This is a genomic window from Vescimonas sanitatis, assembly GCF_049060325.1.
GTDB classification, from domain to species: domain Bacteria; phylum Bacillota; class Clostridia; order Oscillospirales; family Oscillospiraceae; genus Vescimonas; species Vescimonas sanitatis.
Genome location: NZ_JBMGPW010000001.1, coordinates 336,882 through 391,494 on the forward strand (window position 1 = coordinate 336,882; position 54,613 = coordinate 391,494).

Genomic DNA, 54,613 nt, shown 5'->3' on the forward strand with positions numbered 1-54,613 from the left:
CCGTCAAAAGATGGTTTCCGGGGAAATGGGAGCCAAAAACGGAGGTAAAAGGAAATGTTTACATCTTTTAAAGAATTGGAAGCCTATGTACTGGGCTGCGGCATGAAGAAGCGCATCGCGCTGGCCAATGCCCACGATGAACCGGCGCTGAGCGCGGTGGTCAACGCCCGCCGCAAGGGCGTTGTCGAGGGTACGCTGGTAGGTAAAAAGAATGAGATCATCGCCATGCTGCATGAGATGGGCGAGAGCGAGAAGGACTATGAGATCGTGGATTTCGATGGCGAGGAGCTGGACGCCGCAAAGCTGACGGTGCAGCTGGTGCGCGAGGGCAAGGCGGATATCCCCATGAAGGGTATTCTCCAAACCTCCAACTTTGCCCGCGCCATTCTGAACAGAGAGACGGGACTGATCCCCGCCAGCGGCAAGCGCCTGGTGAGCCAGTGCGGCATCTTCGAGTACGAGGGCCGCTTCGTGATGATCACCGATGCCGCCATCAACATCGCCCCCGATGTGGATACCCAGATCGGCATTGTGGAGAACGCGCTGCCTGTGGCTAACGCGCTGGGGATCGAGTGCCCCAAGGTGGCGGTTCTGTCCGCCGTGGAGAACGTCACCGAGAAGATGCCCTCCACCGTTTCCGCTAAAGAGATCGCGGAGCGCGGTGTGCCCGGCTGCATCATTTCCGGCCCTCTGGCACTGGACGGTGCTATTTCCATGGAGTCCGTGAAGCACAAGGCCATCCATGATCCCGTGGCTGGCCAGGCGGACATCCTGCTGGTGCCCTATATCGAGATCGGCAACGTGCTGTATAAGGCCTGTACCTACATCGCCTGCAAGACCATGGCCAGCACCATCTGCGGCGCATCCTGCCCCGTGGTCATCACCAGCCGCGCCGACACCCCCGACAGCAAGTATTACTCCATTCTGATGGCCGTTCTGCGCTGCCTGAAGGCGTAATATGGCCACCTCACAGGACTACCTCGATTTCGTTCTGGAGCAGCTGCCGCCGCTGTGGTCGATCCGCAGCAGGAAGATGTTTGGGGAGTACATGGTCTATCTGAACGATAAACCGATACTAATGCTCTGCGATAACATGGTTTTCGTGAAAAAACTGCCTGTTTTGGACGAAATAATGGCAAACTCCCCCTGTGGCTGTCCCTACGAGGGTGCGAAAGAGAGCTACCTTCTGGACATTGAGGACCGTGACTTGACAGAGCGCGTCCTGAGATTGGCGGAAGCCGCCACCTCCGTCCCCAAGCCCCGCAAAAAGGGGAGAGGGGAGAAGTGAATACAGCAAGGGACGGCTTTTGCCGTCCCTTGCTGTGTAGCGGGCGATGGAAAGGAACTATTTATTGTTTCTCCGCTTCCATCTGACAAGGAGAATGAGCATGACGGTAAGGGCTATACATGTAACGCCATACATCGCAGCCATCATGTGGTAGCCCACGAAATCAAACCGCTCTGTCCCCGATAGCAGGTATGGCTGTTTACCGGCCTTATGCAGCGCAGCAACGCAGGAAGTCCCGTTATAAAGGCAAAGGGTACCCAACACCGCGTATATGAACCAGCGCACGATTCTGTTTTTTATGACGTTCACGAACATAGCTCCAACTCCGTTCTGACCCCATCGCGGTAGCAAAAGATGTGACCCGCCCGCGAAAAGTCTTTATCCGCCTCGACGCAATCGAATTCACAAAAGGATCTTTCCAATCTTTTCGGCGTATAAAAGAGAGTCTGCGTCTTTAGTCCAAACGCCTCATCCACCACTTCGTTCCACAGGCGAACGGACCAATAACTGCAATTCTTACCGAGACTCCATTTGTCTTTCTGGTCAATATACGCTTCGATTATCTTTAGCTGCGGTTCCCCAATATTTACACTTAATGACTTCCTGCCAACGTATCGGTCATACGTTGAGATATAGGCTTCTTCCAGATTGAAAAGCAGCCCCGGAAGATCGGAGACGGCCCAAACCGAGAAGGTTATCATCTCGTCATGTTTGATCTCGTGATTCTTTATATACACCGAATGCCCGGACTGATTATCAATGGAAAGCCAGGTATGTCCAAGGCATTTGAGAAACGGCGTGGTTTCACTGTCACCGTTGAATGTGGTGATAGAGAAAATAATGCCATCGTCCTCACAGGAGATCGTTTTGGATCGGCTTTCGTATACGTTGAAGTCAAACCAAAGGCAAAAAACCGCCGTAAGTGCGAAAGGGAGGATGATCCATACCATCGATTTCTTCCGTCGCCACATGCGATCACACTCCTTTGTTAAATCCTACATTTTCTAATACAGCAAGCGGTAATATGTCACTGAGCATACTGTAATTATAGAGGAAAATACCCTGTAGTACAAGGCTTTCCCATAATTGGTTTTGTTCAATCTTGACTTGCTTACGCCAGTCTGCTACCATGTTGCCACCGAGTTGCCACCGATACCCGCAGGAAGGAGGGGCTTTGAAAAGATAGATACGATTGAACAAAATAAAAATTTTGTTCAATTGAGTGGAGGGTAACCGCTCTTTTTCATATAGTAAGTCCGTTTTGGACTGATCTCGCCCTGAGTAAGCTATACAAGCCATTACCGGCGATCTGTAGTTGCCGCATGACAGTCTTGTACAGAATACTGACCCAAATACCCGCCACAGTTTTTTTCAAGGCATTGTACATATGGATTACCGTACCGATTCGCCCCAGCTGCTGCTGGATTTTCTCAGCTACCACGAAACCATCAAAGCGCATTCTCAGCGCACCGTGGATGAATACTATCTGGATATGCGAAATTTCTTTCGCTATCTGAAGCAGCAGCGTGACCCGGCGCTTGCCTGTAAAGCGTTGGACGAGATCGACATCCGTGACGTGGATATTGACTTCATTTCCCGCATCACATTGACGGACATTTACAGCTATCTGACCTATCTTAGCCGTGATCGTGTACAGCACCAAAATAGTGAAATTTCTAACAAAGGTCTGAACGCTGCTTCCCGCGCCCGAAAATTGGCTACAATTCGTTCGTTTTTTAACTACATTTGCAATAAACGGCATCTTTTGGAAGACAACCCCTGCAAGGACGTGGATACGCCCAAGCAGATGAAGTCCCTCCCCCGCTATCTGACGCTGCATGAGTCCCTTTCCCTGCTGGAGAGCGTAGATGGCGCCAACTGTGAGCGTGACTACTGCATTCTGACGCTGTTTTTGAACTGCGGACTGCGTATCTCGGAGCTGATCGGCCTGGATATCACGGATATTCATGACGATGCCCTGCGTGTGCTGGGCAAAGGCAATAAGGTCCGTGTGGTCTATCTCAATCAGGCCTGCAAGGATGCGCTTGCGCGGTATATGGCGGTACGCCGGCCCATTACCGGGCGGGATAAAAACGCACTGTTTCTCTCCGGGCAGAATAGGCGCATCAGTCGTTCTATGGTCCATGCGCTGGTGAAAAAACACCTGTCCGCCGCCGGGTTAGACAGTGAAAAGTATTCCAGCCACAAGCTGCGCCACACCGCTGCCACATTGATGCTGCAAAACGGCGTGGACGTGAAGGCGGTGCAGGAGGTCCTGGGGCACGAACACCTGAATACCACGGAGATCTACACGCATATTGACAACGAGGCGCTGCGTGTAGCTGCAAAGGCAAATCCCTTGTCACACGTGAAGATGAAAGGGAAAATTGAAGACAGTGACAGTAAAAAGGCGGAGGATTGACCTCCGCCTTTTTGTATTTTGCATATTGAAAACCACCCAATAGAGGTGTGGCCGGATCATATTCATATGCTTCTTGAGATCCCGCCCAAAATCACGGTTTCGAGCTTTGTGTGATATACACCCGGCTTCGCCGAGGGATATTTATTTGTTCATTTCCTTGGCCTTCCCCTGCTGCTTTTTCAGCCGTTCTCCCACCTTTTTCATCAGGCGCAGACACAGCGCCGAGCTGGCAGCCAACAGCACCGTTCCCGCCAAAAACTCTTTCTTTTTCATATACCGGCTCCTTTCTATGCCTACCGTTTTTTGCAATATAGCACATTACGATCCCGTTTGCAAATGTGTCGCAGGTCAATTTTGCCGAACGGTTCAATATATCACAGAGTTTGTCGAAAACTTCACATTTTCTGCCGATTTTTGTGACCACTTTTCGTTGTGGTTTTGACGGTACAGCGCCTTAAATTTTTGGCGGGTTCACCAAAAATCAACGCACTGACGATTTCTGCCCTTCCTCTTTATTTACTTTACCGGGGAAATGTGCTTTAATAAGGCTGTACGTTCAGGCGCATTTGCGCCTCAACAAAATTTGAGGAGGAAAAGTACATGGTACAGTTTGCAAGTAGAATGAACCTGCTGAAGGGCTCCGAGATCCGCGAGCTTCTGAAGCTGACGGCACAGCCCGACATACTCTCCTTTGCCGGCGGCATGCCCGCTCCCGAACTGTTTCCCGTGGAGCAGATGATGGAGGCCTCTATCGCCGTTCTAAAGGAGCATGGCCGCGAGGCTCTGCAGTATTCCACCACCGAGGGCTTCCCCCGCCTGCGCGAGCAGATCGCTGAGCGTATGCTGGCCAAGAACAATATCCACACCGACAAGGATCACATCCTCGTCACCTCCGGTTCTCAGCAGGGTCTGGACTTCTCTGCCCGCGTGTTCCTGAACCCCGGCGACGTGGTTCTGCTGGAGAGCCCCTCCTATCTGGGCGCCGTCAATGCGTTCAAGGCCTGTGAGCCCAAGTTCATCGAAGTTCCCACCGACGACGGCGGCATGATGATGGACGAGCTGGAGAAGATCCTGGCCACCACCGAGCGCGTGAAGATGATCTACGTCATTCCCGATTTCCAGAACCCCACCGGCCGCACCTGGGATCTGGATCGCCGTCATAAGTTCATGGAGATCATTAACCGCTATGAGATCCCCGTCATCGAGGATAACCCCTACGGCGAGCTGCGCTTCGAGGGTGAGTATATGCCCGCACTGAAGAGCCTGGACACCAAGGGTCTGGTGATCTATCTGGGCACCTTCTCCAAGATCCTGGCTCCCGGCTACCGTTTGGGCTGGGTCTGCGCCGAGGATGAGATCCTGGCTAAGTACAACTTCATGGAGCAGGCTGCCTCTCTGCAGGCATCTACCATCGGCCAGATGGAGACCTCCAAGTGGATCGATATGTTCGATCTGGACGCCCACGTCAACACCATCCGTGAGTGCTACCGCAAGCGCCGTGCCGTGATGCTGGAGACGCTGGCCAAGGAGCTGCCCGAGCCCTGCACCTTCACCCGTCCCGACGGCGGTCTGTTCGCATGGGTCGTTCTGCCCGAGTACATGGACGCCAAGGATCTGCAGATGAAGTGCCTTGCCAAGAAGGTGGCCTTCGTTCCCGGCGGCTCCTTCTTCCCCAACGGCGGCCACGACAACACCCTGCGTCTGAACTACAGCTGCATGCCCGAGGATAAGATCGTCAAGGGTATCACAGCGCTGTGCCAGACCATCCGCGAAAATCTTCGCTAACAGTCAAGATATAAGGAGACGACGCATCCCATGAAGCACGTAAAAGTCCTCATCGGCAACTATGGCAGCGGCAAGAGCGAATTGGCTCTGAATTTTGCTATGCAGGCGGCCGCCCGCGGCGACCGGACGGAACTGCTGGACCTGGATATGGTCAACACCTACTTCCGTCTGACAGAGCGCGGCAAGCTGGTGGAGCAGAAGGAGATCCGTTTGGTCTCCCCCAACTTTGCCTGCTCCGGTATCGAGACGCTCTCTCTCCCTGCCGAGGTGTCGTCCGCCTTTGTGCTGGATTGGGACACCGTCATATTCGATGTAGGCGGCGACGACGTGGGCGCCACAGCACTGGGCCGGTATCACCAGGACTTTGTGGACCTGGCGCCCGGTGCACTGGAGGTGCTGAACGTGGTGAATATTCGGCGGCCTTTGGCCGGCACGGTGGAGAAGCTTCTCCGTTTACAGGAGGGTATGCAGACCCACGCGCGGCTGCAGATCACCGGTATGATCAACAACACGAACCTCGCTACTGCCACCACCGAGCAAGACCTGTGGGATGGCTACCAGATGCTCCGTGAGGTCAGTGACCTCACGGGCATCCCGGTTTCCTACACCACCGGCAAAAAGGAGTTTCTGGACGCCTTTCTGGCCCGAAACCCCGATCCAAAATATGTGGGACAGCCCATTCCCATCGACGTGTATATGCACCGCGACTGGGACTCCTATATCGAGTACGGGCTGAACACCAAAAACCCTCACAAGGATATGTATTAAACCCGGTTACTTCCCTCTACGCGAAGGGATTGTAATAACACAGCAAACACAGCATCGGAAAAGGAATTAAGAAAAGAGGTGTAAAGAGAGTGGTAAGAGTTACCATCGACGAAAATCTTTGCAAGGGCTGCGGTCTGTGTGCAAGAGCTTGTCCCAAGCACATCATTGAGTTGTCCAAGACCCGCATCAATGCAAAGGGCTACCATCCGGCAGAAGTGACGAACATAGAGGCGTGCATCGGCTGCACGTCCTGCGCCCGCACCTGTCCTGATGTGGTGATCCGAATCGAAAAAGACTAAGGAGGCAGAAAGAATATGGCTTTGACTCTTATGAAGGGCAGCGAAGCGATTGCAGAAGCCGCTATTCGTGCCGGCGCTCGCTTTTTCTTCGGTTACCCCATCACTCCGCAAACGGAGATCCCCGAATATATGTCCGCCCGTATGCCCGAGATCGGCGGCTGCTTCCTGCAGGCCGAGAGCGAAGTGGCGGCTATCAACATGGTGTATGGCGCTGCCGGTACCGGCGCCCGCGTCATCACCTCCTCCTCCAGCCCCGGCGTGTCCCTGAAGCAGGAAGGCATCTCCTACTGCGCAGGCGCCATGGTTCCCGCTGTCATCATCAACGTGATGCGCGGCGGCCCCGGTCTGGGTAATATCCAGGCATCCCAGGGCGACTATTTCCAGGGTGTCAAGGGCGGCGGCAACGGCGACTATCATCTGCTGACCTTCGCCCCCGCTTCTGTGCAGGAGGCCATCGACCTGATGATGATCGCCTATGACAAGGCCGAAAAGTACCGTATCCCCGTGCTGTTCCTGGCGGACGGCATCATCGCCCAGATGATGGAGCCCGTGGAGCTGCCCGAGATGGTAGATTACAAGGTAGACCCGGAGAAGAAACCCTGGGCCTGCACCGGCTGGAAGCCCGGCGATGATCCCGCTAAGCGCGGCATTATCAATTCTATCTACATCGATACCGAGAGCCTAGCTGTCCACAATGACGAGCTGCAGGCCATGTACAAGGAAGTCGTTGCCAACGAGCAGATGTGGGAAAGCTACAACTGCGAAGGCGCTGAGTACATCATTACTGCCTTCGGCACCGTGGCGCGTATCGCCAAGAGCGCTATCGCCGAGCTGAAGGAAAAAGGCATTAACGTCGGCCTGGTCCGCCCCATCACTGTGTGGCCCTTCCCCTATGACGCTGTGCGTGAGGCCTGCTGCCAGCCCGGCGTGAAGGCCGTTCTGGACGTTGAACTGAACGAAGGCCAGATGCTGGAGGACGTAAAGCTGGCCATCAATGGCGCCAAGCACGTTGACTTCTTCGGTCATTGCGGCAGCCAGATGCCCTCTACCGACGAGATCGTCACCAAGATCCTGAGCATGAAGGAGGGTAAATAAGATGGCTGTACTGTTCGAAAAGACTAAGCTGCTGACTGACAAGCAGTTCCACTATTGCCCCGGCTGCAACCACGGCATCATCCACCGTCTGGTAGCCGAGGTCATCGACGAGATGAAATTAGACGGCAAGGTGATCGGTGTGGCCCCTGTCGGCTGCTCCGTGTTTGCCTACGACTATTTCAACTGCGATATGTACGAGGCTGCCCACGGCCGCGCACCCGCTGTTGCCACCGGTATCAAGCGCTCCGTCGGCAAGGACACTCTGGTATTCACCTATCAGGGCGACGGTGACCTGGCGTCTATCGGTACCGCGGAGATCGTTCACGCCGCCCACCGCGGCGAGAAGATCACCACCATCTTTGTCAACAACGCGATCTATGGCATGACCGGCGGTCAGATGGCCCCCACCACCCTGATCGGCCAAAAGGCAACTACCTGCCCTGCTGGCCGCAGCGAGGAGTGGAGTGGTCTGCCTATCAAGATGTGCGAGATGCTGGCCGCTGTTCCCAGTTCTTACTACATTGAGCGCGTGGCGGTCAACAATACCGCCAACATCGCCAAGGCCAAGAAGGCCATTGCCAAAGCCTTCCGTCTGCAGATGGAGGGTAAGGGCTTCACCATGATCGAAGTGCTGTCCACCTGCCCCACCAACTGGGGCCTGTCTCCGGTGGAAGCTATGGATTGGCTGGAGCAGAACATGATCCCCTACTATCCTCTGGGCGTTTACAAAGACAAGGAGGCGAAGTAACATGGAAAAAACCTTTATTTTCGCCGGTTTCGGCGGTCAGGGTATGCTCCTGATCGGTAAGTTCGTCGCTATGGCCTGTATGTTGGATGGCAAGCACGTCTCCTGGCTGCCCTCTTATGGCCCCGAGATGCGCGGCGGTACCGCCAACTGCTCCGTCATCGTCTCCGATGACCCCGTTGCCTCCCCTCTGGTGGAGAAGGCCGATGTGATCGTGGCGATGAACCGTCCTTCTCTGGACAAGTTTGAAGCACATGTGAAGCCCGGCGGCGTTCTGGTCATCAACAGCTCTATCATCGACCGCAAAGCGGTTCGCGATGATATCACCGTGGTGTACTGCGATGCCAACGGCATTGCCGAATCCATCGGCAACCCCAAGGGTGCCAACGTGGCCATCCTGGGCGCGACCCTGGCTAAGGCTCCCGTCACCTCTGTGGAAAGCATGATGGAAGCTATCCGCATCGAGCTGGGCGAGAAGAAGGCCCGCTTCCTGGAGGGCAACAAGAAGGCTCTGCTGGCCGGCATGGAAGCCGCTAAGTAAGTCGTTCATACATTCTTACATCATTTTGGCCCCCGGCATCCGTATGGTTGCCGGGGGCTTTCTTTTGTTTACTACTATTTTCACCGAATGGTTTATTAAAAAGAAAAGGCCAGTGAAAAAGGTTTCCTTCACAGAAAAAAACTATTGACTTCCTACCAAACGTTTGGTATCATTACTCCATTATAAGGAGGTGTCGCTTTTGAGCTCTTTTTCTTATTTTGTGGGACAACGCATCAAAAAATACCGCAAGAGCCGCGGCTATACCATCGAGCAATTCTCCGCCATGATCAATAAGAGCAAAGCGACGCTGTCCAAGTACGAAAACGGTGCCATTACCATCGACATCGAAACACTGTACGAGATTGCGCAGGCACTGGATATTGATCTAAAATGCTTCATCGATTATCAGCCTCCCATGTTCCATGCGGAGCCGGCGCTACCTAAGAATAGCTACTTCAATCAGACATTGGCCTATATGTACTACTATGATGGCCGTATTCGCCAGATGGTGCGCTCACTTCTGCGGTTTTCTCAGTCAGTGGACCACGAGAGTGTCGAGGTCACGTTGTATATGGGCGTGGCGTCCTTCTCCGATCCGGACCGTTGCCAGCATCTGTTCACCGGAGAGATGAAGGCTTACGACACCATCACCCACATGGTGTTGACCAATCAGATCAACGAGGCGGAAAAGATGTATATCTGTATGCTCAATCCCATGCAGAACCGTATGCCCGCCGTGGGACTGGTATCCGGTATCGGCTCCTCCCCGTTCTTTGCACCCATTGCATTGAAGGCGCTGATCTCTAAAGAGCCGCTGGAGGAAAACGACCGCCTGCTGGGCACCATCAAACTGGATAAGGATGATTATCATTTGCTGCGTTACTACAATATGATGGTGGTCAACCGTCCGGCCGCCCTATCCTTACAATAATATTTGACCGCGCAAAGGCTGTGAAGGTGTACTCCTTCACAGCCTTTAGTTCATTTTCTGCAATTCTCGCCGCAGTCGCAGGATGATACGCTTCTCCAGCCGTGATATGTAGCTCTGCGAAATCCCCAATCGATCCGCCACCTCCTTTTGGGTGAGCTCCTTGATACCGCCCAGGCCAAACCGCATGGTGATGATATCCCTCTCTCTCGGACTGAGGTGCGATACCGCCGTTTGCAGCAGCTGCCGGTCCACATCCGCTTCAATGGGCCGCATGACCACATCGCTGTCAGTCCCCAGTACGTCGCTGAGCAACAGTTCTTTTCCGTCCCAGTCGGTATTCAGCGGCTCATCGAAACTGACCTCTGTCCGTTGTGCGCCGTTCTTCCGCAAGTACATGAGAATTTCATTCTCAATACACCGCGAGGCGTAGGTAGCCAGCTTGATATTCTTATCTGTCCGGAACGTATTGACCGCCTTAATCAATCCGATAGTGCCAATGGAGATCAGGTCCTCTATATGGATACCGGTATTTTCAAAACGTCTGGCTATGTAAACCACCAACCGCAGGTTGTGTTCGATCAGCGTCTGCCGCACCTGAAAATCGCCGGTATTCAGCTTTTCCAGCAGAACAGACTCCTCATCTCTCGGTAAGGGTGGCGGCAGCGTATCGCTCCCGCCGATGTACATGACCTTATCCGGCCTGTATACGCTGTGCCACAGGCGTTTCAGCCAAATCAGAAGCTTTGCCATGCCCTATTCTCCCTTCCATTGCCCCCCACAGGGCGTGATACCCGCCGCCATCACTGACCGCTTGCTCCGACAGCGCGACGGGTGTCCGTGGATAGCGTTTGCCATTCACTTCTATGTAATCGCTACAGGCTGCCAACAGCAGGCCTGCAGCCGTCCCCACCGCGCGAAAAGGCAGCAGTGTAAACCGTACCGGACAACCTATTCGGTGTAGCTTTGCCATTTTCTCTTCCGGAGACAGCTGCTCTGCCAAAACATCGGCCACCGCCGGTGTCCATAATGCGTCTGCGGAACGGCGCTCCATTACCAGCGCCGGACACCCGGTGACCGGATCCCTCAGTGTATTACCCGTGTCGTGCAGGGCGGTAACGGTTTGTATCCTTCCGCCGACAGATACTTTGATCTGCAACAATTCTCCCCCTCCATGACGTGCTGCCTGACCGGCAAAAAGCCGGAGAAGCACGTAAAACAATATACTGACCAATATAAGCGCTTGCCAGCTAACATCGGCGTAATACAACCGCTGTGCCAGTCCCGCCACCGAGCCAAAGGCCAGGCCGAGGGCCAGCAGGGTGCCGGCGAGGGCGGCCGAAAGCAAAAAAAATGTGAGGACCGGGCGGAAACGGCGAAACGCGGCAAGCGCCAGCAAGCCTCCAAAGGCCAATCGGATCGCCGGGTGAGCCAAAAATGCAAGCTCGGAAATAAAGACCGCAGCCGCGTAAACGCCGCCCAGCACCGCGCAAAAAATCAGCCGCCTTCGACGCAGCGGAAAGCCGCAAAGCCTTGCGGCACATAGGAAAAGCAGATAGTCTACCACGCTGTTGAGCAGGAAAACGCGGTCCAGATACACCACAGTCATTGCCTCACCTCGCTGCCACTATTATAGAGCGGCGGGACGAAAAAAAACGTCGCAACCAGGCGGGCACCGCAGCATTTGTAACCGGTTCGTTACCGCTTTATAATCCATCCGTCACCGCTTTTCATTGACATTCCGCGTCATTTTGGTATACTTTTTGCTATAGCTTTTGTTGCTCTTTTATGGCTGTTGTTGACACCTTATTGGCACCTTTTCTATACCTCATGAGGATCAACCTCACGAGGGTGCGTTTTTTACGGGTCAAAAAATACCGTGATTGTATTTGATCTGCCCATATAGGATAAAGGCCAGGCCAATAGTTATCGCCGGAAAGATGATATAATCTATTGCCGCCTCATTCCAGAATGTGGCGAAATACGCCAAGATCAGGGACGCCCCCATAATGACCGTTCCCGTCCCCACCGCCTTACCGTATTTGGGGATGTCCTCTTCTTTCACTTTTCTGCGGTTATAGGAATGTATGGTGCTGATATTCCCTTTGATATTCAAGATGCCGAGCACCGACAAAAATATACCAAAAATCAAAAGCAATACATTATCCATAGCGGCCTCCCAAAAATAGAATAATTCTTTAAAGCTTTTGTCCAAAGCAATACAGAGGAAATAGATGACCCACGGGCTGTAAAGAATGGTATGGGCCAGCGCGGAGGACAGCACAGAAACCATGCAGCATACCAGCTGTCTGTATGGCGGCTCTCCCGCTAATAGAAAATCACAACCACCAGTAAACTGGTGGTTATGATTCATGATCAAAGATGGCCTTCTTCTCCAGCAGGGGCATAAACTCGTCCTTCCACCGGTGGTGCATAGCGGACACATCGTACAGGGAAAGGGCCTCGCGGTCCATATCCAGACGAATGAGCACGTCGTAACGGTTGTCCCGGTCCACACAGTTGGGGATGACCTCCGCGCCGTGAACGCCGGGAATATCCGCCGCGGCGGAGAATATCTCCCGGATACGCGGCAGCAGCGCGGCGCGCTGCGCCTTGGCCTCCGGAGTGAATTTTGCCAGAATACAGTGCTTCATGGCAGCCTCACAGTCCCAGGTACGGCAGGACCAGCGTTACGGCCATGACGATGGCCAGCAGCAGGGCGATGCCCATGGCGAAGTATCTTGTCCATTTCGGTCTCATTGCAATTCCTCCTTCGGCACGATGCGCCGTATCATTTTTTCGATCTTACGCCGGGGCTGCATGACCTCGTGGCCGCAGCCGAGGCACCGGAGCTTGATATCCATGCCCACACGGAGCACCTGCCAGCGTTTACTGCCGCAGGGGTGCTCCTTTTTCAGCTCTAAAACATCATGTAACCGCAGGTCCATTTCCGTTCTTCCCCTTAATGTCGTCCCAGTACCGCTTGGCGGCCTGCTCGGTCTTGTTTTCGCCGTACGCATAGTAATGCGTATCCCCCAAGGACTCCGGCAGATAGCGCTGCTGCACATAGTGGTCCGGGTAATTGTGGGGGTACTTATAGGCGGGGGCTTTGTCCGCGCCGGCACTGTCAGCGTGGACGTTTTTCAGGTGCCGGGGGATGTCACCCACCGCGCCGCGCTGAATATCCTCCATAGCGGCGATGATAGCGTTGTGGGCGCTGTTGGATTTGGGTGCGGTGGCCAGCAGCACCGCCGCCTCGGCCAGGGGCAGCCGCGCCTCCGGCAGGCCCAGCTGCAGTGCCGCGTCCACGCAGCTTTTTGTGACGGTGATGGCCTGCGGGTACGCAAGGCCGATATCCTCCGCCGCGATGCACAGCAGACGACGGCAGGGAGAGATCACGTCGCCCGCCACCAGCAGACGGCCCAGGTAGTACACCGCCGCGTCCGGGTCGGAGCCGCGGATGGATTTGTGCAGGGCGGAGAGCAGGTCATAGTGGTCATCCCCCTCCCTGTCATACCGCATGGCGCTGCACTGGCTTAGCTGTAAAGCATCATCCCTTGTCACATATAATCCGCCATCCTTCGGCTTGGCGGAACGGTACAGCAGCTCCACGGCGTTGATGGCCTTTCGGACATCGCCGCCGCAGCCGGCGGCCACTGTGCGGGGCACATCCTCTTCCCAGGTAAAGGGCAGCTGGCTCCTCTCCTGCTCGATACGCAGGCCCCGTTCCACGGCGGGGATGGTATCCTCCACCGACAGAGGCTTAAATTCAAAAACCGTGCTGCGGGACAGGAGTGCGTTGTAGATATAGAAATACGGGTTCTCTGTGGTAGAGGCGATCAGGGTGATCTTGCCGTTTTCCAGAAATTCCAGCAGGCTCTGCTGCTGCTTCTTGTTGAAATACTGTATCTCATCCAGGTACAGCAGGATACCGTTTGGCGCCATCATGGTGTCCACATCCGCCATGACATTCTTCACATCCTGGAGGGATGCGGTGGTGGCGTTTAGGGTGTACAGCGCCTTTTTCGCCTGCCTGGCGATAATGTTGGCCACGGTGGTCTTTCCGGTGCCGGAGGGACCGTAGAAAATGAGGTTGGCATCGGTGCCGTTCTCGATCAGGCGGCGCAGCAGCGCCCCCTCGCCCAGCAGGTGCTTCTGTCCGGCCACATCGTCAAGAGTCTGGGGCCGTATCTCGTCTGCCAGCGGACGCATAGCGGCACCGCCTCCCTTCTGTGGAAAATCTTATGAAACAGTATAGCACAGATTGCCTTTTTCTGCAACCTCTGTTACAATTGGGATGAGGTGATGTCGCATGAAGTCGAAGGAACAGGTCGGCGCCATTATCGCGGCGCTGAAGACGCTGTACCCGGACGCGCTGTGTTCGCTGGACTATGAGAAGGACTATGAGCTGCTGTTCTCCGTGCGTCTGGCAGCGCAGTGCACCGACGCGCGGGTCAATCTGGTGACGCCGGCACTGTTTGCCCGCTATCCCACGCTGGAGGCCATTGCCGCCGCCGATGTGGACGAGGTGGGTACATATATCCAGTCCTGCGGCTTCTGGCGGGCCAAGGCCCGGGACATCGTTGGCTCCGCGAAAATGCTGGTGGAGCGCTTCGGCGGAAAGGTCCCGGACAACATGGAGGACCTGCTCTCACTGCCCGGTGTGGGGCGCAAGACCGCCAATCTGATCCTGGGCGATATCTACGGAAAGGACGGCTATGTCTGCGACACCCACTGCATCCGCATCACCGGACGGCTGGGACTGACGGACGGCAGCAAGGACCCGCTGAAGGTGGAGCAGCAGCTGCGAAAGGTCATTCCCCCGGAGGAGGCCAACAACTTCTGCCACCGGATGGTGCTCCATGGCCGCGCGCTGTGTATGGCACGGAAGCCGGACTGTGAAAATTGCGCCCTGCGGGCGCTGTGTGACTATGGCAGCACCGCAGAACGATAGATGACAGAAGGCGCCCCGCGCCAAACGGCGCGGGGCATTTATCTGCATTAACTGTAAGGTGATATTACTTTACACGATTTACCATGTGGTCGGCAAGCTCCAGCAAAAACGAATTATCGGGCCAGGCGGCAATAGCGGCCTTGGCTCGCGCGGTGTATTGCTCCACGTCGCGCTGGCACTGCTCCAGGCCCTTCACATCCACCAGCGTGACCTTGCCCTCCGCCTTGTCAGAGCCGATGGGCTTACCGAACACCTCCTGTGCGCCTGTCACATCCAGGATATCGTCACGGAGCTGGAAGGCCAGGCCAAGGCCGTCGCCGAATTCACGGGCCTGACGGCGCTTGTCGGCGTTCATTCCGGCGGCCACACAGCCCAGCTCCGCCGCGGCGGAGATCATGGCGCAGGTCTTGAGACGGTCCAGCTGGGTCAGGCCGGCTTCCTCGCGGACGTCGCAGAGGGTGTCCAGCACCTGTCCGGCCACCATGCCGTCGGCACCGGCGGCCCGGGCCAGGACCTCGACCGCCGCGATACGGCTTTCGGCGGGCAGTCCCGTCGCCTGGGCAATGAGACGAAAGGCCTCGGGCTGGAGGGCATCGCCGGCCAGAATGGCCAGCGTCTCGCCGTAGACCTTGTGGTTGGTGGGCTTGCCACGGCGCAGATCGTCGTCGTCCATGCAGGGCAGGTCGTCGTGGATAAGGGAATAGTTGTGCACCAGCTCCAGCGCGCAGGCATAGGGCAGCGCCAGGCGCCAGTCGATACCGCCCAGACGGGCAAATTCCAGCGTCAGCACCGGGCGGATACGTTTGCCGCCGGAGAGCACGCTGTACCGCATGGCATCGTAGAGACGGTCATAGGGGGCGCTGCCGGCAAAGAGTGTGGAAAGGTAGTCCTCTACCGCCGCGCGGTACTGCTCATAGTGTCTTTCGTAGTCCATGGCTCAATCCTCCGCAGCAAAATCATGCTCCACCGGCGCGTCATCGGGGCCCTTGGACAGCTTGACCACCTTCTGCTCGGCGGTGTCCAGCTCCTTGCGGCAGGCGTTCACCAGCTTGGTGCCCTCCTCAAACAGCGCCATGCTGTCGCCCAGCGTGGCATCGCCCCTTTCCAGCAGGGAGACGATCTCCTCCAGCCGGGACATATTCTCCTCAAACGTCTTTTTTGCTGCCATGTTCGTTCTCCTTTTCCTTTACTTGGCACCGCAGGGTGCCGTCGGCCAGCCGCAGGCGCAGGGTCTCCCCTATCCGCGCCTGATCGGCGCTGCGGAGCACCGTGCCGTCCGGCCGCTGGGCCAGTGCGTAGCCGCGGCCCAGGACCTTCAATGGGCTGAGGGCATCCAGCGACGCGGCCAGCGCGCCGAAGCGGCGGTTTTGGACATCTGTCACCACACGCATGGCGGCACAGAGCCGGTGGGTCATATGGTCCACATCCTGGCGGCGGTCCGCCAGGTAAGCGGTCGGGTCCGTGAGGACGCGTTTTTTCGACAGGGACTCTAAACGGTGGGAATGGGCGGCGATATCGCGGCGTATCGACTGTGTCATGCGGGAATGGGCGGCATCCAGCGTCCGCAGCAGCTCGGCCATGTCCGGCACGGCGATCTCGGCAGCGTTGGAGGGCGTGGAGGCCCGCCGGTCCGCTACGAAGTCGCTGATGGCCACGTCCGGCTCGTGGCCCACCGCCGAGATGACGGGAATATCCGAGTCGTAGATGGCGCGGGCCACGCGCTCGTCGTTAAAGGCCCACAGGTCCTCCAGCGAACCGCCGCCGCGGCCGGTGATGAGCACATCGGCCAGGCTGCGGGCGTTGGCGTAACGGATGGCTCCGGCGATCTCCGCCGGGGCCTCAGTTCCCTGCACGCGAACGGGCAGCAGAAGGACCTTGGCGATGGGATAGCGGCGGCGGAGGATGCGGATCATGTCGTGGACCGCCGCGCCTGCCGGGGAGGTGACGATGGCGATGCGCCGGGGATATGGCGGCAGGGGCTTTTTATGGGTCTCGTCAAACAGGCCCTCCTTCCGCAGCTTTTCCTTCAGCTGCTCAAAGGCCACACTCAGGTCGCCGGCGCCCTCGGGCGTCAGGCCGGTGCAGTACAGCTGGTAGGCGCCGTCGCGGGGATAGACGCTGATACGGCCGGAGGCGATGACCTGCATACCGTTTTCCGGGCGGAAGCGCAGGCGCGCGGCGCTGCCCCTGAACATGACGCACTTCAGACTGCACTGGCTGTCCTTCAGCGTAAAGTAGTGATGGCCGGAGGGGTATACCTTATAGTTGGAGAGCTCGCCCCGCAGCAGGACCTCCTGCAATGGCGGCACGTTATCCAGCAGGTCCTTGATAAACTGGTTGACCTCGGACACCGTGAAAATATACTGGCCCGACGTGGCGATCACTCCTTTCTGTATGCGACCTGAAAAGGCAGAGCCCTCACGCTCTGCCTTTCGTATGCGGTTTTCAGTCCTTTTCCTTGACCTCGCCCCGGGCGAAGCTGCCCAGAATACCGTTGATGAATTTGGCAACCTCGGGCGTTTCGTACTTCTTGGCGATCGTCACCGCCTCGCTGATGGCGGCGCCCTGCGGAATGTCCGCCATGTAGAGTATCTCGTACATGGCCACACGCATGATGGCGGATGCTACCAGTGAAATGCGCTCAAATCGCCAGCCCCGGGCGTACTTTTCAATGTCGGCGTCCAGCTCAGCGGCGTGCTCCGCCACACCGGAGACCAGGCGGCGGATATACGCCTCCTGCTTGGTGTTGGGCCGGTCGGCGTAGAGGTCATCCTCTGCCGCCAGCTCGGCAAAGCGTTCATCGCTGAGCTGCTGGTCCAGAAACTCCTCCACCGGCAGTTCGGTGAAGCTCAGCTGGTACGCCAAGTGTATGGCGATCTCCCGTGCGGTGCTGCGTGTCATAAGCGTTCGTCCTTTTCTCTCTCGTCTGTTGTTCAGTTGAAGCTGATGCCGCCCACGTGGACGTTCACCGCCGCCACCTTGAAGCCGGTCATACCCTCCAGCGCGGTATGCACATTCTTCTGGACCTTTTTGGCCACATCGCTGATGGCGCAGCCGTAACGCACCGCAACAAAAATGCCCACAACGATCTGCTCGCCGTCCAGTTCAACACGGACGCCCTTGCAGGTCATTTTTTTACCGCCCATCAGGTCGGATACGTTGGCGCTCATCAGAGCGCTGACGCCGTCCACCTCCAAGGCTGTGGTACTGGCAATGGAGGCCAGCACATCCTCTGAGATCTGGATGCTACCGTCATCCTCCTGGTGGATCATATATTCCTTATTTTCAGCCATGGTCTGTTTGTCTCCTCACAGTTGTCATTGGTACTCAGCTAATTGCAGTATAGGATTATACCATTTTTTACGGGGAAATACAACACCTATTTTGCACCGGACGTTCCCGCTTCCATGATCTTGATCTGGCCGGGAGTGTAGGATGTCTCCGCGATGACGATATCCTTGATCTTCGCTACGTCCTCCGCCTCCAGACCGTCGGGCGCCGATACCACCACGCTGATGGAGTCCGCGCCCATAAAGGCCACGCAGTCGGCATAGCCTTTTGCCACCACCAGGTTCTCGATCTGTGTCTCCGCCACGGTGTAGCCCGCCAGCACCTGAAGCGTCTCGGATGCCTCGTTGGCTACCTCCTCTGAGGCGTTCTCCTCGCCCTTGGCCTCCTCCAGCATACTGATGGCGGTATCGCGGGCCTGCTTGCGGCTGAGCCGGGCAGTGGAGAAATAGTCGTCTCCAGCGGTATCCGCAGTATCCGCCTGTGCCTCCGCAGTCTCGCCATTGACCAGCGTGGACTGGCCAAGCACCTTGGAGGTATCCGCCACATCCCCGGCATAGCGCCAGTTCAAATACACCGATGTACCCACCAGCACCACCACGGCCGCCGCTACGGCGCGGCGCTTCCATACCTGCTTCATACTGTCGTTCCTCCCATTTATTGTTACTGTTTCCATTGGACTACCGATATCTTATCGCTGCTGAGTCCTGTCAGCACAGACACCGTCTCCAGCACCCGCAGGCGCACACGGCTGTCGCCTGCCCCCTGACAGACCACCACCGCCCCCTGATAGGTGGGGTACAGCCGCCGGGTGACCACGACCTCCTGCTTGCCGCTGCCGCGGTTCACCGTCAGGACCTGACTGTCCTGCCGCACATCGCCGCCGCTGCCCAGAGTGGCGCTGCTATCCTCCGCCAGCGACAACGTTTCACCGCTGTGCAGCGTCAGCATCACCTGCACCCGACCCACGCCGTCCATGGCGGACAGCACCTCCGCCATACGGCGCTCCGTCGCCTCCAAAGAGAAGGACATCTCCTCCCCTGCCGTGTCGGCGGCTTCGATCTCCTGCTTACCGGCGGGCAGCAGCATCAACACCACGCCGGCCAGAGCCACCAGCACCGCGAAGCGGTATTTATTCAGTATATCTTTCAGCTTTTCCATCATTCGTCTGCCTCACGCCAATACTGGTGCGCATCGTCAATGGCCAGTTCCGTGCTGAGCCACGCGGACAGCGCCTCGTCCTTGGGAATGTCCAGCGTCACGGCGCTGGGCCAGGGCACGCCATCGCGGTCCTCCATCTCTACCCGCGGGGTACATGTGATGCCCAGGTCATCTCCCTTGCTGGCAATATATGCGGCGGTCTTGTCCGCTATGAGCGCGGCGAATTCCGCGTCGCCGGATCGGCGATATTCCTCTGTCAACGCCTGGATCTGCTGCCGATAGTCCTCATAGCGGAGGGCCAGCTCGGTCAGGTCCAGGCCCAGCAGCGGCCGGACGATGACCAGCAGCAGTGCCATGCCGCCCACGGTGTGGGCCACCGCCTTCATACGCCCACGGGGCAGCAGGGCGTAGAGTATCCCAACGATCATGCCCGCCGCGATGACGCCGAGAAGCCAGGTACGCAGGGTTTCCGCGATCATGTACTCACCACCGATACAGAAGAGATTATGGAGATCAGCAGGGCCAGCGCACAGCTGCCGGTCATGCCCAGCATCAGGCCGAAGGCGGAGCCCAGCGCGTCGATCAGGTCCGCCAGGGGCTCCTGGGTCACGGTGCCCGCCAGAAACGCCGCCAGCTTATACAGCAGGTACTGCACGGCCATGGTGATAAAGGGCGTCAGGCAGATGGCCAGCACTGCCAGCAGGCCGAATACGCCGATGGCGCCCTTCAGCATCCCGGCACCGGCCAGCACCGTGCCGGCGGCATCGGAGATGATGGAGCCCACCACCGGCACCGCTGTGGCGATGGCGGTGCGCGTCAACTGGGTAGACAGGGCGTCCGCCGCGGAGGTGGTCGCACCGGTCACCGACAGGAAGCCGGTAAAGACCAGCATCAGGGCCGTCAGTGCCCAGGCGGCGCACTTGCGAAGGCCCTGACCGATCTTTTGCAGACTGTGGCCGGGAACCACGGCGTCCGCGGCGGCAGCAGCAATGCAGGCGTACAGCAGCGGCAGCAGTACCTGACGGATAAGGCTGATGAGCAGATCGGTGAAGAACACCGTGGCCACCTGCCTGGCACCGGCGGTGATATAGCCGCCGCCGGCGGCCACGGCGGCGGACAGGGTGGGCAGCAGTGCCTTGGAGAACACCTCCAGCTGGGACATAGTCTCCACACCCAGGCCCATCATCCGGCGGAAGTCGCCCGCCGCCACAAGGGTGATGGCCAGCGCTCCCGCCACGGAGACATAGCGGGGAACGCAGGGACTGTCTGCCGCCGCAAGGCAGCTCCCCGCCAGACTGCACAGCAGCACCACGCCCAGCAGCAGGGCCGCACCGGAGGCCTGGGTCTCCAGCGCTGTGCGGACATAGGCGCAGGCGCTGTGCCACAGATCGCCCAGACCCTGCCACAGTGTCTCGTGGGAGGCGGAGGCGTCCATTTCCGGCAGGATATCCGCCGCCTCCGGCGGGACGGCGTCCTTCACGGAGTCGGGCAGTTCGGCAGCCCAGGCACAGTCCAGACACAGAAGAAGCAGTGTCAGACAGAACAGGACTTTTTTCATAGCAGTGACTCCAACAGGTCCCAGACAGCGCGGAACAGCGGCAGGGACACCACGATGGCCGCCACGGCACCGGCAGTCTCCAGCACGGAAGCGAGGGCGCCCTCGCCGGCATCCCGGCACAGGTCGGAGCCTGTCCGGCAGATCAGGGCGATGCAGACCGTTTTCAGCAGCGGCTGAAACAGCTGCTCCGGCAGCTGACCCCAGGCCGAGGCCTCTTCCCAGAAATCCCGGAGCTGACCCAGCGGCTCCAGCAGCAGGGCGACCGCCACGCCGCAGACAGCCAGGACAAGCAGCAGCGCCAGCTCTCCCCCGCCGCGGCGCAGCAGCACCGCCAGCAGGGCCCCCAGCAGGCACAGCGCCGCCAATCGCAGTACCGTATCCATGCGTCACAGGGAGAACAGGGTCTTTACCAGGTCGAACAGGTCACTGATCTGCTGCACCAGCATCATCAGCACCACGACCAGGCCCGCCAGCGTGGTCATCATGGCCTGCTCCTCCCGGCCGCTTCGCACCAGCAGCAAATTCAGCACCGCCACCAGGATACCGATGGCCGCTATTTTGAAAATCAGGTCAACATCCATTGTCTGTCCCTCACAGAAGTAAAATGATCATCAGTCCTGCACCGCACAGCGTGGCCGTGGTGGTCACGCTACGGCTGTGCCGATCCGCCTCGCGGCGCTTTTCGTAGAGCTGCTCAGCCTCCGCCCGGGCGCGGGCGATGGTGCTCTCCAGGCGCTGGGCATCGCCACTCCAGGAAATGCGGCAAAGCAGGTCACGGAGTTCTGCGTCTGAAAGCTGGTGAAAGGTATTCTCCCAAGCAAGCTGTAAAGTCATATCGCTTTGAACTTTGTCCCGTATCTGACGGAACCAGACACCGCAGTGCTCCCGGGTCTGCAGTGCCTCCAACAGCGCCAGGACCGGCGTGCGCTGCCAGCGGATGGCACTCTCCATCTCCCCCAGGGCGGCGGCAAAAGACCACAGCAGGTCGCGGCACCGGCGCTGGCGTGCGTAATAGCGCCGCAGGGCCAGAATGGCGGCGCTCAGTACCAGTACCGCACCGGCCGCCGTGGTCACAGGGCCTCCGTGCGGTAGTGCCGCCGACCATTCGATGCGCTGATGGTGATGAGGTGGCGAAAGACACCGGCCTCCGCCAGCTGCCGGAACAGCGGCTTGCGGCGCAGCTCTTCCCCGTCCTCGGCGTGGATCGTGGCCAGCAGCTTAACGCCGCAGTTAGCCGCCGCTGTCATTGCCAGAATATCCGCCGCCTCAGTGATCTCGTCCACGGCGATGACCTGGGGATTGGCGCTCCGCAGCAGCATGGGGATGCCCAGTGCCTTGGGACAGCCGTCCAGCACGTCGGTATGACAGCCTACGTCCAACTGCGGTACACCGCGGTACATCCCGGCCAACTCACCGCGCTCGTCCACCACGCCTACCCGCAGAGGACAGCGATCCTCTGTGCCGTTGGACAGTGTGGCGATCATGTCGCGCAGGAGCGTGGTCTTGCCGCCACCGGGTGGTGCTGCGATCAGCGTACTGTCAAAGCCGCCTGCTGACCATCCCGGGACCTCCTGCCACAACCCACGGACCTGGCGGCTGATCCGTACCACGGCGGAGGAGATATCCCGCAGGGCTGTGCCGCCGTCCCCCCTGACCGCTACGGTGCCGCACAGGCCGATGCGGAAGCCGCCCCGGCCGATGAGATAGCCCTTGCCCATCGTCTCCGCCGCCGCGTAGCGGGAATAGCCCGTTACCGCGTCGCACAGCTGTTCCAAGTCCGCCTGAGTAACACTTTGGCGCGGCAGTTCATCGCTGACAAGTAGTTCCCCTTCACATGTTAGTAGTGTCATCGGTCGTCCTGCCCGCAGGCGGAACTCCTCCGCCTGGGCCTTGCGGTGCTCCGGCACACGCCGGGCAGCCTGCTGCCAGCGGCTGGGCAGCAATGCAGCCGCCTGCTCATAGCGTCCGACCGCCTCTCCGATCTCCATGATGACGCCCTCCTTTGTTGGTCTTGACCCCAACGTATGAAAGCTCGTCCCGGAATATGCACAAAAGCCCGCCGGGCAAGGCGGGCTTCTGCTGAAAAGCGCCCCCTGCCTGCGGCAGAGGGCGCTTGATAGACGCTTTTGTTATATCTTATGTTATGCCTGCTGCGGCTGCTCCGTCTTTTTGGCACGGAAGAAATGAATGACCAGAAATACCAGGAACGCAATACTGATATAGCCAAAGATGGGATAGACAGTGCCGATGATCTCGGCAAACCCCAGCAGGCTCGCCGCCCAGGCCAGCACGGAAACTGCCAGCAGCACCGGGTTTTTGTGGGTACGGACAAAGGCGGACTTCTGCTCCACATAGGCACTCATGCCCACCAGACTGGCCAGAGCGTTGCAGAACATGGCCACCAGCAGCATAATGCCGTAGATCGTACCCAGCGTACCGTTGAGCCGGGAGGCCAACGCCACCATGGGCAGCTCCGCCTGCACCGCCTCGGGATAGGTACCCAGACTGGTGAGGATACTGCCCGCCACCGCCAACAGCATAACGCCGGAGAGAGCAATACCCACATAGACGTGCTTTTTCTCCCGCACATACTGCCCCACCGGGGACATGATGCCGATACCGCCAAGAATGTTATAGGCCACGAAGGTCAGCGTGGCGATAAACCAGTTGGGCATCAGAGGATTGGTATTGGTATATTGCAGCTGCAAGATGCCCTCCGTGCCAAAGGTGCACCAGGCGCCCACGGCAAAACCAACCGTGGCCAGCACCAAAATGGGGATCATGGCAGAGAAGGCATTGACCATACCGCTGACGCCAAGAAGCGCCACCAGGAACACCGCCAGCATGAACACGGCGCTGCCCAGCCAGGTGGGCACACGAAACAGCTGGGTCAGCATGGCGCCCACACCGGCGGACATACTCACCACCACAAAGAAGAGGAACAGCGCCCCAATGACACCGGTGGCGGCACGGAGCCACTTAACGTCCCACGGTACCAGCAGCTTGTCCATTTCGGCGCATTTCGTCATCTGCGTCAGCCGGACGAACAGAATGCCGATGACCGTAAACAGCAGCGCCGCCAGGACAAAGCCCACATAGCCCCAGTTGCCGAAGGCGCCAAAGAACTGCCACAGCTCCTGGCCGGAAATAAACCCCGCGCCCAAAAAACAGCCGACGTAGGTAAACGCCAGCGAAAAGGTCTTGATCTGCTTCATACCACACCTCATGTCGAATTTGCTCTACCAATATAGCTTATTTCCCCCGCCGCGTCAACCCCCGCCGACCCTGCGGGAAAATTGGATAGGCTATAAAAATTTTTTTCACTGAATGCTTCGGTTTTTCGTTGACGATGGGCGCAATATGTTGTATACTATTACCGGAAATTGTGCCCGTTTTGGCAGAGATATTGCTTTAAACGGCAAAAGAAATCGTACAGGAGGAGCGTATATGATAAACACGATCGACGGCATCATCGCGGCGGCCAAAGGCGGAAAGACCGGTGTTATCGCCGTGGCGGCGGCCCACGACCAGCCTGTTATCGAGGCTGTGGTCGAGGCCCGCAGGGAGGGTATTGCCACGCCCATTCTTGTGGGACATGAGGAAGAGATCAAGGCGATGCTGACCGGCCTGGGTGAAGCCCCTGCCGACTACAAGATCATCGCCGGCGATACCGACCAGGACTGCGCGGCCAAGGCCGTGGCCCTGTGTGCCGAGGGAAAAGCCAACTTCCTGATGAAGGGCATCCTGGGCACTGCCGATCTGATGCGCGCGGTGTTTAACAAGGAGCACGGCCTGCGTACTGATCATCTTACCACCCACTGTATGCTGTATGAGATCCCCGCTCTGGGCCGTATGCTGGTGCTGACCGACGGCGGCGTCAACACCTTCCCCGATCTGGAGAAGAAGGCAGATATTCTGGAGAACGCAGCCATGGTCCTGCAGGCGCTGGGCTATGAGCACATCAACGCCTCCTGCGTGTGCGGCGCAGAGCAGGTAAATCCCAAGGTACAGTCCACCGTGGATGCCGACACGCTGGCCCACATGACTGACCGCTGGGCCAAGTACAATATGGACGTGTGCGGCCCCGTAGCGCTGGATCTGGCCGTCAGCGAAGAGGCATGCCATCACAAGCACTATATCGCCCCCGGTGCCGGCAAGGCGGATATCCTGCTGGTCCCCAACTATGAGGTAGGCAACGGCATCGGCAAAGCCGCCAATCTGTTCGGCAACGCCAAGAACGCCGGTATCATTCTGGGCGCCAAGGTGCCCATCGTGTTGGTCAGCCGCGCTGACAGCGCGTATTCTAAGCTTGCCTCCATCGCACTGGGCAGTGTGTTGTCCAGTCGGATGAAGCTTGCGTAAAGTCGTATTGCACAAGAATTTGTTTCGTCTGACTACATTTTTTACAAAATTATCTCGTCAGATTGACAATTGCTTGACAATTTGCACGGTGAAGCCTATCATGGAGATGGTTCATCTGCCGCGCCGCGGCATGGACATAGTACAATAACGTAAAAGAGGAGATTATGTTATGGTCAATCAGGAATACTACAATCTGGGTACGGCGCCCTCTGTGATCCGCCAGCTGTTCGCCTACGGTCTGGAGCAGGCCGCCAAGGTCGGCGCGGACAAGGTGTATGACTATTCTCTGGGCAATCCCAGCATTCCCGCCCCCAAGAAGGTCAACGAGTCCATCAAGAAGATCGTGGACGAGATGGATTCCATCAAGCTGCACGGCTATTCCATGGCTGCCGGCTTCGATACCGCCCGTGCCGCCGTGGCCAAGGATCTGGCCGAGCGCTTCGGCCTGGATGTGAAAGCCAGCGAGCTGTTCTTCACCTGCGGCGCTGCCCCCGCGCTGATCTCCATCATCAAGGCCCTGATCGTGGACGCCGACAGCGAGATCATGGCAGTGGCACCCTTCTTCCCCGAGTATCGCCCCTTCGTCAACGCCAACGGCGGCAAGCTGGTGGTGGTCCCCGCCGACACCAAGGCATTCCAGATCCATCTGGACGAGGTGGAAAAGCGCATCACGAAGAACACCCAGGGTATTATCATCAACTCCCCCAATAATCCCTCCGGCGTTGTGTATACCGAGGAGACCCTGAAGGGTCTGGCTGCCCTGCTGGAGCGCAAGAGCAAGGAATACGGCCATCCCATCTACATCATTGCCGATGAGCCCTACCGTGAGCTGGTCTACGGCGGCGTGAAGGTCCCCTTCATCCCCTGCCTGTACAAGAACACCATCGTATGCTACTCCTATTCCAAGTCCCTGTCTCTGCCCGGCGAGCGTATCGGCTATGTGTACGTCCCCGGCTTCGCCGAGGATGCCGACGCGGTGTACGCCGCTATCTCCGGTGCCGCCCGTATCATGGGCCACGTCTGCCCGCCCACGCTGATGCAGAAGGTCATCGAGTACTGCGCCGAGGAGCGCCCCGATCTGGTGGCTTACGACGAGAACCGCAACCTGCTGTACAGCAGCCTGCGTGAGATGGGCTATGAGTGCGCCAAGCCCGACGGCGCGTTCTACCTGTTCGTCAAGGCCCCCAACGGCGATGCCAACGCTTTCTCCGAGAAGGCCAAGCTGGAGCACAACCTGCTGGTAGTGCCCGCGGACGGTTTCGGCTGCCCCGGCTATTTCCGCCTGAGCTACTGCGTGGCCAATGACATGATCCAGCGCAGCCTGCCCGCCTTCAAGGCCATGATCGAAAGCTATAAATAAGCTGATTAATTCCTACCATGATCAGAAGCGTCCGCAGCATGAGCTGCGGACGCTTTTTGTAATATAGTTCACAAACATACGATGGATATCCTGTAAATTTTTGCGGTTATTCCTCTTGCATTTTGCGGAGGGTTCGCCTATAATGGCAACATATTTTTTATAAGAGAGGTGTTTCACGCATGAGCAAAGTGACGATCCCTGCTGGGTACAAGACGCCGCTGTCCACCTATGAGATGCAGCGCGCAATCGAGTTCATCAAGAGCAATTTCCAAGTGAATCTGGGGCAGGCGCTCAATCTGCGGCGCGTTTCGGCTCCCCTGTTCGTGGAGGAGAATTCGGGTCTGAACGATAACCTCAATGGCGTGGAGCGCCCTGTGTCCTTCGATATCCCTGATGTGGGCGCACAGGGCCAGGTGGTGCATTCCCTGGCCAAGTGGAAGCGTCTGGCGCTGAAGCGCTACGACTTCAAGCCCGGCAAGGGCCTGTTCACCGATATGAACGCTATCCGCCGCGATGAGGAAGTGGACAACCTCCACTCCGTGTATGTGGACCAGTGGGACTGGGAGAAGGTCATCGAGCGCCGCGACCGCAACGTGGCCTATCTGGAGCAGACCGTGCGCGCCATCGTGGGCGCTGTGGTAGAGACCAACGACGCCCTGCAGATCGCGTTCCCCAGCCTGCACACCAAGCTGGACCGCGAGGTGTTCTTTGTCACCACCCAGGAGTTGGAGGACCGCTGGCCCGACTATACGCCTAAGCAACGTGAGGATGCGATCTGTAAGGAGCACCACACCGTGTTTCTAATGCAGATCGGCGATGACCTGAAGCGCAGCGGCAAGCCTCACGACGGCCGCGCCCCTGACTACGACGACTGGTCCCTGAACGGCGATATCCTGATGTACAACCCCGTGCTGGACCGCGCCTTTGAGATCTCCTCCATGGGCATCCGTGTGGATGAGGCCGCTATGGACTACCAGCTGCACAAGCGCGGCTGCGACGACCGCCGCGAGCTGCCCTTCCACAAGATGCTGCTGGCGGGCCAGCTGCCCCTGACCATTGGCGGCGGCATCGGCCAGAGCCGTCTGTGTATGCTGATGATCGGCACCTGCCACATCGGCGAAGTGCAGGCCAGCCTGTGGGACAAGGAGACCGTGGAAGCCTGCGAAAAGGCCGGCGTCATGATCCTGTAAACCCGGAACGTAAATCACAGCAAAAAAGGACCGCCGCAAGGCGGTCCTTTTATCATAAAAGCGCCCCGCTTTGCGGGGCGCTTTTGCTCTCTTACAGCTGCGGGTCGGGCTTTTTCAGCTCATCCTCCAACCGCTGCAGCTCAGCGATCATATCATCAAAGGCGGCGAAGTCGGCGCTGTCCACCGCCTCCTGGGCAGCGCGCAATTGCTCGGCCAACGCGGTATTCATGTTCAGATAGGTGCTGCGGCGCTGGCTGCACCACAGGCGCTGCTGGGCAATACACTGTCCCAGACGCTCCATGGCACGGGCACGAAATTCCTCTGTACGGCGATGGGCGCTGATCTCGATGTCCGCCACGTGCTCCTTCAGAGACTGGTACTCCCCTGCCGGGCCGCGCAGCGCATCGTTTTCCGCCTGTACGGCGGCGAGCTGCTGCTGCAGGGCCTGTACCTGCTGCTCCAGATGGGTATTATCGTCCCGAAGTCGGGCATCCTCCTCCGCCAGGAGACGCAGTGTGTCGTTCTCGGCCACCGCATCGTCGCGCTCACGGCGCAGCGTATCATTTTCCGTCTGCAGCGTCTCCAGCGCCGTACGGTGCTCCTCGGCGGTTTTTTCGATAAACGTGACCACATCCTGACGGTCGAAGCCGCCGAACATGCACGTCTTGAAGCTGGCATCCATGGGCAAATACCTTCTCTCTCGATTTCTTGTCTTCAGCATACCACAAATTCCGCCCTCTGACAAGAGAATGCACGCAAAAATGCCGCCATATATCAAATTAAAGCAAAAAAGTCCAAAATCAAGATTTACAAACACCTCTCGGTGTTGTATACTATGATTTGGTGTATTTTTAAGAAAAGCAAGACAGAACTTAGCAAAAGGACGGAGAAACTATGAATTGGGAAATCATTACATTTTTGGGTTACTTTGTGATTCTGTTGGGCGTTGCGTTGATCTTCTATTTCAACGGCTCCAACAAAAACAGCGAGGACTTTTTCCTGGGCGGCCGGTCCATGGGTCCTTGGGTCACGGCCCTGTCCGCACAGGCCTCCGATATGTCTGCATGGCTGCTGATGGGTCTGCCCGGCTCTATCCTGGCTTTTGGCTTCGGACAGATGTGGATTGGCATCGGTTTGGCGCTAGGCACCGCCGCTAACTGGATCCTATGCGCCAAGCGCCTGCGTACCTTCTCCAAGGCCGCGGATGACGCCATCACCGTGCCGCAGTATCTGACCAACCGGTTCGGCGTGGACTCCCGCACGCTCCAGCTGGTGTGCGCGCTGATTTTCCTGTTTGCCTATACCATCTATGTGGCCTCTGCCCTGGTTGCCGGCACCTCCGTGTTCAATACGCTGTTTCCGGAGATCTCCCCCAAGGTCGCCATGCTGGTGTTCCTGCTGATCATCGTAGCCTATACCTTCTTCGGCGGCTTTACTGCTGTATGCTGGACGGACTTCTTCCAGGGTATGCTGATGATGTTAGCACTGATGCTGGTACCTATCGTAGTCTATTTTGGTCACCGCGAGCTGCTGGATCCCACGGCGTTGACTACGGTATACGAATATACCGACGCCGCCTCCGGTGCGGTCGTCTCCTGTGATTTCGGCGGCGGCATCTTCAGCGCCAGCTGGCAGGATATCGTCAGCGGCCTTGGCTGGGGTCTGGGCTACTTCGGTATGCCTCACATTCTGGTGCGCTTCATGTCCATTGAGAAGCCCTCTATGATCAAGAAGTCCTCCACCGTCGCCATCATTTGGGTCATCATTTCCCTGTTCTCCGCCGTGCTGATCGCCTATTTCGGCCGTATGATCATGGGCGCTGAGTTGTTGGCCGACGGCAGCCAGAAGTTGGTGTTCATCGCCATGTCCCGCAAGTTCTTCCCAGCCGCTATCTGTGGTCTGCTGCTGGCGGCCATCATCGCGGCCTCCATCTCTACCGCCGACTCCCAGCTGTTGGTAGCGTCCAGTTCCTTTACCGCTGACCTATACAAGCCCTTCTTCCGCAAGAATGCCACAGAAAAAGAAACGCTGATGGTGGGCCGCATTCTGGTGCTGGTACTGTCCGCTATCGCCTTCCTGATCGCCAACTCCAAGGGCAGCGGTGCACAGGCGATTATGGATATGGTGGAAAACGCATGGGGCGCATTCGGTGCCTCCTTTGGCCCCACCATCCTGCTGTCCCTGTTCTGGCGGCGCTTCAACTACAAGGGTGCTGTGGCCGGCGTTGTCTCCGGCTTTGTGGTAGACTTGGGCTGGCTGCTGACCGGCTTGACCGCCTCCACCGGCATTTTTGAGATCGTACCTGGCTTCATCACCAGCTTCATCATCGCAGTCATAGTCGCTAAGTGCACCGCCGCACCAAACGCAAAGGCTGTGGAGATCTTCGATAAGGGCACCAGCAAGGATGCCGACTGAGACCTATCCGTCTCCCCTATCGTGAGCAAAGCCGGGCTCTGCCTTTTGGCGGGGCCCGGCTTTATAAAAAGTCAAAGAAAAATGAAAAATCCTCTTGCATTTTGCGGTAGGATGTGCTAGTATAAGTAAGCTGTCTGAAAGACATGCGCCGTTAGCTCAGCTGGATAGAGCGTCTGGCTACGGACCAGAAGGCCGGGGGTTCGAATCCCTCACGGCGTACCAAAAGTCCTCGAAATCGTCTGATTTCGAGGACTTTTGTTTTTCATAAGTTCCGTATTTAGGGTGTTGCCTTTTCCTGACCCAAACGCTGACCCCAACGGGGGCGGGTAGCGGAAAGGTCTATACCGCACGGGAGAGGATGTTCCCCATGGTCTGGGCGGCTTTGAGTTGGGCGTCGGTGGTGACGTGGGCGTAGGTGTCCAGCGTGAAGCCCGCCGAGTAGTGACCCAGCATCGAGGACACCGTTTTCACGTCCACGCCGTTTTGCAGGGCCATCGTCGCGAAGGTGTGACGCAGGTCATGGAAGCGTATCCGTGGCAGTCCCGCCCGTTTCAGCACTCTTTGCAGCATATGCAGGACGCTGTCCGGTGACATGGGGCCTCCTGTTGGTGACGGGAACACCCATTCGCTGTTCCCAACTTTGCATTTCTGCATTTTCAGAACGCTTATCGCGTCTGCCGACAGTGGCAGTGTGCGGTAGGCGTTTTTCGTTTTCAGCGGGGCCTCGACCACTTTGCCGTTCTGCCGGGAAATGGCCCGTTGGATTTTCAGCACACCACGGTCGAGGTCAATGTCTGCCCATTTCAGTCCCAGCAGTTCGCCCCGCCGCAGTCCGGTGGCAAGGTCGAGGTAGTAGAGTTCGTACACGCCGCTGTCCCTGGCTTCTTGAAAGAAGGCGCTGAGTTGGTCGGCGGTCAGCGTTTTCATCTCCTTGTGTTCGACTTTCGGCAGGGCGCAGCCCTGCGTTGGATTCCTGCTCACCAGTTTCTGCTCGATGGCAAGGTTGTACGCTGAGCCGACCATCTGGTGGATATTGCGGACAGTCTTTGGGGCCAGACCTTTCGGCTTTTTCTTGGCCTCGACGCGGTCTACCCGCCCGCCGTCCAGCAGGTGCTTGTAGAACCGCTGTAAGTCCAGAGAAGTCAATTCTGCCAGTGGAACGCTGCCGATCTGCGGCTTGATGTGGTTTTTCAGAAAGCCTTGGCTGGTTTTGAAGGTCGATGGGCGCAGCTTGATTTTCGCATAGTTTTCCATCCAGACCTCCAGCCAACTCCCCACGGTGTAGGTCTTGGCCCGTCCGTAGTCGATACCGACGTTTTCCTCGATGGCTTTTTTCAGTTTTTCTTTTACTTCCGCTTGCGTCTTGCCGAGGACGTTTTTGATGATGGCCTTGCCAGTTTCCGGATCGTGACCAACAGTGTACCGCCCCTCCCAGCGTCCGTCCTTTCGTTTTCGGATATTGCCCTCGCCGTTCGCTCGTCTTTTCGGCATGGTATCAGCCCCTTTCGACAACGAACAATACCGTACTCAAGAGAGAAAAGCTACCGAAAAGCGGAACTGTTATCAGAAAGTTATCATTTGCCCCTCGGAGCCACGCCGCCTTATCTTTGACTATTGCGGCGCAATTTCTGCGCTGCCGGGGGCGTTCTCTTTAGTTACAGCGGTGCGATTTTCGAACGGTCAAGAATCCCTTTCCATTGACTACAGCGGCGTAAAATATGTACGATCTGCGCTGAAAAACGCTCTTACTTGGAAATCACTTTTTCGGGTAGTTGAAAACGGCAAATTTCTCAATCGACTGCTGAACGGCCACCTTGAAAAGTCCGCCGCCACGGGCCTTTTCTGTGCCTGACGTTCACCCAAGACTGCGAAAACGCCGCTCAAGGTGCACCTTAGACTGCGGTTTCAAAACCTCGGAAAGCCCCGCACTGCGGGGCTTTGTGGCTGAGAGGTGCCCAATTACGGGCACCTCTCTTTATCTTGTGCTAAAATCGAACGGCCCTCACCGCTCGAAAAACCCTCCTGTAAAGTTCGGCTTTTCGCCCAAAACCGTTCCCGCAAATATCGCCAAAAAGTTACCGTCACAACGCTGTTCCAAACCGCTTTTCATCGCATCTTTCAACTTCTCCCACAAACGCCCCACGCTTGCTTTCACAGGCAAAAGTGGGTACACACTCGGCCCTGCTCAAAGGATCGCACACAGCGGCTCACACGGCGAAACACGGGGCGTTTCGGATGGGGGCGCTATTACTACCCTCGGAGCGTTTTGCGCGGTTCGGAAACCCTGCGCGGCCGGGTATCAGAACGGCGCACTTTGCCGCTTTTGGGTCTTGGTCGGAGACGCACCTGAAGAACGCAGAAAGCCTTCGGAGCAGCGATGCGCTTATGCGCGTCGCTGTTCCGAAGGCGTCGCGGCCCCGCTGGGCTGCGCAGCCCTTACTGTGGAGTTCTTGGCTTTCCTGCTTTTGCTTAAAACCACTATTGCAAACAGCCTTACGCCATGGTACTATGGTGTCACCAAATCGGAAGCCATAGGATGAAAAAACAGAGTGAGGAGGATTCTCTTTATGTTTGCCTTTTTTCCTTTGGAAACGCTGGGAAAGCCCCTTGAAAAGCTCTTGCAATGGATGGATGACCATCGTCTCTTCCTCATTCTTCCAGCTTTCGGCATCCTGCTTTCCCTGGGCGTGTTTTGCTATGTGCATTTCCGGACACCACCCCAGCCAGAGCCCTTTACTTTGGAAGCAAAGCAGGGCGATTACTGCTATCTGGATGTTCAACACCTCTCCAACTGGCTCCTGAAAATTTCGGGTGGCGAGGAAAATAATTGTTTTTATCTGGCGGTTGGCACGGATGAGACCATGTGCATCGTCTCCATGAATGATGTGATCTTTGAAAACTTTGCGGACATTGTTGAATACAGCAACTCTGATTTTACAGTTCCAGGCACCATACCACAGTCATACCGCGCCGACGGTATCGTCAAGCAAATGACGTCTGAGAATCTGGATGCTCTCATGGACTTGCTGGGCACAACGGCTGAACAGTATACGGCCTTGTTAGGCAACAATTATCTGGATCTGCGGGAAGATCCAAACGGTAATCTTGTGGAACTGTTTGTTTATGTTCTTGGCGCATCGCTTATTATTCTGCTTCTCTATTGTGTGGCCCTCCTTGATGATCAGCACGAACGCCGCAAGCGGGGCAAAACCGCCGAAGCAGAGTTGTAATAGGAACAATCCGCCCCCGGTGCTTTTTTCAGGCTTTGGTACATACTACGATTCATACTCAGGTCCCCGCCCTGTCAGGAATTTAAAAGGCGTATTCAAAAACATCCCTGCTGATAAAACAACGAAACACAGAATTTATACAATTCCAGATACGCCTTTGACCCAGTTTTGACCCAGAATGGAATTGGAACGGGCAGGGCTGGACGGAAACAACGGAAAATCTGCCGAACGAACGGCGGCAAAAAGCACAAATCGGAGCCGAAACAGCTCCGATTTGTGCGTGAGACAACCTACGGACCAGAAGGCCGGGGGTTCGAATCCCTCACGGCGTGCCAAAAGTCCTCGAAATCGTCTGATTTCGAGGACTTTTGCTTTTTATAAGTTGTCATTTTTGGATGCTGCTTTTTTCTGACCCAAACGCTGACCCAAACGGGCGTTAAACTATACCCCATAAAGCGGACACAGGAATTTGACCCATGTCCCAATAGGATGGATACGCGCATGGCCCAAGGTGTCGAACGAACATGCCCTCTCGTTCCTGAAGGTTTTTGTCCGTTCGGCAAACAGCGTATCTAAATCTTTTTTATCGGATGCCGAATAACCGTTTTCCGTTTTTCTGGAGCGACCTTTCTCGCGTCGGACAGATAGATCTCATGATGTAGTCGTTCCTTATTCAAATCATTCGCATATCCATTCCGCTCCAAATACGCGTCCATAAGCGCGACGGTCGCAGGCTCATCATCAAACGCTCCCAAGTGCATGATTTGAACGCACAAACCTTCATCAATCGTCAAAAACTCCGCCGAGGAGTAATCCAGCTTTTTCTTTTTCGCCGCAGTATCGACCGCCCATTCAAAGTCCTCTTTCGTTATGAAATCAGGCAAGCGGATAACGGAGATCCAGTTGAACGCGGACTTATCGGTGTAATCCACGCCATCTATATGCTCCTGCCACCAGAAGCCTTCCAGCGGAGGAACCACATATTCAAAGAAACCAGCAATTTTATGATCCGTTTTATAGCTCATTTTTAAGGTGTATGCAACAGCATATAACACGCTGATCGCCTGCTGATATGCCCCATCTTCTTCGTTAGGATCCCCTTTTCCTCTGACCGCAATATAATTTGCTTTCGGAACAATTACGATCTCCGGCTTGTTCTTCGGCATATAGACCTCTTTGTATTCTTTCTTGAAATCAAAAGCCATAGCTGCCTCCTCAAGTGATGATCTGCCTCTCTCTTTTTACGTTCAAATGATACCACAAACCTGTAAACAATTCTACCGCAACTTTTGTGAGATATAAGAAAAGTCCGGACAGCTTTCTGCCCTGAGTTCCTCGCTTGATTATAAATCAATTCGCCCTTTACGCTGTCCCCGGTCTGCGTCTTGCCGAGAACGTTTTTGATGATGGCCTTGCCGGTTTCTGGATCTCGGCCAACCGTGTACCGGCCCTCCCATCGGCCGTCTTTCCTCTTGCGAATGTTCCCTTCCCCGTTCGCTCGTCGCTTTGGCATAAAATCGACCTCCTTTGTAACGGTACACAATACCGTAAAAGGCAGAGAAAAGCTATGGGGAAGCCACACTATTATCAGAAAGTTATCAATTCTCAACCGCCGCTTATCTTTGTTTCTGCCAGCGCAACTGAGCGCACCCGAGGTTTCTGTGGATTATTCCTCCTGCATATTGCCAAATATGCCGCAAACAGGTGTATTTACAGCACAAATCTAAGCATTCCGTTCTGCGCCGCACCCCTTTGACCACATATTTGCCCACAGACAGCGAAAAGCCGCCCCGCCAGGGATTTCCCTCAGGCGGGGTGGACTGCTTCCTGTTATGCCGTCCGTCTGCTCCATCGCTTTCTTGCCTGGAAGTCGGTCATCGTGCGCTCTTGTAGTGCGTTTTCTTCTGCCGGCAGCGGCTGCGCTTTGGCGATGCCCGCGTCGATCCTCGCCGCCGCCTGCCGCCGCATCTCCTCCGTGATGTGGGAGTAGGTGTTCAGCGTGGTAGCCGCGGAGACATGGCCCAGGATGGTGGACAGCGTCTTAATGTCCATTCCGTGGGCGAGGGCATTGGTGGCGAAGGTGTGCCCTTACGGTATAATTACGACAAACCGGAAAAGCCCCGTATATCAAGGGTTTTCGGTTATCTGGCAAGGTTTTTCATCCTTTTCCAAACCGAAAAATCGAGCCGCGAAGTAGTTATTTCGTAGGGGGTGTTATAGTAACGACAAAAATAAAATACCGTTTGGGCGGGCTGTCAGTCCGTCCAAGAAATCAGGACATTTCCTCTGAAAAGAAGAAATGTCCTTTTTTTGTACCCAAAATCAGATGCCAACAGGAGGAACACAATGCCTGAAAAAACAGCGCAAAAAGAACCGGGCAAAAAGCCCGCGCCATCCAAAAAGCCGAAACCACAGCAGGAAGTGGTCGTTCAGATTCCACTCTCCGAGCTGCATCCGTTCCCGGATCATCCCTTTCAGGTGCGGGAGGATGCGTCCATGCAGGAAACCGCCGAAAGCGTCAAGGAATACGGCGTCCTCGTCCCCGCGCTGGCGCGGCCACGGGAGGACGGCGGCTATGAGCTGATCGCAGGCCACCGACGCAAACACGCCTGCGAGCTGGCAGGACTGGCCACCATGCCGGTTATTGTCCGTGACATTGACCGGGACGCTGCCACCATCATCATGGTGGACAGCAACCTCCAGCGCGAGAATATTCTTCCATCCGAACGAGCCAAAGCCTACAAGATGAAGATGGAGGCCATCAAGCGGCAGGGCGCACGAACGGATCTGACTTCGCCGAAAATTTCGGCGAAGTTCCGCAGCGATGATGAAGTTGGTCAGGATGCCGGGGTGAGCGGAGATACCATCCGCAACTACATCGCCTTGACGCAGTTAGTCCCGGAGCTTCAGCAGATGGTGGACGAGAAGAAAATCGCCCTCAGTCCCGCCTACCAGATCGCGGCGCTGACGCCCAAGGAGCAGGGCTTGCTTCTGGAAACCATCGACAGCGAGCAGGCCACCCCCTCGCTCTCTCAGGCGCAACGGATGAAAAAGCTCAGTCAAAGCGGTGAGCTGAATGAGGACACCATGCTCTCCATTATGATGGAGCAGAAGAAACCGGAGAAGAACGACATCACCCTTTCCGGTGAAAAGCTCCGCAAATATTTCCCACGTTCCTATACCCCATTTCAGATCGAGAACACCATCTTCAAATTACTGGACGCATGGCAGAAAAAGCGCCAGCGCGATCAGAGCCGATGAGCGGACAAGCAGTTTGTTTGTCCGCTATTTTCATGCCAAAAGGAGGACGCCATGTATATCAACACATTCAAATATACCCCCAAGGATGTGAGCTGCCAGCTCTGTACCGAGTATGTGAAAAAGCTGGGCTGTACCGCCCTGCGCTGCCCGTGGCTGGCCGAGCGCATCGAGGCCGGTGTGGTCGGCTACCGCGAGGCAGTCTTAGAGACATTTCCCCATGAACGCCGCCTGTTCCAGCGCCTGAACCTGCTGATCAAGCACTATCCCGGAAGCCTTTGGAGCAACGAGCAGCATGAGCGCCGAATGCAGTATCAATGCGCCGTGCAGGGCTACCGCCGCCGCAGGGATACCAACGCCTATTATGCGGCCATGTACCTGCTGACCTCTAATGACGACATTTACCGCCGCACGGCAAATTGCTTCTGCAAGGCCGGGATTGAGTTCGGCTATGCGGTGCTGAAAAGCACTTCGCCGCACAACTACGCACTGTTCATGGCAGCGCGCGACCTCTGCGACAAGACGGAGGCCGTCACGATGGCGGACTTAGCGGAACCGGAGGTCATTGACCCGGAGGCGCTGCGCCTGATCGTCAACGCCACTTTGATCGCCCGCTATGGGCTTGCCGCCTTTCAGATCAGAGCGCGAGGTGCGGAATATGAACGCTGATGATTTTGTCGGCGGTCACAGCATCCTTGCGCTGGAGCGCTTTATGGACGAAACCCGCCACATGATTATTTTCGATGTCCTGTCGTGGAAATCCCCTGTGGGTGAAAAGGGCGAACGGCTGCGGCTGTTCCTCTCCGACGTGGGATATGCCAAGGCGCAGGCATCTGAGAGGCGCGGAGAAATCAAAATCCGCAAACACGCCGCCGTCATTGAGGGGCATATCCTCCCTGACCGGAAAAAGCGGCGTCACTAAAATGATTGGAGGAATTACCATGAGCAGAGTAACAGAGCTGGAAAATGCGCTGACCACGCTGTTCCGCAAGGGTACAGAGGTCGGCTACACGGAAACAGAGATCGACGAGTTTCTGGAAAACATCGACTATCACGCCCTGCTGCAAGCCGTTTGGAACAAGGCTGAAACGGTCTATGCCTATCGCGCAGACGGCAAAAATGCGCTGAGCTTGGACTATCGCAGCTCGGAGCTGTTCAAGCAGCGAGCGACGCTTCTCTATGAGGACGTGGGCGACAGCTATATCGGCGCGGTGTTTGCTGCCCGGTCGATGGAGCTGTGGCTGTTGGAGGATATGGGCTTTGCCGTCGTTGCCAAATTCAGCGTGAACGCCGGAGAAGGCGAATACGTCACCGAGTACCGCGTCTACAAGGGCAGCGACTGGGCGGACAGCGAGATTTCTCTGGATTTGGAGGACTTGGTGGCCGAACTTGCCGCCCTGTGTGATCCCTACTACGAACACGAGCAGCCCATCTATGAGCTGTGATGTGGGAAAGGAGTGAAAACGGAGCGGCTTCCCCATGCGGGAAACCATTCAGAATACAAACGGCAAGCAGTTTCACGCCGTCAGCCTGTCCGGTGGCAAGGACAGTACCGCCATGCTGCTTTTGATGATCGAACGAGGTATGCCCATCGACATGGTGCTGTCAGCGGACACCGGCATGGAGTTCCCGGAAATGTACGAACACCTTGCCAAACTGGACGAGCATCTTTTCCGGGAGCGCGGCATCCATATTACCACGCTGCGGCATCCCAAGGGCTTTGAATACCTGATGTTCGATGAACCCAAGCAGAAGCCCCGCAGTCTGGAAAACCGCGCAAGACTGGGCATCCCGCCCTACGGCAACGGCTGGCCGGGAATCCGCGTCCGCTGGTGTACCGGGCAGCTCAAAACGCACCTCATCACCAAGGATGTCAACCGGCTCAAAGGCGAGCTGGGCGCGATCCACTATGTCGGTATCGCCGCCGATGAAGCGTGGCGCTGCAAGGATGAGCGGTATCCCCTCGTGGAATGGGGCATCACGGAGGCGCAGGCGCTCCAAGCCTGTTACGACCGTGGCTTTGACTTCGGCGGGCTGTATGAGATTTACCACCGTGCGTCCTGCTGGTGCTGCCCGTTCCAGCGTATCGACGAGCTGCGGAAGCTGCGAAAGCATCACCCGGAGCTTTGGGAAAAGCTGCTGGAGCTGGATCGCCGTGCGCTGGCGCAGTTCGGCACCGGCCCGCTGGGGCAGTTCAAGCAGAACTGGAGCGTAAAGCGGCTGGATACGCGGTTTGCCGAGGAGGACGGCCAAACAGGTTGACTGCCCTGCGGAAAGGATTGAAGCAATATGGCTGTATTTCGCGTTGAACGGACGCAGGATTACACGGTGATGTGCAACCATCACCTGAAAGACAGCAATCTTTCCCTGAAAGCCAAGGGGCTGCTCTCCATGATGCTCTCCCTCCCCGACGAGTGGAACTACACCACGCGGGGGCTGGCTGCAATCTGCAAGGAGGGCGTGGACGCCATCGGGAAAACGCTCAAGGAGCTGGAACTGGCGGGCTACATCATCCGCCGTCAGCTTCGCGGCAAGGACGGGCGCATTTCCGACACGGAGTACACCATCTTCGAGAAGCCCCGAAAGACCTCTCCACCGGATACGACTTTACCAGATACGGAAAACCCGTATCTGGATAACCCGGATACGGAGGCACCAGATACGGATAATCCCGCGCAATTAAATACTAAGAAATCTAATACTCAAAAATCAAATACTGATCTATCAAGCACTCATTCATTCTTTCTGCCTGAGGCGGACGGAATGACGGACGGATTTGAGAAAAAAGCGGAGATCAGAGAGCAAATCGAATACGACATTCTCTGTCAGCAGTATGACCGGATGCGGCTTGATGAGCTGGTGGAGATTATGCTGGAGGTTGCTATGAACCGCAGCCCCACAGTCAAGATCGGGCGGGATGCGGAGTATCCCACCGGCTTCGTGCAACAGCGCCTTGAAAAGATCACCTCCATGCACATCGAAAAGGTCATGGACGGTATCCGCGAGAACACCACCCGCGTTTGGAATACGAAAGCCTATCTCATGGCGGCGCTGTTCAACTCTGTTTCCACCATCGACAACCACTACGCCATGCTGGTCAATCACGATTTTCACGGCGGCCCCTAAAGGCCGCTTTTTTTCATGCCCGATTCCGGGAGAAAGGATTTGATACCGATGAAACGCCCCCTTGCCTACATCACCGCTCCGTGGAGCGAGAATGAGTTTGAGAACACCGAAAATGCCGCCAAGTATTGCAGGGCGGTCTATGACGCGGGCTTTTCGCCCGTCTGCCCCACGCTGTTTCTGCCACTGTTCCTACGCGATGAGATTCCGCAGGAGCATAAGGACTGCATCGACATGGCACGGGAGTATCTGCGCCGCGCTCGTGTGCTGGTGGTTTGCGGCAGCACCGTGAATGAAAGCGTGAAAAACGACATCGCCGTGGCCGAGCGCCTGCGGATCACCGCCACCACGCTGGACGGCATCCTGACCGTCAAGGGACAGGGGCGCAGAAATGAATGAGCATCTTCTGCACCGGCTGGTGGTACCGCCTTAGTGTCCCGGCATTCTCCCTGCAAATCGGAGGAAAGGAGCGTGATAAGTCATGCAGGAAGAAGTTGAACAGAGAATCGTATCCCTGATGATCTCCTGCGGAAAGCTGGGTGAACAGGAATTTCGCAAGGCCGTTGCCAAGCTGCTGGAGCAGCTAAAAAACGATTATCAGAAATATCAGCACGGCAAGGCCAATCCCCACGGAAAAATGACCGTCAAGCAGCTTGCCGCCAAGGATAAGGGATTGCAGAGCATTGAAGTCACCGATCAGAATATCGGCTCATTCAATCGGATTGCCCGGAAGTATGGCATTGACTTTGCTCCATTCAAGGTCAAGGGCGAAAAGCGGTACATGGTGTTCTTCAAAGCGCCGGACGCCGACGCCATGACCGCCGCGTTCAAGGAATACACTGCCAAACAGGTCAGGAAGGCGGAACGCCCCTCGGTGCTGGAAAAGCTGCAACGCTTCAAGTTGCTCATTCAGGCGGCTGTGGTGGACAGGACAAAGCGGAAGGAGCTGGAACGATGAAGCAGCTCAACGTCAAAAAGCTCATTCTTCCCAATATTCCGTATGTGTTCATCGCGCTGCTGGCCACCAAGGTCAGCGAGGCGGTGCGGATGGCTCCCGGTTCGGACGCTTCCACGAAGCTGCTGAACATTATGACCGGTCTGAACACGGCGTTCCACTCCCTTGTCCCCAGCTTTCATCCCATTGACCTGTGCGTGGGCGTTGCCGCCGCCATCGCCATTCGGCTGGCGGTCTATATCAAGGGCAAAAACGCAAAGAAATTCCGCAAAAATCTGGAGTACGGCAGCGCCCGTTGGGGAACCGCCGAGGACATCAAGCCCTACGTCGATCCCGCATTTGAGAACAACATCATTCTCACGCAGACGGAGCGGCTAACGATGAATAGCCGCCCCAAAGACCCGAAAACGGCGCGGAACAAAAATGTCCTGATCGTCGGCGGCAGCGGTTCGGGCAAGACCCGCTTTTGGTTGAAGCCCAATCTGCTCCAATGCACATCAAAAACCTATCCCACCAGCTTCGTCGTCACCGATCCCAAAGGGGACATCGTGGTTTCCTGCGGCCATGCGCTGCAAAAGAACGGGTATCAGATCAAGATTCTCAATTCCCTGAACTTCAAGAAGTCCATGCACTATAATCCGTTCGCCTACATCCACTCGGAAAAGGACATTTTGAAGCTGGTCACGACGCTGATCGCCAACACCAAGGGCGAGGGTAAAGCCGGTGACGATTTCTGGGTGAAAGCGGAAACGCTGCTCTACACCGCCCTCATCGGGTACATCCACTATGAAGCGCCGGTGGAGGAACAGAACTTCTCCACGCTCATTGAATTTATCAATGCGATGGAGGTGCGTGAGGACGATGAGGACTTCAAAAATCCGGTGGATTTGATGTTCGAGGAGCTAAAAAAGCGCAAGCCGGATCACTTCGCCGTCCGCCAATATGCCAAATTCAAGCTAAGTGCCGGCAAGACCGCTAAAAGCATCTTGATTTCCTGCGGCGCACGGCTGGCTCCCTTTGACATTCAGGAGCTGCGGGAGCTGACGGCCTATGACGAGCTGCAACTTGACACGCTGGGCGACCGAAAAACCGCCCTGTTCATCATCATGTCCGATACGGATGATACCTTTAACTTTCTCATTTCCATGTGCTATACCCAGCTTTTCAACCTGTTGTGTGAAAAGGCCGACGATGTGTACGGCGGGCGCTTGCCGGTTCATGTCCGCTGCCTGATCGACGAGGCCGCGAATATCGGCCAGATACCGAGACTTGAAAAGCTGGTAGCGACGATCCGTTCCAGAGAAATCTCCTGCTGCCTTGTCTTACAGGCACAGAGCCAGCTCAAAGCCCTGTATAAAGACAGCGCGGATACAATTGTCGGCAACATGGACTGCTCCATCTTTTTGGGTGGAAAGGAACCCGGTACGCTGAAAGAGCTGGCGGCGGCGCTGGGCAAGGAAACCATCGACAGCTATAACACCGGTGAGAGCCGTGGCCGTGAGGTTTCCCATTCGCTGAACTATCAGAAATTGGGCAAGGAGCTGATGAGCGTGGATGAGCTTGCCGTGTTGGATGGCGGCAAGTGCATCTTGCAGCTTCGCGGCGTCCGCCCGTTTCTGTCCAACAAATATGATCTCACCAAGCATCCCCTCTACCGCTACACAGCGGATTATGACAGGAAATACGCCTTTGACATAGAGCGTTTTCTGTCCCATCGCCTCAAGCTCAAGCCGGATGATGCAGTTGAGGTGTATCAGGCAGACCTTTCCGGCGAACCTGTCGCCTGACGGCGGCAGCCTAATTTGACAACGGCTCGATGAAACTTCGTGGAAGAAATGTACCCTCCAAAATCTAAAACATATTTTTCGGAGGTACTATTTATGGCTTTCTTTAATTCTGCTGTTGGTGTTCTTCAGACCCTCGTTGTGGCGCTGGGCGCTGGCCTCGGCATTTGGGGCGCAATCAATCTGCTGGAGGGCTATGGCAACGACAACCCCGGTGCCAAGTCCCAGGGCATGAAGCAGCTCATGGCGGGCGGCGGCGTGGCGCTGATCGGCATTACCCTCGTGCCGCTGCTGTCCGGTCTGTTTGGCTAATCGACAATTCATTTGCTTCCCGTAAATCCACGGAGGGTGCCGCTTTCGGGCGGCATCCTCCCGAAAGGAGGGCAACCCTATGGATTTCTTATGGGATAAGATCACGGAATGGCTGAAAGAAATGCTCATCGGCGGTATCGTGAGCAATCTGTCCGGGATGTTCGATGCGACCAATCAAAAGGTTGCCGAGATCTCCGGTCAGGTGGGCTTATCGCCGCAGGCATGGAACGGCAGCATTTTCAGCATGATACAAAATCTGTCGGAAACCGTGATCGTCCCCATCGCAGGCGCAATTCTCGCCTTTGTGATGACGCTGGAGCTGATCCAGCTCATTACCGACAAAAATAACCTCAACGACATGGACACATGGATATTCTTCAAGTGGGCGTTCAAGTCCGCTGCCGCTGTCCTGATCGTAACAAACACATGGACGATTGTGATGGGCGTGTTTGATGCCGCCCAAAGCGTCGTTGCCAGCGCCTCCGGGCTGATTATCGGCGACACCAGCATCAACATTTCAAGCGTCATGGTGGGCATTGAGGATCGGCTGATGGAAATGGAGCTGGGGCCGCTGTTCGGTCTGTGGTTCCAGTCGCTGTTCGTTGGCATTACCATGTGGGCGCTGACCATCTGCATTTTCATTATCACATTTGGAAGAATGATTGAAATATATCTCGTCACCTCTGTTGCCCCCATTCCGATGGCGACCATGATGGGCAAGGAATGGGGCGGCATGGGACAGAACTACATCCGTTCCCTGCTGGCGCTGGGCTTCCAAGCATTTCTCATCATCGTCTGCGTTGCCATCTACGCCGTTCTGGTGCAGAACATCGCGCTTGTGGATGACATCATCTACGCCATCTGGACTTGCATGGGCTACACGGTGCTGCTGTGCTTCTGCCTGTTCAAAACGAGCAGCCTTGCCAAGTCCGTGTTCAATGCACATTAACGGGGGTGATACCATGCTGACACTCACGCCTGTTACCCTTGCAACAGCGAACGCATTTGTCAATGCGCATCACCGGCACCATAAGGCAACTGCTGGGCATAAGTTTTCCATCGGCTGTGCCAAGGATGGAGAGCTTGTCGGTGTTGCAATCGTAGGCCGTCCTGTGAGCCGGTATCTGGATGATGGCTGGACATTGGAGGTCAATCGCCTTTGCACCACCGGTGAGAAGAACGCTTGCAGCATCCTTTATGCCGCATCCGCGCGGGCGGCAAAGGCAATGGGATACCGCAAGATCATCACCTATACGCTGGATAGCGAGAGCGGCAGCAGTCTCCGCGCCGCTGGCTGGAGCTGCGCAGGTTTGGCAGGCGGCAAATGCTGGACAGGCAGCCGCAAGCCCACCTCTGCCTTGTACCCAGCGCAGATGAAACTTCGATATGAAAAGCTCTTGTAAAGGGGGGATTTCTATGGCCTATGTCAATGTCCCAAAGGACTTAACCAAAGTAAAAACCAAGGTGCTGTTCAACCTCACGAAACGGCAGCTCATTTGTTTCGGAAGCGGCGCACTCATCGGCGTGCCGCTTTTCTTCTTGCTCAAGGGCAGCATCGGCACCAGCCCCGCCGCAATGGTGATGATGGTGGTGATGATCCCGGCTATGCTGTTCGCCATGTATGAAAAGAACGGCCAGCCGCTGGAGGTCGTCATCCGCAACATCTACCGCGTGTGCTTCCAGAGGCCGAAGCAGCGTCCGTATAAGACCAACAATTTTTATGCCGTTCTGGAGCGGCAAAACCAGTTAGACCGGGAGGTGTATCAAATTGTCCGAAAAGAAAAAGCTGACCCGCGCCGAACGAAAACAGATCGAAGCCGCCATCGCAAGAGCGAACCGAACGGATAAGAAAGAAAAATCGGCGCAGGACAGCATCCCGTATCAGCGTATGTGGCCGGACGGCATCTGCCGTGTGACCGACACGCGCTACACCAAAACGATCCAGTATCAGGACATCAACTACCAGCTCTCGCAGAATGAGGACAAGACCGCCATCTTTGAGGCGTGGTGCGATTTCCTGAACTACTTTGACAGCTCCGTGCAATTCCAGCTTTCCTTTGTGAACCTCTCGGCTTCGCAGGAAACCTTTGCACGGAGCATTTCCATTCCGCCCTGCGGGGACGAGTTTGACGGCATCCGCGCCGAGTACGCCGGTATGCTGCAAAATCAGCTTGCCCGCGGCAACAACGGCCTCATTAAGACCAAGTATCTCACGTTCGGCGTTGAGGCCGACAACCTCCGCGCTGCCAAGCCCCGTTTGGAGCGCATCGAAACCGATCTTCTGAATAACTTCAAGCGGCTGGGCGTTGTGGCTGCGCCGCTGAACGGCTTTGAGCGCCTGCACGTCATGCACGACATTCTGCGGATGGACGAGCAGGAGCCGTTCCGCTTTTCGTGGGACTGGCTGGCTCCCTCCGGGCTGTCCACCAAGGACTTTATCGCGCCCAGCTCCTTTGAGTTCAAGACCGGCAGGATGTTCCGCATGGGCAAAAAGCTGGGTGCAATCAGCTTCGTGCAGATTCTGGCACCGGAGCTGAATGACCGGATGCTGGCGGATTTTCTGGATATGGAGAGCAGCGTCCTCGTCAATCTCCATGTGCAGTCTGTGGATCAGGTCAACGCCATCAAGACCGTCAAGCGCAAGATCACCGATCTCGACAAGTCCAAAATCGAGGAACAGAAGAAGGCCGTCCGCGCCGGGTACGACATGGACATTATCCCGTCCGACCTCGCTACCTACGGCGCAGAGGCCAAGAAGCTGTTGCAGGATTTGCAGTCCCGCAATGAGCGAATGTTCCTGCTGACCTTCCTCATTCTCAACACGGCGGACACACCCCGGCAGCTCGACAACAACATCTTCCAGACCTCCAGCATTGCGCAGAAGTATAACTGTGCGCTGACCCGGCTGGACTTTCAGCAGGAGGAAGGACTGATGAGCAGCCTCCCTCTGGGGCTGAATCAGATCGAGATTCAGCGGGGCTTAACCACCTCCAGCGTAGCGATCTTCGTTCCCTTCACCACGCAGGAGCTATTTCAGAACGGTTCGGAGGCGCTGTACTACGGCATCAACGCTCTTTCCAACAACCTCATCATGGTAGACCGGAAACTGCTGAAAAATCCCAACGGCCTGATTTTAGGCACTCCCGGCAGTGGTAAGTCGTTTTCGGCAAAACGTGAGATCACCAATGCGTTTCTCATCTGCCCCAAGGATGACATCATCATCTGTGACCCGGAGGGTGAATATACACCGCTGGTGGAGCGCCTGCACGGTCAGGTCATTAAGCTGTCGCCCACCGGCAAGGGCTACGACGGTTCGCCCTGCTACATCAATCCGATGGACTTGAATCTGGATTACAGCGACGATGATAACCCACTGAGCCTGAAATCCGACTTCATTTTGTCGCTGTGCGAGCTGATCGTGGGCGGCAAGGATGGGCTTGCCCCTGTGGAAAAGACCATCATCGACCGCTGTGTGCGCATCGTCTACCGGGATTACCTCAACGACCCGAAGCCGGAGAATATGCCGTTGCTGGAGGACTTGTATAACGCCCTCCGTGCGCAGGATGAAAAGGAAGCGCAGTACATTGCCACTGCTTTGGAAATCTACGTCACCGGCTCTCTGAATGTGTTCAACCATCACACGAACGTGGATGTGAATAGCCGCATCGTCTGCTACGACATCAAGGAGCTGGGCAAGCAGCTCAAAAAAATCGGGATGCTCGTTGTCCAAGACCAAGTGTGGAACCGCGTGACCATCAACCGCGCCGCCCATAAAACGACCCGCTACTATCTTGACGAGTTCCATCTTCTTTTGAAGGAGGAACAGACGGCTTCGTACAGTGTCGAAATCTGGAAACGCTATCGCAAATGGGGCGGCATCCCCACCGGGATCACGCAAAATGTCAAAGACCTGTTATCCAGCCGGGAGGTTGAGAACATTTTTGAGAACAGCGATTTCATCTATATGCTCAATCAGGCCGCTGGCGACCGGCAGATTCTTGCAAAGCAGCTCAACATTTCGCCGCATCAGCTCTCCTATGTGACCCACTCCGGCGAGGGCGAGGGGCTGCTGTTCTACGGCAACACGATCCTGCCCTTCATTGACCACTTCCCGAAGGACACCGAGCTGTACCGCGTTATGACCACCAAGCCGCAAGAGGTGGCGTCGGCATGAAAAGAGAACCGCGTTTGCAGTTTTCCGACGCCGATCTTGCCGAGCCGAAGCTGGAAAAGCCCATCAAGCGGGTGAAAAAAGCGGAGGCCAAGGCGGATAAGGCGCAGGCGAAAATCCCCAAGAAAACCGTGGTCAAAAAGGAACGCGGCTTTGATCCGGCCACCGGCAAGGTCAAAACGCAGCTCCGTTTTGAGGAAGTGGATAAGAAAAAGCCGCCCTCAAAGCTGACCCATGCCGTGCAGGATGCCCCCGCCAACCTCATTCTCTCTCAGGTTCATCGGGAGGTGCGGCAGAGCGAGGATGACAATGTAGGCGTAGAGGCCGCGCACAAGGTAGAGCAAGCCGTGGAGAGCGGCGGGCGGCTGGTGCAGTCTGCCCACCGCGCCCATCAGCTCAAGCCTTATCGTGCTGCCATCCGTGCAGAGAAAAAGCTGGAACGAGCCAATCTTGACGCGCTCCAGAAGAAAGCAGAGATCGACAGCCCCACCAGTAATCCCGTTTCCAAATGGCAGCAGAAGCAGGCAATTAAGAAGCAGTATGCCGCTGCCAAGCACAATCAGGCGGCGCAGACTACGGCAAAGGCGGCAGAGAATACCGCCAAGGCCGCGAAAAAAGCCGCTGAAAAGGCTGAGAAAGCGGGCAAATATGTGTGGGAACACCGGCGCGGCTTTGCCATTGCCGCCGCGATTCTGCTGATGCTGGCGTTTCTGCTCAACGGCCTGTCCTCCTGCTCGGTGATGATGGATGGCGTCGGCTCCGGGATCGCGGCCAGCACCTATCCATCGCAGGACGCCGATATGCTGGGTGCGGAGGCGCAGTATTGCGCGATGGAAGCAGAGCTTCAGCGCTACCTCGACACCTACGAAAGCACCCATGACTACGATGAGTACCACTTTGATCTGGACACCATCGAGCATGACCCCTATGTACTCATTTCCATGATTACGGCGCTGCATCAAGGGGAATGGACGCTGGATGAGGTGCAGGGTACGCTCCAGATGCTCTTTGACCGCCAGTACATCTTGACCGAGGATGTGGTGGTGGAAACCCGCTACCGCACGGAAACCGACACATGGACGGACGCGGACGGCAACACCCATACGGACACCTATCAGGTGCCGTATGACTACTACATCTGCACGGTCACGCTGGAAAACTTCAATCTCTCCCATGTTCCCGTTTACATTATGAGCGAAGAACAGCTCGGAATGTACGCCACCTATATGGCCACCCTCGGCAACCGTCCCGACCTGTTCCCCGGTTCAGGCTACATCGGCAAGTATGTGGAGGGCAGCTATACCGACTACGGCATTCCCCCGGAGGCGCTGGACGATGAGGTATTTGCCGCCATCATCAAAGAAGCGGAAAAGTATCTCGGCTACCCCTACGTTTGGGGCGGCAGCAGTCCCTCCACCTCGTTTGACTGTTCGGGCTTCGTCAGTTGGGTCATCAATCATTCCGGTTGGGATGTGGGCAGACTGGGCGCGCAGGGACTTTGCAATATCTGTACGCCTGTATCCTCTGCTAACGTCAAGCCGGGCGATCTGGTGTTTTTCACCGGAACGTATGATACCCCCGGTGTCAGCCATGTGGGTATCTATGTTGGCAACAATATGATGATCCACTGTGGCGACCCGATCTCTTATGCGAACTTAAATTCAAGCTATTGGCAGTCCCATTTCTACCGTTATGGGCGCTTGCCGTAAAGGAGAGTGAACGATATGAACCCGAAAATTATGAAGCTCCGTGGAGAGCTGGAGAAGAACAAAGGCAAAATCTCTGATCTGCAAGGCCGCAACCGCGAGCTGGAAAAGCAGATTCGTGAGCTGGAGGACACCGACATCATCGGCATGGTGCGTGAGAACGGCATGACGATGGAGCAGTTTGCCGAGCTGTTCCGCCGTATGCAGGCCGCGCCTGCACCGGCCACTTCGGAAAAGGAGGCGTTGAACCATGACTAAGAACACACCACGCATTTTTATCAGCCTGCTGCTGATGCTCCTGTGCATCGGGATTCTCCCCGTTTCCGCCTTTGCCAGCGACGGTGATTATCCTGATGATGCGCTGCCCACCGCCGAAAGCAGCGCCGCAGACGCACAGGAAACAAAACAGATCGGCACGGTCACGACCAACGGCGGCAACCTGAACGTCCGCACCGGCGCGGGACTGGACAACACCGCGTTTACGCAGCTCCCCAACGGCACGGTGGTCGATGTGATTGGCAGGGACGGCGATTGGGTAAAAATCCTGCTACCTGCCCGTGTGGGCTATGTGTACGGCAGCTATCTGACCGTCACCGACGCCGCCGACAGCACCGTGAGCATCGGCGGCATGACGGGCGGCAGCGATGCGCTGACACCGGACGGCAACCTGACGCTGATCGATGATATTGGCACCAGCACCAAGGCGGGAAAACAGTTCATTACGCTGGAAAGCAAAAACGGCAATACGTTTTACCTGATTATTGACCGTGACGATGAGGGCGAAGAAACCGTCCATTTCTTGAATCAGGTGGACGAGGCTGACCTGATGGCGCTGACCGGCGAGGAAGAAACGCCCGCCGTCTGCTCCTGCACAACCAAATGCGTGTCCGGTGCGGTCAATACATCCTGCCCCGTCTGCGCGGTCAACATGACCGAGTGCGTGGGCAAGGAGACAAAGCCCGAAGTCCCTACCGAGCCGACAGAACCCACCGCCGAGGAGCCGGAGAAAAAGAGTGGTGTGGGCGGCATCCTTGTCGTTCTGCTGATCGTCGCACTGGGCGGCGGAGCCGCGTTCTACATCTTCAAGCAGAAAAAGGCCAAGCCGCAGACCAAGGGTAGCGCCGATCTGGACGATTATGACTACGGCGAGGACGAATACGAGTTTGAGCCGTATGAGGACGAATCGGAACAGGATACTACGGAGGATACGAACGCATGAGATATTTCACCAATAATCCGCTGGAACGCCTGATGATGCAGAAACCGAAAGCAGCGCGGGAGGATAGCCCTCCCGCCGCTGCCAAGGAACACTTCTGCTATGGCTGTAAGCGCTTCGGGCAGAACTGCATCCGCCCCTGCTACCGTGACGTAAAGAGAATGGAGGCTGCACCATGCGTCTTGTGATTGCCGAAAAGCCCTCTGTGGCGCAGAGCATCGCCGCCGTGCTGGGTGCGAAGTCACGTCATGACGGGTATCTGGAAGGCGGTGGTTACATCGTGTCGTGGTGCTTCGGGCATCTGGCTGAGCTGGCCGACGCCGCCGTTTACAATGCCGATGATGCCAAATGGACGCTGGCGGCGCTGCCCATCATTCCTACCTCGTTCCGCTTCATCGTCCGTGCGGACAAGCAGAAGCAGTTTGACATTCTGCGGGAGCTGATGCGCCGGGAGGATATGACCGAGGTGGTCAACGCCTGCGACGCTGGACGCGAGGGTGAGCTGATCTTCCGCACAGTCTACTGCCTTGCAGGATGCGCCAAACCTATCCTGCGGCTCTGGATTTCCTCTATGGAGGATGATGCCATCCGCAGCGGCTTCCAGCAGCTTAAATCCGGGCGTGACTATGACGGCCTGCATCAATCCGCCCTCTGCCGCGCCAAGGCCGATTGGCTGGTGGGCATCAATGCCACGCGGTATTTCTCCCTGACGTATGGCCGCACGTTGAACATTGGGCGCGTCATGTCGCCCACGCTGGCGCTGCTGGTACAGCGCGAGGCGGAGATCTCCGCATTTGCGGCAGAACCGTTCTACACCGTCCAGCTCGATTGCGGCTTTCCCGCCACGACAGGCCGAATGAAGGACAGGAAGGACGCCGACGCCATCGCCAACGCCTGCAAGGGCAAGGCAGTAACCGTCAAAAGCGTGGAGCGCAAGGAAAAGTCTGAGAAAGCGCCCGCGCTCTACGATTTGACCTCCCTCCAGCGCGACGCCAACCGCGTTCTCGGCTACACCTCTCAGCAGACCCTCGACTATCTCCAAGCGCTCTATGAAAAGAAGCTCTGTACCTACCCGCGCACCGACAGCCGCTTCCTGACCGACGATATGGAGGGCAGCGTCCCCGGCCTTGTCGCCGCCGCTGCCGCTGTCTGCGGCATGGAGAAGCCTCCGACCATCTGCGCCAAGCAGGTATGCAGCAGTAAAAAAGTCACCGATCACCACGCCATTGTTCCCACCATCAGCGCGGAAAAGGTAGATATGGCCTCTCTGCCGCTGGGCGAACGCGAGGTGCTGAAGCTGGCGGCAAGGGGCTTGCTTCGTGCGGTGGATGAACCACATCGCTACGCAGAAACGGTCATTACGGTGGAATGTGCCAGTCAGAGCTTCACCGCCAAGGGAAAAACCGTTCTTGCTCCTGGCTGGAAGCGCTATGAGCAGGAGCAGACGGAGGCAGCGCCCGCGCTGCCGGTGGTAACGGATAATCAGACGCTTTCCGTATCTGCCGCGTCGGTCAAGACCGGAAAAACCACGCCGCCCAAGCATTTCACCGAGGATACGCTGCTGGCCGCGATGGAAAACGCGGGCAAGGAGGATATGCCAGATGATGCCGAACGCAAGGGCATCGGAACCCCGGCGACCCGCTCCGGTATCATTGAAAAGCTGGTGTCCTCCGGTTTTGTGGAGCGCAGGAAGTCCAAAAAGATCACAAATCTGCTGCCCACCTCTACCGGCACGGCGCTTATCACCGTTCTGCCCGAACAGCTCCAGTCTCCGCAGCTCACCGCTGAATGGGAGCACCGCCTGAAAGAGATCGAGCGCGGCGAAATCGCCCCGGACAGCTTCATGGATGGGATCGCCGCCATGCTGAATGAGCTGGTGCAGACCTACAAGCCCATCCCCGGTGCGGAAGTCCTGTTCCCCTCCGGGCGTGAGGTGGTCGGCAAGTGTCCCCGCTGCGGAGCCGAGGTGACGGAATCACCGAAAGGCTTTTTCTGCGAGAACCGTGCCTGTTCCTTTGTTCTCTGGAAAAACAGCCGCTTTTTCACCGCCAAGAAAAAGGCGCTGACGAAATCTCTTGCCGCTGCGCTTTTGAAAAATGGCCGCGCCCCGTTGAAAGGCTGCTACTCGGAAAAAACCGGGAAAACCTATGATGCCGTCGTTCTTCTGGAGGATGATGGGCAGCACACGGGCTATAAGCTGGTGTTCGACAATGGCTGATGCGCCGCGTATGGATCACAAGCAGCTCCGCCGCGCCAAGAAGCTCATTCGGAAGCTCTGCTGTAATTACGATCACGGCAACTGCCTCGCGCTGGATGATGGAGAGCCTTGCGTCTGCATACAGGGTATTTCCTACTCGCTGCTGTGCAACTGGTTCCGAAACGCGGTACTTCCCGCCGACCATGAGCTGCTGGCCGACGTGATGCGGGAAAGGCCGGGAAAGCGCTGCGCCGTCTGCGGTAAGCCGGTCTATTCTTCCTCCAATCGCACCAAATATTGCCCCGCCTGCGCCAAGCAGGAGCGTCGAAAGCAGGACGCCAAACGGAAGCGTAAACAATACTGGAACCTCCGCAAATAGAGACTGGGAAAGCCCCGTGCCGCAAGGCTTTTTCCATGCCGGATTGCAAGTGGCTGCGTCATTCTATCCGCAAGCGCAAAAACGGCCTCTATCTGCGGAGAATTGCCCCTGTGCAGGATGTGTTTTCTTCTGCGCAGGGGCGCTATTTTTTCTGAAAGGAGATCATCATGGCTGAAAAACAAACCAACAAAGACCGGATGCGGGAGATCGTTGACAGCATCGAAAATGGCATCAAGGAGCTGTTCGAGAGCGATAAGTACCGGAAGTACCTTGCCACCATGAGCCGCTTTCACCGCTACTCGGTCAATAATACCATGCTCATCTATATGCAGCGCCCCGACGCAACCCATGTGGCGGGCTTCAACAAGTGGCGCGATCAGTTCGGCAGGAACGTCCTGAAAGGCGAAAAAGGCATTCGCATCATCGCTCCTACTCCCTATAAGAAAAAGGTCGAGGAAATCAAGACCGACCCCGAAACCAATGCGCCGGTGCTGGACGCAGACGGCAAGGCCATCATTGAGGAAAAGGAAATCCGTATCCCTATGTTCAAGGTGGTTTCCGTCTTTGACGTGTCGCAGACTTCTGGAAAGCCCTTGCCCCAGCTTGCCGCCGATCTGAGCGGCAATGTGCAGCAGTATGAGGTTTTCATGGAGGCGCTGCGCCGTGCTTCTCCCGTTCCGATGGAGATAAAGCCCGTTGCGCGGGATACGGACGGCTTTTTCAGCATTAAGGCGCAGAGCATCACCATCCGCGCCGGTATGAGTGAGGTGCAGACGGTATGCGCCGCCGTCCATGAGATTGCCCACGCCAAGCTCCACGACTACGAACACATGACGGAGCTTGCGGACGATGGTGAGACGATCCTTGTCCCCGGCGAAAAGAGCCGCAACACCGAGGAGGTCGAGGCCGAAAGCATCTCCTATGCGGTCTGCCAGTATTACGGCATTGAAACGGGCGAAAACAGCTTCGGCTATATCGCCACATGGTCAAAGGGCAAGGAGCTGAAAGAGCTTCGCGCCAGTCTGGAAACCATCAACAAGACGGCTTCCGAGCTGATTACGGACATTGACCGGCACTTTGCGGAGATTTGCAAGGAGCGCGGCATAGACCGGGAGAATTTGGCCGCTGCGGAGCAGCCAAGCGTGGAAGCGCCAGAGGCGGAAAAGCTCTACATGGTGGACAACGACAAATACATTCACGTTCAGCGCAGCGACACAGGCATTGATTACACCATCTATGACGCCGGTTCCGCAAAAGTGTTGGATGGCGGCGTACTCGACGGCACCGAACAGCAACTGTCCACAGCGGCGCTTGAGGTTTGCAAACTCCACAATATTGGCGGTGCTGCGCCGATCCGCCTTGCACCGCTGGAGCTGTTGAAAGACTTGCAGGAGGCAAACGAGTTGCCCCTCGGTGCTGGCGAACAAATCACCAGCACAGTCGTTGTTCCCACCGATGCGGCAGATAATATGCTCCCGGAGCTGGAACAGGCCGTCCCGATGCCTGACCCCACGCTGACGGTGGACGATATGCGCAGCTATGGGTATCTGGACGGCGATATGCTTCCGCTTTCCAAGGATCGGGCGATGGAGCTGCTGGAGCATGACATCACGGTTTATATGCTCTATCCCGACAACGCCGAGGAAATGGTCTTTGAAGCCGAGGACATCATCAAGCACGACGGAATGTTCGGCGTCACAAGACCGGATTGGGATGCGGTCAAAGGCCATATTCCTCCCCGCGATGTGGAGCAGCGTTTTTTGAACAGTCCCACCGATTCTATGGCGATCTACCAACTGCGCCGGGATGCGCCGGTGGAGCTTCGTTTTGCCAATCTCGGCAGTCTGGCCGCGCCGCCTGACCCTGCCAACTATGAAGCTGTCTATACCCGTGAGGTGTACCCGGACGATGATACCGGCAGAATCCTTGAAAACTTCTACTACATTTTTAACGACGAGCGCCCCGGCGATTTTGTGGGACACAGCCTCTCCGTCAGTGACATCGTTGCGCTGAAACAGGACGGCAAGGTATCCTATCACTACTGTGACAGCATGGGATTTCAGGAGCTGCCCGCCTTTCAGAAACCGGAGAATTATCTGAAAGCCGCCGAGATGTCGATGGAA

Annotated in this window: 64 protein-coding genes, 1 tRNA gene and 2 pseudogenes (1 of these 67 running past the window's edge); 39 read left to right on the plus strand and 28 right to left on the minus strand. The window is 56.6% G+C overall.

What is annotated here, in order from left to right:
* The first annotated feature begins 54 nt into the window (after positions 1-54).
* Positions 55-957, plus strand: a complete 903-nt coding sequence (locus ACOMDU_RS01805) for a phosphate acyltransferase (RefSeq protein ID WP_421128766.1) — start codon at positions 55-57, stop codon at positions 955-957.
* 1 nt (position 958) lies between these two features.
* Positions 959-1,288, plus strand: a complete 330-nt coding sequence (locus ACOMDU_RS01810) for a TfoX/Sxy family protein (protein ID WP_421128767.1) — start codon at positions 959-961, stop codon at positions 1,286-1,288.
* A 305-nt stretch (positions 1,289-1,593) separates the two neighbouring features.
* On the opposite strand, the gene ACOMDU_RS01815 is transcribed toward ACOMDU_RS01810, so the two are convergent.
* A complete protein-coding gene (locus tag ACOMDU_RS01815) occupies positions 1,594-2,259 on the minus strand; it encodes a hypothetical protein (protein WP_421128768.1) in 666 nt (221 codons plus the stop codon).
* A 416-nt stretch (positions 2,260-2,675) separates the two neighbouring features.
* Between ACOMDU_RS01815 and ACOMDU_RS01820 the strand changes: the two genes are divergently transcribed.
* Positions 2,676-3,710, plus strand: a complete 1,035-nt coding sequence (locus ACOMDU_RS01820) for a tyrosine recombinase XerC (protein ID WP_421128769.1) — start codon at positions 2,676-2,678, stop codon at positions 3,708-3,710.
* 45 nt (positions 3,711-3,755) lie between these two features.
* A complete protein-coding gene (locus tag ACOMDU_RS01825) occupies positions 3,756-3,824 on the plus strand; it encodes a hypothetical protein (protein WP_421128943.1) in 69 nt (22 codons plus the stop codon).
* 27 nt (positions 3,825-3,851) lie between these two features.
* Here ACOMDU_RS01825 and ACOMDU_RS01830 read toward each other — a convergent pair whose 3' ends face one another.
* Positions 3,852-3,983: a hypothetical protein gene (locus ACOMDU_RS01830; RefSeq protein ID WP_421128770.1), complete on the minus strand. Its 132-nt coding sequence runs from the start codon at positions 3,981-3,983 to the stop codon at positions 3,852-3,854.
* A 327-nt stretch (positions 3,984-4,310) separates the two neighbouring features.
* On the opposite strand from ACOMDU_RS01830, the gene ACOMDU_RS01835 reads away from it, so the two are divergent.
* The 7 genes from ACOMDU_RS01835 (at position 4,311) to ACOMDU_RS01865 (ending at position 9,874) form a co-directional block, all read left to right on the plus strand.
* Complete coding sequence (locus tag ACOMDU_RS01835) at positions 4,311-5,495, plus strand: aminotransferase-like domain-containing protein (protein WP_421128771.1); 1,185 nt, start codon at positions 4,311-4,313, stop codon at positions 5,493-5,495.
* A gap of 30 nt (positions 5,496-5,525) precedes the next feature.
* Positions 5,526-6,263 carry a CpaE/TadZ family protein gene (locus ACOMDU_RS01840; RefSeq protein WP_022135048.1) on the plus strand — a complete coding sequence of 246 codons (738 nt, stop codon included), beginning with the start codon at positions 5,526-5,528 and terminating at the stop codon, positions 6,261-6,263.
* Positions 6,264-6,352: 89 nt separating this feature from the next.
* On the plus strand, positions 6,353-6,562 hold the full coding sequence (locus ACOMDU_RS01845; RefSeq protein ID WP_421128772.1) for a 4Fe-4S dicluster domain-containing protein: 210 nt from the start codon (positions 6,353-6,355) through the stop codon (positions 6,560-6,562).
* Positions 6,563-6,577: 15 nt separating this feature from the next.
* Positions 6,578-7,657, plus strand: coding sequence for a 3-methyl-2-oxobutanoate dehydrogenase subunit VorB (vorB, locus tag ACOMDU_RS01850; RefSeq protein ID WP_022135046.1), 1,080 nt, complete (start codon positions 6,578-6,580; stop codon positions 7,655-7,657).
* Position 7,658: 1 nt separating this feature from the next.
* The gene (locus ACOMDU_RS01855; protein WP_421128773.1) at positions 7,659-8,405 is read left to right on the plus strand and encodes a thiamine pyrophosphate-dependent enzyme; all 747 of its coding nucleotides are present in this window, start codon (positions 7,659-7,661) and stop codon (positions 8,403-8,405) included.
* A 1-nt stretch (position 8,406) separates the two neighbouring features.
* On the plus strand, positions 8,407-8,943 hold the full coding sequence (locus ACOMDU_RS01860) for a 2-oxoacid:acceptor oxidoreductase family protein (RefSeq protein ID WP_421128774.1): 537 nt from the start codon (positions 8,407-8,409) through the stop codon (positions 8,941-8,943).
* 199 nt (positions 8,944-9,142) lie between these two features.
* On the plus strand, positions 9,143-9,874 hold the full coding sequence (locus ACOMDU_RS01865; protein WP_022135043.1) for a helix-turn-helix domain-containing protein: 732 nt from the start codon (positions 9,143-9,145) through the stop codon (positions 9,872-9,874).
* 45 nt (positions 9,875-9,919) lie between these two features.
* Here the strand turns inward: ACOMDU_RS01865 and sigE are convergent, their stop codons facing one another.
* From sigE to ACOMDU_RS01895, 6 genes are all read right to left on the minus strand, one after another.
* Positions 9,920-10,624, minus strand: a complete 705-nt coding sequence (gene sigE / locus ACOMDU_RS01870; RefSeq protein WP_022135042.1) for an RNA polymerase sporulation sigma factor SigE — start codon at positions 10,622-10,624, stop codon at positions 9,920-9,922.
* Positions 10,566-11,480 (minus strand): sigma-E processing peptidase SpoIIGA, encoded by a 915-nt coding sequence (locus tag ACOMDU_RS01875; protein ID WP_421128775.1) that lies wholly within the window; start codon positions 11,478-11,480, stop codon positions 10,566-10,568. The genes sigE and ACOMDU_RS01875 overlap by 59 nt, the downstream gene beginning before the upstream one ends.
* 258 nt (positions 11,481-11,738) lie before the next feature.
* On the minus strand, positions 11,739-12,245 hold the full coding sequence (locus tag ACOMDU_RS01880; protein ID WP_421128776.1) for a DUF3784 domain-containing protein: 507 nt from the start codon (positions 12,243-12,245) through the stop codon (positions 11,739-11,741).
* Positions 12,235-12,525, minus strand: a complete 291-nt coding sequence (locus ACOMDU_RS01885) for a Dabb family protein (RefSeq protein WP_421128777.1) — start codon at positions 12,523-12,525, stop codon at positions 12,235-12,237. The genes ACOMDU_RS01880 and ACOMDU_RS01885 overlap by 11 nt, the downstream gene beginning before the upstream one ends.
* Before the next feature lie 102 nt (positions 12,526-12,627).
* Positions 12,628-12,819 carry a DUF951 domain-containing protein gene (locus ACOMDU_RS01890; protein ID WP_022135004.1) on the minus strand — a complete coding sequence of 64 codons (192 nt, stop codon included), beginning with the start codon at positions 12,817-12,819 and terminating at the stop codon, positions 12,628-12,630.
* The gene (locus tag ACOMDU_RS01895) at positions 12,800-14,083 is read right to left on the minus strand and encodes a replication-associated recombination protein A (protein WP_421128778.1); all 1,284 of its coding nucleotides are present in this window, start codon (positions 14,081-14,083) and stop codon (positions 12,800-12,802) included. Before ACOMDU_RS01895 ends, ACOMDU_RS01890 begins: the two co-directional genes overlap by 20 nt.
* Before the next feature lie 100 nt (positions 14,084-14,183).
* Here ACOMDU_RS01895 and nth point away from each other — a divergent pair, with 100 nt between their 5' ends.
* Positions 14,184-14,825: an endonuclease III gene (gene nth / locus ACOMDU_RS01900; RefSeq protein WP_421128779.1), complete on the plus strand. Its 642-nt coding sequence runs from the start codon at positions 14,184-14,186 to the stop codon at positions 14,823-14,825.
* Between the two features lie 64 nt (positions 14,826-14,889).
* Here nth and ACOMDU_RS01905 read toward each other — a convergent pair whose 3' ends face one another.
* From ACOMDU_RS01905 to ACOMDU_RS01970, 14 genes are all read right to left on the minus strand, one after another.
* Positions 14,890-15,759: a polyprenyl synthetase family protein gene (locus ACOMDU_RS01905; RefSeq protein WP_421128780.1), complete on the minus strand. Its 870-nt coding sequence runs from the start codon at positions 15,757-15,759 to the stop codon at positions 14,890-14,892.
* Positions 15,760-15,762: 3 nt separating this feature from the next.
* Positions 15,763-15,993, minus strand: coding sequence for an exodeoxyribonuclease VII small subunit (xseB, locus tag ACOMDU_RS01910; RefSeq protein ID WP_022134967.1), 231 nt, complete (start codon positions 15,991-15,993; stop codon positions 15,763-15,765).
* Positions 15,971-17,209 carry an exodeoxyribonuclease VII large subunit gene (gene xseA, locus ACOMDU_RS01915; RefSeq protein WP_421128781.1) on the minus strand — a complete coding sequence of 413 codons (1,239 nt, stop codon included), beginning with the start codon at positions 17,207-17,209 and terminating at the stop codon, positions 15,971-15,973. Before xseA ends, xseB begins: the two co-directional genes overlap by 23 nt.
* 61 nt (positions 17,210-17,270) lie before the next feature.
* The gene (gene nusB / locus ACOMDU_RS01920) at positions 17,271-17,726 is read right to left on the minus strand and encodes a transcription antitermination factor NusB (protein WP_022134969.1); all 456 of its coding nucleotides are present in this window, start codon (positions 17,724-17,726) and stop codon (positions 17,271-17,273) included.
* A 32-nt stretch (positions 17,727-17,758) separates the two neighbouring features.
* Entirely contained in the window at positions 17,759-18,118 is a 360-nt protein-coding gene (locus ACOMDU_RS01925; RefSeq protein ID WP_022134970.1) for an Asp23/Gls24 family envelope stress response protein, read from the minus strand.
* A gap of 86 nt (positions 18,119-18,204) precedes the next feature.
* The gene (locus ACOMDU_RS01930; protein ID WP_022134971.1) at positions 18,205-18,753 is read right to left on the minus strand and encodes a SpoIIIAH-like family protein; all 549 of its coding nucleotides are present in this window, start codon (positions 18,751-18,753) and stop codon (positions 18,205-18,207) included.
* Between the two features lie 23 nt (positions 18,754-18,776).
* On the minus strand, positions 18,777-19,277 hold the full coding sequence (locus ACOMDU_RS01935) for a stage III sporulation protein AG (RefSeq protein WP_421128782.1): 501 nt from the start codon (positions 19,275-19,277) through the stop codon (positions 18,777-18,779).
* Positions 19,274-19,753 (minus strand): stage III sporulation protein AF, encoded by a 480-nt coding sequence (locus ACOMDU_RS01940; protein WP_421128783.1) that lies wholly within the window; start codon positions 19,751-19,753, stop codon positions 19,274-19,276. Before ACOMDU_RS01940 ends, ACOMDU_RS01935 begins: the two co-directional genes overlap by 4 nt.
* The gene (locus ACOMDU_RS01945) at positions 19,750-20,832 is read right to left on the minus strand and encodes a stage III sporulation protein AE (protein WP_421128784.1); all 1,083 of its coding nucleotides are present in this window, start codon (positions 20,830-20,832) and stop codon (positions 19,750-19,752) included. The genes ACOMDU_RS01940 and ACOMDU_RS01945 overlap by 4 nt, the downstream gene beginning before the upstream one ends.
* Positions 20,829-21,215, minus strand: coding sequence for a stage III sporulation AC/AD family protein (locus ACOMDU_RS01950; RefSeq protein ID WP_022134975.1), 387 nt, complete (start codon positions 21,213-21,215; stop codon positions 20,829-20,831). The genes ACOMDU_RS01945 and ACOMDU_RS01950 overlap by 4 nt, the downstream gene beginning before the upstream one ends.
* 3 nt (positions 21,216-21,218) lie before the next feature.
* Positions 21,219-21,413 carry a stage III sporulation protein AC gene (spoIIIAC, locus tag ACOMDU_RS01955; RefSeq protein WP_022134976.1) on the minus strand — a complete coding sequence of 65 codons (195 nt, stop codon included), beginning with the start codon at positions 21,411-21,413 and terminating at the stop codon, positions 21,219-21,221.
* Between the two features lie 10 nt (positions 21,414-21,423).
* Positions 21,424-21,906: a hypothetical protein gene (locus ACOMDU_RS01960; protein WP_421128785.1), complete on the minus strand. Its 483-nt coding sequence runs from the start codon at positions 21,904-21,906 to the stop codon at positions 21,424-21,426.
* On the minus strand, positions 21,903-22,820 hold the full coding sequence (locus tag ACOMDU_RS01965) for a stage III sporulation protein AA (RefSeq protein ID WP_421128786.1): 918 nt from the start codon (positions 22,818-22,820) through the stop codon (positions 21,903-21,905). The genes ACOMDU_RS01960 and ACOMDU_RS01965 overlap by 4 nt, the downstream gene beginning before the upstream one ends.
* Positions 22,821-22,973: 153 nt before the next feature.
* Positions 22,974-24,047: a YkvI family membrane protein gene (locus ACOMDU_RS01970; protein ID WP_421128787.1), complete on the minus strand. Its 1,074-nt coding sequence runs from the start codon at positions 24,045-24,047 to the stop codon at positions 22,974-22,976.
* Between the two features lie 232 nt (positions 24,048-24,279).
* On the opposite strand from ACOMDU_RS01970, the gene ACOMDU_RS01975 reads away from it, so the two are divergent.
* From ACOMDU_RS01975 to asnA, 3 genes are all read left to right on the plus strand, one after another.
* Entirely contained in the window at positions 24,280-25,194 is a 915-nt protein-coding gene (locus ACOMDU_RS01975; protein ID WP_421128788.1) for a phosphate acyltransferase, read from the plus strand.
* A gap of 169 nt (positions 25,195-25,363) precedes the next feature.
* Positions 25,364-26,554 carry a pyridoxal phosphate-dependent aminotransferase gene (locus tag ACOMDU_RS01980; protein WP_421128789.1) on the plus strand — a complete coding sequence of 397 codons (1,191 nt, stop codon included), beginning with the start codon at positions 25,364-25,366 and terminating at the stop codon, positions 26,552-26,554.
* Positions 26,555-26,733: 179 nt separating this feature from the next.
* Positions 26,734-27,744 (plus strand): aspartate--ammonia ligase, encoded by a 1,011-nt coding sequence (gene asnA, locus ACOMDU_RS01985; RefSeq protein WP_421128790.1) that lies wholly within the window; start codon positions 26,734-26,736, stop codon positions 27,742-27,744.
* A gap of 91 nt (positions 27,745-27,835) precedes the next feature.
* Here the strand turns inward: asnA and ACOMDU_RS01990 are convergent, their stop codons facing one another.
* Entirely contained in the window at positions 27,836-28,426 is a 591-nt protein-coding gene (locus ACOMDU_RS01990) for a hypothetical protein (RefSeq protein ID WP_421128791.1), read from the minus strand.
* 212 nt (positions 28,427-28,638) lie between these two features.
* Between ACOMDU_RS01990 and ACOMDU_RS01995 the strand changes: the two genes are divergently transcribed.
* Positions 28,639-30,159, plus strand: a complete 1,521-nt coding sequence (locus ACOMDU_RS01995) for a sodium/proline symporter (protein WP_421128792.1) — start codon at positions 28,639-28,641, stop codon at positions 30,157-30,159.
* Positions 30,160-30,304: 145 nt separating this feature from the next.
* Positions 30,305-30,381, plus strand: a tRNA-Arg gene (locus ACOMDU_RS02000).
* Between the two features lie 117 nt (positions 30,382-30,498).
* Here ACOMDU_RS02000 and ACOMDU_RS02005 read toward each other — a convergent pair.
* Positions 30,499-31,650, minus strand: a complete 1,152-nt coding sequence (locus ACOMDU_RS02005; RefSeq protein ID WP_421128793.1) for a tyrosine-type recombinase/integrase — start codon at positions 31,648-31,650, stop codon at positions 30,499-30,501.
* Positions 31,651-32,161: 511 nt separating this feature from the next.
* A complete protein-coding gene (locus ACOMDU_RS02010) occupies positions 32,162-32,332 on the minus strand; it encodes a hypothetical protein (protein WP_421128794.1) in 171 nt (56 codons plus the stop codon).
* Between the two features lie 394 nt (positions 32,333-32,726).
* Between ACOMDU_RS02010 and ACOMDU_RS02015 the strand changes: the two genes are divergently transcribed.
* Positions 32,727-33,389: a hypothetical protein gene (locus ACOMDU_RS02015; RefSeq protein ID WP_419046620.1), complete on the plus strand. Its 663-nt coding sequence runs from the start codon at positions 32,727-32,729 to the stop codon at positions 33,387-33,389.
* Between the two features lie 572 nt (positions 33,390-33,961).
* On the opposite strand, the gene ACOMDU_RS02020 is transcribed toward ACOMDU_RS02015, so the two are convergent.
* The 3 genes and pseudogenes from ACOMDU_RS02020 to ACOMDU_RS02030 all read right to left on the minus strand — a co-directional run.
* A complete protein-coding gene (locus ACOMDU_RS02020; protein WP_421128795.1) occupies positions 33,962-34,594 on the minus strand; it encodes a GyrI-like domain-containing protein in 633 nt (210 codons plus the stop codon).
* Between the two features lie 146 nt (positions 34,595-34,740).
* Positions 34,741-34,902 (minus strand): annotated as a pseudogene (locus ACOMDU_RS02025) (tyrosine-type recombinase/integrase); the annotation flags it as partial.
* A gap of 341 nt (positions 34,903-35,243) precedes the next feature.
* Positions 35,244-35,474: pseudogene (locus ACOMDU_RS02030) on the minus strand (tyrosine-type recombinase/integrase); the annotation flags it as partial.
* Positions 35,475-35,735: 261 nt separating this feature from the next.
* On the opposite strand from ACOMDU_RS02030, the gene ACOMDU_RS02035 reads away from it, so the two are divergent.
* The 21 genes from ACOMDU_RS02035 to ACOMDU_RS02135 all read left to right on the plus strand — a co-directional run.
* Entirely contained in the window at positions 35,736-36,650 is a 915-nt protein-coding gene (locus ACOMDU_RS02035; RefSeq protein WP_421128796.1) for a ParB/RepB/Spo0J family partition protein, read from the plus strand.
* A 51-nt stretch (positions 36,651-36,701) separates the two neighbouring features.
* Complete coding sequence (locus ACOMDU_RS02040) at positions 36,702-37,316, plus strand: hypothetical protein (protein WP_421128797.1); 615 nt, start codon at positions 36,702-36,704, stop codon at positions 37,314-37,316.
* On the plus strand, positions 37,306-37,569 hold the full coding sequence (locus ACOMDU_RS02045; RefSeq protein WP_021633188.1) for a DUF5720 family protein: 264 nt from the start codon (positions 37,306-37,308) through the stop codon (positions 37,567-37,569). Before ACOMDU_RS02040 ends, ACOMDU_RS02045 begins: the two co-directional genes overlap by 11 nt.
* A 19-nt stretch (positions 37,570-37,588) precedes the next feature.
* Positions 37,589-38,092: a hypothetical protein gene (locus ACOMDU_RS02050; protein ID WP_421128798.1), complete on the plus strand. Its 504-nt coding sequence runs from the start codon at positions 37,589-37,591 to the stop codon at positions 38,090-38,092.
* 34 nt (positions 38,093-38,126) lie between these two features.
* The gene (locus ACOMDU_RS02055) at positions 38,127-38,909 is read left to right on the plus strand and encodes a phosphoadenosine phosphosulfate reductase domain-containing protein (RefSeq protein WP_421128799.1); all 783 of its coding nucleotides are present in this window, start codon (positions 38,127-38,129) and stop codon (positions 38,907-38,909) included.
* Between the two features lie 27 nt (positions 38,910-38,936).
* Positions 38,937-39,773, plus strand: coding sequence for a DUF6017 domain-containing protein (locus ACOMDU_RS02060; protein WP_421128800.1), 837 nt, complete (start codon positions 38,937-38,939; stop codon positions 39,771-39,773).
* Positions 39,774-39,821: 48 nt separating this feature from the next.
* Positions 39,822-40,169: a DUF7768 domain-containing protein gene (locus ACOMDU_RS02065; protein WP_118740230.1), complete on the plus strand. Its 348-nt coding sequence runs from the start codon at positions 39,822-39,824 to the stop codon at positions 40,167-40,169.
* An 82-nt stretch (positions 40,170-40,251) separates the two neighbouring features.
* On the plus strand, positions 40,252-40,728 hold the full coding sequence (locus tag ACOMDU_RS02070) for a PcfB family protein (protein WP_421128801.1): 477 nt from the start codon (positions 40,252-40,254) through the stop codon (positions 40,726-40,728).
* On the plus strand, positions 40,725-42,512 hold the full coding sequence (locus ACOMDU_RS02075; RefSeq protein ID WP_421128802.1) for a VirD4-like conjugal transfer protein, CD1115 family: 1,788 nt from the start codon (positions 40,725-40,727) through the stop codon (positions 42,510-42,512). The genes ACOMDU_RS02070 and ACOMDU_RS02075 overlap by 4 nt, the downstream gene beginning before the upstream one ends.
* A gap of 93 nt (positions 42,513-42,605) precedes the next feature.
* On the plus strand, positions 42,606-42,821 hold the full coding sequence (locus ACOMDU_RS02080; RefSeq protein ID WP_021633195.1) for a Maff2 family mobile element protein: 216 nt from the start codon (positions 42,606-42,608) through the stop codon (positions 42,819-42,821).
* Positions 42,822-42,900: 79 nt separating this feature from the next.
* On the plus strand, positions 42,901-43,770 hold the full coding sequence (locus ACOMDU_RS02085; protein WP_021633196.1) for a VirB6/TrbL-like conjugal transfer protein, CD1112 family: 870 nt from the start codon (positions 42,901-42,903) through the stop codon (positions 43,768-43,770).
* A 13-nt stretch (positions 43,771-43,783) separates the two neighbouring features.
* A complete protein-coding gene (locus ACOMDU_RS02090; RefSeq protein WP_421128803.1) occupies positions 43,784-44,224 on the plus strand; it encodes an XF1762 family protein in 441 nt (146 codons plus the stop codon).
* Positions 44,225-44,237: 13 nt separating this feature from the next.
* A complete protein-coding gene (locus ACOMDU_RS02095; protein ID WP_007883202.1) occupies positions 44,238-44,669 on the plus strand; it encodes a PrgI family protein in 432 nt (143 codons plus the stop codon).
* Positions 44,590-46,995: a VirB4-like conjugal transfer ATPase, CD1110 family gene (locus ACOMDU_RS02100; protein ID WP_205488131.1), complete on the plus strand. Its 2,406-nt coding sequence runs from the start codon at positions 44,590-44,592 to the stop codon at positions 46,993-46,995. Before ACOMDU_RS02095 ends, ACOMDU_RS02100 begins: the two co-directional genes overlap by 80 nt.
* Positions 46,992-48,701: a C40 family peptidase gene (locus ACOMDU_RS02105; protein WP_421128804.1), complete on the plus strand. Its 1,710-nt coding sequence runs from the start codon at positions 46,992-46,994 to the stop codon at positions 48,699-48,701. Before ACOMDU_RS02100 ends, ACOMDU_RS02105 begins: the two co-directional genes overlap by 4 nt.
* Before the next feature lie 15 nt (positions 48,702-48,716).
* Positions 48,717-48,956, plus strand: coding sequence for a DUF4315 family protein (locus ACOMDU_RS02110; protein ID WP_007883194.1), 240 nt, complete (start codon positions 48,717-48,719; stop codon positions 48,954-48,956).
* Positions 48,949-49,917: a CD1107 family mobile element protein gene (locus ACOMDU_RS02115; protein WP_421128805.1), complete on the plus strand. Its 969-nt coding sequence runs from the start codon at positions 48,949-48,951 to the stop codon at positions 49,915-49,917. Before ACOMDU_RS02110 ends, ACOMDU_RS02115 begins: the two co-directional genes overlap by 8 nt.
* Positions 49,914-50,102, plus strand: coding sequence for a hypothetical protein (locus ACOMDU_RS02120; RefSeq protein ID WP_240287431.1), 189 nt, complete (start codon positions 49,914-49,916; stop codon positions 50,100-50,102). Before ACOMDU_RS02115 ends, ACOMDU_RS02120 begins: the two co-directional genes overlap by 4 nt.
* Positions 50,090-52,132, plus strand: a complete 2,043-nt coding sequence (locus ACOMDU_RS02125; RefSeq protein WP_421128807.1) for a DNA topoisomerase 3 — start codon at positions 50,090-50,092, stop codon at positions 52,130-52,132. The genes ACOMDU_RS02120 and ACOMDU_RS02125 overlap by 13 nt, the downstream gene beginning before the upstream one ends.
* A complete protein-coding gene (locus ACOMDU_RS02130; protein WP_421128808.1) occupies positions 52,125-52,490 on the plus strand; it encodes a cysteine-rich VLP domain-containing protein in 366 nt (121 codons plus the stop codon). Before ACOMDU_RS02125 ends, ACOMDU_RS02130 begins: the two co-directional genes overlap by 8 nt.
* Before the next feature lie 167 nt (positions 52,491-52,657).
* Positions 52,658-54,613 carry the 5' portion of a YodL domain-containing protein gene (locus ACOMDU_RS02135; protein ID WP_476718538.1) on the plus strand. It continues 228 nt past the right edge of the window, so only the first 1,956 of its 2,184 coding nucleotides appear in the window; it begins with the start codon at positions 52,658-52,660; its stop codon lies off the right edge, out of view.

Excerpts from the sequence above, each read along its gene's own strand:
- ACOMDU_RS01805 (WP_421128766.1), top strand. The coding sequence starts at position 55 with ATGTTTACATCTTTTAAAGAATTGGAAGCCTATGTACTGGGCTGCGGC.
- ACOMDU_RS01810 (WP_421128767.1), top strand. The coding sequence starts at position 959 with ATGGCCACCTCACAGGACTACCTCGATTTCGTTCTGGAGCAGCTGCCG.
- ACOMDU_RS01815 (WP_421128768.1), bottom strand. The coding sequence starts at position 2,259 with ATGTGGCGACGGAAGAAATCGATGGTATGGATCATCCTCCCTTTCGCA.
- ACOMDU_RS01820 (WP_421128769.1), top strand. The coding sequence starts at position 2,676 with ATGGATTACCGTACCGATTCGCCCCAGCTGCTGCTGGATTTTCTCAGC.
- ACOMDU_RS01830 (WP_421128770.1), bottom strand. The coding sequence starts at position 3,983 with ATGAAAAAGAAAGAGTTTTTGGCGGGAACGGTGCTGTTGGCTGCCAGC.
- ACOMDU_RS01835 (WP_421128771.1), top strand. The coding sequence starts at position 4,311 with ATGGTACAGTTTGCAAGTAGAATGAACCTGCTGAAGGGCTCCGAGATC.
- ACOMDU_RS01840 (WP_022135048.1), top strand. The coding sequence starts at position 5,526 with ATGAAGCACGTAAAAGTCCTCATCGGCAACTATGGCAGCGGCAAGAGC.
- vorB (WP_022135046.1), top strand. The coding sequence starts at position 6,578 with ATGGCTTTGACTCTTATGAAGGGCAGCGAAGCGATTGCAGAAGCCGCT.
- ACOMDU_RS01855 (WP_421128773.1), top strand. The coding sequence starts at position 7,659 with ATGGCTGTACTGTTCGAAAAGACTAAGCTGCTGACTGACAAGCAGTTC.
- ACOMDU_RS01860 (WP_421128774.1), top strand. The coding sequence starts at position 8,407 with ATGGAAAAAACCTTTATTTTCGCCGGTTTCGGCGGTCAGGGTATGCTC.
- sigE (WP_022135042.1), bottom strand. The coding sequence starts at position 10,624 with ATGGCAAAGCTTCTGATTTGGCTGAAACGCCTGTGGCACAGCGTATAC.
- ACOMDU_RS01875 (WP_421128775.1), bottom strand. The coding sequence starts at position 11,480 with ATGACTGTGGTGTATCTGGACCGCGTTTTCCTGCTCAACAGCGTGGTA.
- ACOMDU_RS01880 (WP_421128776.1), bottom strand. The coding sequence starts at position 12,245 with ATGAATCATAACCACCAGTTTACTGGTGGTTGTGATTTTCTATTAGCG.
- ACOMDU_RS01885 (WP_421128777.1), bottom strand. The coding sequence starts at position 12,525 with ATGAAGCACTGTATTCTGGCAAAATTCACTCCGGAGGCCAAGGCGCAG.
- ACOMDU_RS01890 (WP_022135004.1), bottom strand. The coding sequence starts at position 12,819 with ATGGACCTGCGGTTACATGATGTTTTAGAGCTGAAAAAGGAGCACCCC.
- ACOMDU_RS01895 (WP_421128778.1), bottom strand. The coding sequence starts at position 14,083 with ATGCGTCCGCTGGCAGACGAGATACGGCCCCAGACTCTTGACGATGTG.
- nth (WP_421128779.1), top strand. The coding sequence starts at position 14,184 with ATGAAGTCGAAGGAACAGGTCGGCGCCATTATCGCGGCGCTGAAGACG.
- ACOMDU_RS01905 (WP_421128780.1), bottom strand. The coding sequence starts at position 15,759 with ATGGACTACGAAAGACACTATGAGCAGTACCGCGCGGCGGTAGAGGAC.
- xseB (WP_022134967.1), bottom strand. The coding sequence starts at position 15,993 with ATGGCAGCAAAAAAGACGTTTGAGGAGAATATGTCCCGGCTGGAGGAG.
- nusB (WP_022134969.1), bottom strand. The coding sequence starts at position 17,726 with ATGACACGCAGCACCGCACGGGAGATCGCCATACACTTGGCGTACCAG.
- ACOMDU_RS01925 (WP_022134970.1), bottom strand. The coding sequence starts at position 18,118 with ATGGCTGAAAATAAGGAATATATGATCCACCAGGAGGATGACGGTAGC.
- ACOMDU_RS01930 (WP_022134971.1), bottom strand. The coding sequence starts at position 18,753 with ATGAAGCAGGTATGGAAGCGCCGCGCCGTAGCGGCGGCCGTGGTGGTG.
- ACOMDU_RS01935 (WP_421128782.1), bottom strand. The coding sequence starts at position 19,277 with ATGATGGAAAAGCTGAAAGATATACTGAATAAATACCGCTTCGCGGTG.
- ACOMDU_RS01940 (WP_421128783.1), bottom strand. The coding sequence starts at position 19,753 with ATGATCGCGGAAACCCTGCGTACCTGGCTTCTCGGCGTCATCGCGGCG.
- ACOMDU_RS01945 (WP_421128784.1), bottom strand. The coding sequence starts at position 20,832 with ATGAAAAAAGTCCTGTTCTGTCTGACACTGCTTCTTCTGTGTCTGGAC.
- ACOMDU_RS01950 (WP_022134975.1), bottom strand. The coding sequence starts at position 21,215 with ATGGATACGGTACTGCGATTGGCGGCGCTGTGCCTGCTGGGGGCCCTG.
- spoIIIAC (WP_022134976.1), bottom strand. The coding sequence starts at position 21,413 with ATGGATGTTGACCTGATTTTCAAAATAGCGGCCATCGGTATCCTGGTG.
- ACOMDU_RS01965 (WP_421128786.1), bottom strand. The coding sequence starts at position 22,820 with ATGGAGATCGGAGAGGCGGTCGGACGCTATGAGCAGGCGGCTGCATTG.
- ACOMDU_RS01970 (WP_421128787.1), bottom strand. The coding sequence starts at position 24,047 with ATGAAGCAGATCAAGACCTTTTCGCTGGCGTTTACCTACGTCGGCTGT.
- ACOMDU_RS01975 (WP_421128788.1), top strand. The coding sequence starts at position 24,280 with ATGATAAACACGATCGACGGCATCATCGCGGCGGCCAAAGGCGGAAAG.
- ACOMDU_RS01980 (WP_421128789.1), top strand. The coding sequence starts at position 25,364 with ATGGTCAATCAGGAATACTACAATCTGGGTACGGCGCCCTCTGTGATC.
- asnA (WP_421128790.1), top strand. The coding sequence starts at position 26,734 with ATGAGCAAAGTGACGATCCCTGCTGGGTACAAGACGCCGCTGTCCACC.
- ACOMDU_RS01990 (WP_421128791.1), bottom strand. The coding sequence starts at position 28,426 with ATGGATGCCAGCTTCAAGACGTGCATGTTCGGCGGCTTCGACCGTCAG.
- ACOMDU_RS01995 (WP_421128792.1), top strand. The coding sequence starts at position 28,639 with ATGAATTGGGAAATCATTACATTTTTGGGTTACTTTGTGATTCTGTTG.
- ACOMDU_RS02005 (WP_421128793.1), bottom strand. The coding sequence starts at position 31,650 with ATGCCGAAAAGACGAGCGAACGGCGAGGGCAATATCCGAAAACGAAAG.
- ACOMDU_RS02015 (WP_419046620.1), top strand. The coding sequence starts at position 32,727 with ATGTTTGCCTTTTTTCCTTTGGAAACGCTGGGAAAGCCCCTTGAAAAG.
- ACOMDU_RS02020 (WP_421128795.1), bottom strand. The coding sequence starts at position 34,594 with ATGGCTTTTGATTTCAAGAAAGAATACAAAGAGGTCTATATGCCGAAG.
- ACOMDU_RS02035 (WP_421128796.1), top strand. The coding sequence starts at position 35,736 with ATGCCTGAAAAAACAGCGCAAAAAGAACCGGGCAAAAAGCCCGCGCCA.
- ACOMDU_RS02040 (WP_421128797.1), top strand. The coding sequence starts at position 36,702 with ATGTATATCAACACATTCAAATATACCCCCAAGGATGTGAGCTGCCAG.
- ACOMDU_RS02045 (WP_021633188.1), top strand. The coding sequence starts at position 37,306 with ATGAACGCTGATGATTTTGTCGGCGGTCACAGCATCCTTGCGCTGGAG.
- ACOMDU_RS02050 (WP_421128798.1), top strand. The coding sequence starts at position 37,589 with ATGAGCAGAGTAACAGAGCTGGAAAATGCGCTGACCACGCTGTTCCGC.
- ACOMDU_RS02055 (WP_421128799.1), top strand. The coding sequence starts at position 38,127 with ATGCGGGAAACCATTCAGAATACAAACGGCAAGCAGTTTCACGCCGTC.
- ACOMDU_RS02060 (WP_421128800.1), top strand. The coding sequence starts at position 38,937 with ATGGCTGTATTTCGCGTTGAACGGACGCAGGATTACACGGTGATGTGC.
- ACOMDU_RS02065 (WP_118740230.1), top strand. The coding sequence starts at position 39,822 with ATGAAACGCCCCCTTGCCTACATCACCGCTCCGTGGAGCGAGAATGAG.
- ACOMDU_RS02070 (WP_421128801.1), top strand. The coding sequence starts at position 40,252 with ATGCAGGAAGAAGTTGAACAGAGAATCGTATCCCTGATGATCTCCTGC.
- ACOMDU_RS02075 (WP_421128802.1), top strand. The coding sequence starts at position 40,725 with ATGAAGCAGCTCAACGTCAAAAAGCTCATTCTTCCCAATATTCCGTAT.
- ACOMDU_RS02080 (WP_021633195.1), top strand. The coding sequence starts at position 42,606 with ATGGCTTTCTTTAATTCTGCTGTTGGTGTTCTTCAGACCCTCGTTGTG.
- ACOMDU_RS02085 (WP_021633196.1), top strand. The coding sequence starts at position 42,901 with ATGGATTTCTTATGGGATAAGATCACGGAATGGCTGAAAGAAATGCTC.
- ACOMDU_RS02090 (WP_421128803.1), top strand. The coding sequence starts at position 43,784 with ATGCTGACACTCACGCCTGTTACCCTTGCAACAGCGAACGCATTTGTC.
- ACOMDU_RS02095 (WP_007883202.1), top strand. The coding sequence starts at position 44,238 with ATGGCCTATGTCAATGTCCCAAAGGACTTAACCAAAGTAAAAACCAAG.
- ACOMDU_RS02105 (WP_421128804.1), top strand. The coding sequence starts at position 46,992 with ATGAAAAGAGAACCGCGTTTGCAGTTTTCCGACGCCGATCTTGCCGAG.
- ACOMDU_RS02110 (WP_007883194.1), top strand. The coding sequence starts at position 48,717 with ATGAACCCGAAAATTATGAAGCTCCGTGGAGAGCTGGAGAAGAACAAA.
- ACOMDU_RS02115 (WP_421128805.1), top strand. The coding sequence starts at position 48,949 with ATGACTAAGAACACACCACGCATTTTTATCAGCCTGCTGCTGATGCTC.
- ACOMDU_RS02120 (WP_240287431.1), top strand. The coding sequence starts at position 49,914 with ATGAGATATTTCACCAATAATCCGCTGGAACGCCTGATGATGCAGAAA.
- ACOMDU_RS02125 (WP_421128807.1), top strand. The coding sequence starts at position 50,090 with ATGCGTCTTGTGATTGCCGAAAAGCCCTCTGTGGCGCAGAGCATCGCC.
- ACOMDU_RS02130 (WP_421128808.1), top strand. The coding sequence starts at position 52,125 with ATGGCTGATGCGCCGCGTATGGATCACAAGCAGCTCCGCCGCGCCAAG.